The sequence below is a fragment of the Arthrobacter sp. Bi83 genome, from assembly GCF_918698095.1.
Taxonomy (GTDB): Bacteria; Actinomycetota; Actinomycetes; order Actinomycetales; family Micrococcaceae; genus Arthrobacter.
In genome coordinates this window covers 1-56272 of sequence record NZ_CAKKLY010000019.1, presented here as the reverse complement: position 1 = coordinate 56272, position 56272 = coordinate 1, and the positions used below count along the sequence as shown (strand labels likewise).

Here is a 56272-nt window from a genome sequence, read left to right as displayed (position 1 = left end):
CGTTCTTTCGCCGGCGTCCTTCGCCAAGCTCGCCGATCACGTCGGCGGCCTGAGTGACCTCCTGCAGGACATCCTGCGCAGCGGCATGGACCAGGGCTACCTGCCCGTGGCAGACGTCCGGCAGCAGGCCCAGCTGATCCACGGAACACTGTCCTCCAGCGCGGCCCGCGGAAGCGAGGAGCCGGACGACCTGGAGGAAAGAATTTCAAGGACAGTGCGCTTCATCCAGTTGGGTTCCGGTGCAAGGTTCGACGACGGCGGCCGCCCTGTCCCGCTCGGCGGGCGGCCCGCCGTGGCCGGCTAGGCTCCCGCCGTTCAGGGCTTGACGCTTGGCGTGGGTACGACCGGCAACGGGGCATCATCCGCGATGCGCCTGCTTTCCCGCGGGCAGCTCAGCTTGCCAGGGGTCTGGTCCACCAACTCGGGCTTGGCCAATCCCCGGTAGTCGCCGGCCAGGATCACGTCAACGCTGGCATCCGTGCGCCCGTCCTTGAAATAGTCGGACCCCGGGACGTTCCGCTGGACGGTGAAGGCCGCAGCCTGGCCGGCGGCACCGGACACCACGGCGGCCACGCCCCGGTAACCTGTTTCGGTGTTACCCACCTTGCCGACGCCGAACTTGCGGACCTTGAACTCGTTGGCGGCCGACTTGGCGAGGCCGGCCCGGCTCGTGGCGTTGAAGACGTTGACTTTGACCTTGGCGTTAGGGGTGTAGTCAAACGTTGCGGCGGGGCAGGCCGAAGCCTTCGCCCCGCTTTCCTCGGTTCCAGGAATTTTGATTTGGCCGTTCATGATGCCCAGGGCTGCCAGGATCGCCCCAACGATCAGCGCAAGAAGCAAGATAAGCACCACGCCGTGCAGGATCCGGCGCCGCAGCCTGCCGGGGTGGTCGAGGGTGTCGTCCTGCTCCACGAACGTGGCCCGCAGCTCCGGACCCGTGATGACGCGGTGTCCATGCAGGACCGTGACGTCCTTGCGTTTTCTAGCCATCGATCACCAGCACACGGGCGTGAATGGCGGTGCGCTGGTGCAGTGCCGTCCGGACAGCCCGGTGCAGGCCGTCCTCCAGGTAGAGCGTGCCCTGGTACTGCACAACGTGCGGAAAGAGGTCGCCAAAGAAGGTGGAGTCCTCGGCCAGCAGGGCCTCGAGATCCAGAGTCCGCTTGGTGGTTACAAGTTCATCCAGCCGCACGGGCCGCGGCGGGAGCAATGCCCAGTCCTTGGGCGTGCTGAAACCATGGTCGGGGTACGGGCGTCCCTCGCCCACAGCTTTGAATATCACCATGCAAGCCTAAGCACCTTGCCTGTCCAAGGGAATGTGGAACCGGCCCGCATCGGAGGTTGTAGCCAAACAGTAACCATGTGTCACATCCGGCCCGGATTTGCCTGCCTCGGCGCCCCGGGCAGGCGGTGGCTGTCAGAATGGAGCCATGACTGCACCTCCCGCGAATGCCGCCGCTGCCACCTTAGGCGCCCACACGCCGTCGACTCCTCCCCTTGCCCTCCTCCTGGACGTCGACGGCCCCGTGGCCAGCCCCGTGACCAGGAACGTCAAGCCGGAAATCATCGCGGACCTCGTGGCACTGGCCGCCGCCGGGATCCCCATCATCTTCAACACCGGGCGCTCGGACGCCTTCATCCGCGAGCAGGTCATGGAACCCATGATCGCGGCGGGGATGCCGGCAGGAACGCTGATCCATGCCATCTGTGAAAAGGGCGCCGTCTGGTTCAGTTACACGGCTGCCGGCCCCGGCCCTGTCCATGTGGACCACGAACTGGCTGTCCCCGCCGCCTACGGTGACGATATTCGCCGGATGGTGGCGGAGGACTATTCCTCGCACATGTTCTTTGATGAGACCAAGCGCGCCATGGTGTCCGTGGAACAGCACATCGAGGTGCCCAACAGCGAATACCTGGCCGAGCAGCACCTGTTCGACGAGGAAGCCATGGAACTGATGGCGCGCCACGGCCTCGGTGTCGTGCGGCTGGACCACCACGCACCGAACTCCGACGACGAAGTCGACTACCGGGTGGACCCCACCATCATTTCCACGGACATCGAGTCCGTCCGGCTCGGCAAGGACCTCGGCGCGAGCCGGGCCGTGGAGCTCCTCGCGGCGCAGGGCGTCACGCCCCAGGCCTGGCGGACCGTGGGTGATTCCCGGACGGACTACGCCATGGCAGACTGGCTGCACCACAACGACCACCCGGTCAAGCATGTGGACGTCCGGCCCGCGGACGGAGTGCCGGTCAAGCCCTACGACATCCTCACCGCCACCGACCTGGGCCTGGATGCGACGGTCATCCACGACGACGCCGGAGCGGCTTTCCTTCGCAGCTGGCGTGAGGCGCTGGCGGGCTGAGCCCGCTCCCGCCGCTCGGCCGCACGCGCCACTCTGGGCGGCGGCACTGTTCTCCTGCAGTTTTTTGGCAGGACTATCATGCAAGTAAGAGCCCATCCCCTAGCAGCACGGAGAATCCCCATTACAGACGTAACGGTTCAGGACGACATCTATTACGGCGGACAGACTTCCGAGGATGTCCCGGTGCTTGCGGAAGTAACGTCGCCGGCCGCTGTTGCGCGCCTCAAGCACCGCCCTGACGTGGTCCGTCGCTCTGGCCGGTATGCACTGATCAACCAGAACCGCACGCCCTACCAGGCCATGGTGGAGGACCTGCTCTTCCTGCGGACGGTGCTGGCAGGCGCCAGCCTGGATTACCTGCTGGTCCGGGGCAACAACGACCGCCCTGTGATCGCCCTGGACTGGAAGAACCGCAAGAAGCTGCGGGCCGCCCTGGTTGAGGCGTGCCGCAACGAGCCGTTCTACTCCATGACCGTGGACGCCAAGAAGAAGACCTCCGTGCTCGTGGCGGACGGTGAACTTTCCACCAACCGTCAGGCGAGGATCTTCCGCTTGTACAGGCCCCGGGTGGAGCCGAACGGCGGTTTCGAGTTCGGCGCCTCCGCAGGCGTGCAGGTGGAGCTCTGGAGCTTCGAGGGCGACCAGCTCATCCTGCCGATCGAGAACTCGCTGACGCGCCGCACCATGCTGACGCAGGACGCCGTGCGGGGAACCGTTGAACGCTATGGCCACACCTGGCCCACCATCGAGAACATGTTCGCTGATCACGCGAGCGACATCAGCTTCGACATCGACCTGGTTTTCTCGTGGGTAGACGGCAGTTCTCCGGAGTACATCGCAGCCCGCAGGGCGCGGCAGACCGGCGCTGTCCTCGGTGAGGGTGACGACCACGAAGCGCGGTACCGGCAGATCAACGAGCTGAAGTACGCACTCCGGTCCGTCTACATGTTCGCGCCGTGGATCCGCCGCATCTTCATAGCTACGGACTCCCCCGCGCCCGAATGGCTGGCGGACCACCCGTCCGTGACGATTGTCCGGAGCGAAGAGTTCTTCGCCGATCCGTCCGTGCTCCCTACTCACAATTCCCAGGCCGTGGAATGCCAGCTGCACCACATCGAGGGTCTTTCAGAGCATTTCCTGTACTCCAACGACGACATGTTCTTCGGGCGTCCTGTGGGGCCGGACATGTTCTTCACCCCGGGCGGGATCACCAAGTTCATCGAGGCCGAGACCCGGATCGGGCTCGGGGACAACGCAGCCGAGCGCAGCGGCTTCGAGAATGCCGCCAGGGTGAACCGGAAGCTGTTGTGGAACCGCTTTGGCCGGATCACCACGCGCCACCTGGAGCACTCCGCCGCGCCCCTCAGGCGCAGCGTGGTGGCCCAGATGGAGCAGGAGTTCCCTAATGAATTCGCCAAGACTGCGGCCAGCACCTTCCGCGCGGCGGACAACATCTCCGTGACCAATTCCTTCTACCACTACTACGCGCTGCTCACCGGCCGTGCTGTCACCCAGACAGCGGCCAAGGTCAGGTACGTGGACACGACCCTCCGGGCGGGGTTGAACTATCTGCCCAAGCTGCTGGCTAAGCGCAACATGGACTTCTTCTGCCTCAATGACGGCAGCTTCCCAGAGGTTCCGGCCGAGGAGCGGGCCGAGCTCGTCACCGACTTCCTGGAGAAGTTTTACCCCATCAAGGCACCCTGGGAGAAGTAAGGGCTGGGACAAGTAAGGGCCTGCCGCGGCGATTGCGTCGCCGCGGCAGACCTGCCGCCTCGATGTCAGGCCCCTGGGGCTAGGACTTTGCGGTCAGGACCGGGCGCTTGGCATGCTCGGGGATGCGGACTCCGGCGGCCACGAGGCGCCGCTCGGATTCTTCGGGGCTGACGTATTCCCCCACCGTGGGCGCCGCGCCCAGCGGCACCACCGAATGGACGATGGTGTGCTCGTACACGTGCACCAGGTTAAAGGCCTGCCCGCCGTCACGGCCGCGGGTGCCTCCCACAGGGACGTTCAAGTCCTGGGTGTAACACGTGGCCGAGGCCACCGACACCGGGATACCGGCGAAGGTTGCAGTGGTGGAATAGTGAAGGTGCCCTGCCAGAATGGTCCGCACGTCCGAGTTGCGGACCACGGCAGCCAGGGCGGCCTGGTCGCGAAGCTCCACGAGCACGGACAGGTCAAGCACCGAGGGCACCGGCGGATGATGCAGCGCCAGGATGGTGCCGTCCGGGGCCGGGGTTTCCAGCTGCGCGGCCAGCCAGTCCAGCTGGTCGCCGCTGAGCTCGCCGTGGTGGAATCCCGGCACGGAAGTGTCCATGGTGATGACTCGCAGGCCGTTGACGTAATAGCTGTGGTCCACGGGGTCATCATTCCCCGGCTGGTCCAGCAGACCGGCCCGGAAATTGGCGCGGTTGTCGTGGTTACCCATTGCCCAGATGACCTTGGCGCCCAGATCCCCGCACGCCGGTTCAACGATCGCGCGGAGTTTGGCGTAAGCCTCGGGGTCTCCCTTGTCCGCCAGGTCGCCGGTGAAAATGACGGCTTCCGGACGAGCGCCTGATGCCTGGACCTCGTCGAATAGCTGAATTAGGCGCGCTTCGCTGTCAACTGCGCCGTAAAGGGGGTCCGGACCTCCCAACAGGTGGGGGTCACTCAGGTGGAGTAGAAAATGACGTGGCCTGGGGTGCTCGGCCTCGATGAGCTCCATTGCTGCCTTCGCGGTAGTTAGGAAGCGGGCGCCTCCAGTGTTCCCTCTCAGTACGCTCCATCCAACCAGATAAAAAGCAAACTTTGGGGAAACTGAAGTTGGCATGTTGAAAAATTACGATGCCTGCCGCTTCTTGGCTAACGCTCCTCGCTTTCGTTTCATATTGGCGGTCATCATGCGATGGCCGCTTTCTTGGGTTTGCCGGAGGTCCGGTCACGCCGGATCAACGGCGGGGGCGAGCCGCCCCACATCTCCACCTTCACAGCTTGGTTCATGCGGAACTTCCAGGGGTTCCACCGCGCCGTGCAAGGCAGAATGCTCTTCTTGGATTTGGTCAACTCGCTGTTCGCGGGGTGCTGTTCCTGGCCATCGAGATCTGTCCAGGCGGTCAGCGGGACTGTGACACCGAAGCCAACAGGCACTGTGTTCCCTGTAAAGCGTCCAAAATCAATGACGGTTCCGTCATTGAGTGTCGGCGGAATCGTGGGGAGGGAAGTTACATGGTGCTCTCTGGCCGGTCGCATGGTTGATATTAATGACAACGGTAATTGCAGCCGCTGCATTCCTTCGACCTCCTTACCGGCTGGAGCCGGACGGCGAACCCTGCCGCGCGATTACGGCGCGGCGGTGGGATCCGCCGTCACGGCAGCTTCAGTTCCTGCGGGCGCATCCGCAGGGGCTTCTTTTGTGACAACACTTGGATCAGCCGCGGAATCGACTGCTGCTGACGGCGTCGGGGCCGGCGGCTCCGTCGGCGTCGGAGTTGGCGGCTCGGTCGGCGTTGGAGCCGGCGTAGGCGCTGGTTCCGTCAGGGGTGTGGGCACTGACTCTGCGGGAGGCAGCGGATCCGCGGGAGGCGCCGGATCAGCCGGAGGTGTTTCCGGGGCCGGGTCTACAGGCGGGACCGGAGTCGGTTGCGGTGCCGGTTCAGGCGTCGGTGGGAGCGCCGGTTCCGGCGTCGGGATTGGCACCGGGGTGGGGGTTGGAGTCGGGGTTGGCGGTGGCACAGGCGTTGGGGTTGGAGTCGGCGTTGGTTTTGGTGTCGGCTTGGGCGTCACCGCGGGGGCGGCCGGCCTGGTGACAACATCCGGTTTGGGCGTCACACGGGGGCTCGGCGTTGCGACAACTTCTTGCGATGACGAACTGGTGAGCAGGGAAGGCCGCGAAGACCTCGCGACGGCACTCGGCTTCGGGTCGCTGCCCACCGCCGAAACAGCCGGTGAGGTGCCGCCGTCGTCCGTGCTTCCGTCAAGGAAGGGAATCGTCCAGCCTGCCATGCTCGGCGCGTCGGGGTCGAAGCTGGCCATAACGCCAGGCTTCAGGGACGCGACCTGCCGGATGGGCAGGAAGGTCCACTTCATCGGATCCTCGTGCTGCCCGTCCTTGATGACTTCGAAGTGCAGGTGGCATCCGGTGGAGGATCCGGTGGTACCGACCTCGGCAATCACCTCACCGACGCGGACGTGATCGCCCTTCTCCACGGCGATGCCCCGCAGGTGGTTGTACGTTGTGATCAGGCCATTTCCATGGTCGATCTCAACCCTGTTGCCGCCGCCCCACGGGTGCCAACCGGCCGCCCGGACCACGCCGGAGTCGGCAGCATAGACCCGGGTTCCACAGGCGGCGGCGAAGTCCTGGCCCCAGTGGAATTCTCCGGCCTCCCCGGTCAGGGGATTGTGACGCAGCCCGAACGGTGAGCTCGGAACCAGGTCTTCGAGCGGAGCCATGAGGAAGCCCTTGCCGGGACGCTTCAGAACCGTCGACGCGACTCCGGGTGTCTGCGGTTTGGCGCCGGTTTTTGCCGACGCACCACGGGCAGAACTGCCCCCGGGTGTCCGGCCGGAAGGTATTTTTGCAGCGGAGTCGGCGGCTGCCCCGTCCACTTCATGCCCGTCGGGGACGCTGTCCGGGTCAAGCAGCGCCGGGCCTACTGTGCCCGAGGGAGGCGTCAGTGCGATGGTGGCCGCAGCAGGCTGCGGGACCGGACCGGACGGTCCCTGGAATCCGAAGGCGAAGACGGAGAACCCCACGACCACCGCAGCGGAAAGGCTCCGCAAGGCAATCCGGCCCGGGCCGTTTACCCTCGGTGCGTGTCGGTATCCCCCATGAGCTGCCACAGAATTCTCCTGAAATTGGACCCGTCAAACTCCTGTCTCGACGAGCGCGTCCTCCATTGTGGCCACAGGCACGAGCAGGGGGAAACCCCCTAAAACGGGGGGTAAGCACCGGCCCAATATAGGTTTAGGGGGCCCAGGCCGGGTGCGCGAGAATAGAACATGCGCAACTTCCCCAGGGAATGGCAGGCAGAAGTTAAGCGGACCCTCACGGGAAGCCCTGACGCGCCGCCGGAATGGATGCAGCTGTTCGCCGAGGGCGACGACGCCGGCTATTTCCTGCCGGGATCCGCCGTCTGGGCTGTCCACAGGGGCATGCCCACCCTGGTCGCAGGAATCCGGGCACTGCTCATGCAGTCGCTTCATCCTGGCGTCCTCGCCGGGGTCCACGACCACTCCAGATTCCGCGAGGACGCCCTGGGCCGCCTCGCCCGGACAACCCGCTGGATCCACGCCGTCGCTTACGGGTCCACGGCCGATGCACAGGCTGCGACCAGCTCCGTGCTCCGTATTCACGAGTCAGTTCGCGGAACGTACGTGGACGGGACGGGCGCCGCCCGGGACTATTCGGCCAACGATCCTGAGCTGCTCACCTGGGTGCACGTCACCTTCGTCGATTCGTTTCTGGAGGCACACAAGAGGTGGGGCGGCCCCATTCCGGGCGGACCCGATGCCTACGTCCGTGAGTGGGCGCAGGCAGGCCGGCTGATGGGCATCAATTCTCCACCCCTCAGCGAGACCGAGCTGAAACGGGAGCTGGACGCGTGGTTTGCAACGGGCGCTTTGCGCGCGGACCAGAGGGTTGCCGAGACCGTGGCCTTCATTCGGAATCCGCCGTTGCACCCCTCCCTGAAGCCCGGATACCGGGTGCTTTTCCAAGGAGCGGTGCTCAGCCTGGAACCCCAATACCGCGAGATGCTGGGACTGCGGCAGGCGCGTCTTGGCCCGCTGCCCCTCCCGGTGAAGCTGGCTACCAGCGCGACTCTCGCCGTCGTGCGCCTGGCGCTGGGCCGGATGAGTCCGAGCGAGCGCGCCGCCCGGCAGCGGATCCGAAAGCTGGGAGCTCCGTAATTTGGGAGGGAAGCCCGAATACACGAAACCCCGGTTCCGACAATGTCAGAACCGGGGTTTACGATGGCGGAGAATGGGGGATTTGAACCCCCGAGGGCGTTAACCCAACACGCGTTCCAGGCGTGCGCCATAGGCCGCTAGGCGAATTCTCCAGTTGCTTCTGAATCAAAAGCAGATACTAGAATACCCGAACTTTCCGGCATCGCCCAATTGAGTGGATTGGGCCCTATTTTTCGCCGTGGTTGTTCGGCCGTGACGGGCCGGTACGCGGCTGGCAGGATGGGTGTCATGTCGCAGCTCCACGCCCTTGTCGTGTATGTTCCCGAGTCACATGCCGAGGCCCTGATGGCCGCCGTCGGGGACGCGGGTGCCGGGCGGCTTGGCCACTATTCGCATTGCTCTTTCACGTCGCCGGGAACGGGGCGGTTCACGCCCCTGAGCGGCTCCCGGCCGTTTCTCGGCACGGAAGGTGTGCAGGAGATGGTGCCTGAACACCGGATCGAGTGCGTGGTGGATGATGCCGTGCTCGACGCCGTCGTACGTGCACTGCGGGCGGCCCACCCCTACGAGGAACCGGCGTTCATGACCTGGCCGGTGAACGGGCATCGGTAGCCGGCGTGGGGGCGCTCCCGGGCCGATTCGGGGCACGCCGAAACTTCGGGTAAACTGTCTGACGGCCCCTCATGTGGCGTCATCCTGTTGAACTCCCCCAGGACCGGAAGGTAGCAAGGGTAGACGGGCTCTGGCGGGTGCATGGGGGGTCTTTTATGTCAGTCCCGATTGGTAGGGTTTTCTCTGTGACTGTTACTACCGCCCTTTACCGTAGGTACCGCCCCGATTCGTTCGCGGACGTTATCGGGCAGGAACATGTCACGGAGCCGCTCATGACGGCCCTGCGCAAAAACCGCGTGAACCACGCCTACCTTTTCTCCGGACCGCGCGGCTGCGGCAAGACCACTTCGGCCCGCATCCTGGCCCGCTGCCTCAACTGCGCGGAAGGTCCCACAGACACCCCCTGCGGCGTGTGCCCCAGCTGCATTGAACTGGCCCGCGGCGGCTCAGGATCACTCGACGTGATCGAGATCGACGCCGCCAGCCACGGCGGTGTTGACGATGCCCGGGACCTCCGGGAGCGGGCTACCTACGCCCCCGTTCGGGATCGCTACAAGATCTTCATCATCGACGAAGCCCACATGGTCACCTCGGCAGGCTTCAACGCCCTGCTGAAAATCGTTGAAGAGCCGCCGGAACACATCAAATTCATCTTTGCCACCACCGAGCCGGACAAGGTCATCGGAACCATCCGGTCCCGCACGCACCACTATCCCTTCCGGCTGGTGCCGCCGGAACCGCTGATGGCGTACCTCGAGCTGCTCTGCAAGCAGGAAAACGTTCCCGTGGCGCCAGGCGTGCTGTCTCTGGTCATCCGCGCGGGCGCAGGCTCTGTCAGGGATTCGCTGTCGGTTCTTGACCAGCTCATGGCCGGAGCCGGACCCGACGGCCTGGACTACGAGCTCGCCGTCGCGCTCCTTGGCTACACCCACGCTTCGCTCTTGGACGATGTGGTTGAGGCCATTGCCGCCTCCGATTCCGCGACCGTTTTCCGGGCGGTGGACCGTGTCATTCAGACCGGGCATGATCCCCGCCGCTTCGTCGAAGACCTCCTGGAACGCTTCCGGGACCTCATCATCGTCCAGGCCATGCCGGAAAGCGCACAGTCCATCCTTCGGGGCACGCCGGCCGACCAGATCGCGCGGATGCAGAACCAGGCGCACAACTTGGGCGCCGCCGAACTGTCGCGGGCAGCCGACGTCACCAACACCGCCCTGACGGAGATGACCGGCGCCACCTCCCCGCGGCTGCACCTCGAGCTGCTTTGCGCCCGCATCCTGCTGCCCAGTTCGGAACAGACCGAACGCGGCATTGCGGCGCGGATCGACCGCGTGGAGCGCAGACTCAATTACGCAGGGAACGACGTCGGCGCTCCGGCGGCCACTGCTCCCCCGGCCACTGCTCCCGCGCCCGCTGCGACGCCGGCCACTGTTCCCGCGCCCGCTGCTCCCCTGGCACCGGCCGCTGCTCCCCGACCGGCCGCTGTTCCCGCGCCCGCTACGACGCCGGCCCCTTCGACCGCCGGGACTGCCACTCAAGCGCCAGGCAGCCACCCACCGGCTGTCCCGCAGGTCGGCACGCCTGCAGAGCGGGAGACCATCGCTGCACCCCGGATCAGCAGCAGCGACTGGCCGGTGGAAGAACCGCAGCCAGGCGTCCGCAGGCCGTCCTCCGATTCGGCTGCCGGCACCGGACGCGAGCCCGTTCCGCACGCCCAGCCAAAAGAACCCGCTCAACCCGCGCAGGCTGCCCCGCCCTCCTCCGGCGCCGCGCCTGCGCACGCCGCGGAGTCACGCCCGGAAGCGGCGCCCTCAGCACCTGCTGCAACTCCGGCCACTGCCCCTCGCGCAGCAGCTTCAGCGCCTGCGGGTGCAGCCGCCGACGTCGAAGTGCTGCGGCGTGCATGGCCGGAGATCCTGCAGACGCTCACGAAAATCAAGCGCAGCACCTGGGCGCTTGTGGAGCCCAACGCCCAGGTTGGCCAGTTCGACGGTCAGGTGCTGACGCTGGTCTTCACGACGCCCGGGCTGGCGGGAGCCTTCGGGCGCGCCGACCATTCCGAGAACCTGCGGCAGGCCATCCACAAGACCATCGGCATCGACTGCCAGATCACTGCGACGGCAGGCGGATCCAATAGCGCAGCGAGCTCTGACCCAAACCCAAAAGGGCCTACTAGCCGGGACATCCCGGCTACCACCGCGGATGCGGACTGGGGGCTGACCCCGGCCACGCCTCAATCCGCGCGGGAACCGGAGCGGCAGGTGCAAGCGCCGGCAGCGGCATCGGCCGTTTCGCCCGGTGCGGCTTCCGCGGTGGTTCCGTCGTCGGCTTCAACCCCACCAGCCTCGCCTGCTGGCGGGTCAGGCTGGACGCCGCCCCCTGGTCCGGCACCCGCTCCAACCGCCCCGGATCACGGCACCGGCAGTCAGCCTTCGCCCGCTCCTGCGGCCACCGCTTCGCTGCAGCCCGCCGACGCCGGCCAACCGGACGACGCCGTGTCATCAGACGCCGTGTCATCAGATGGCCTGCCATCAGGCGACGCTGGCCAGCAATCCGGTGCCGGACTGGGCGGCTCCTACTCCTACCCTGACGACGACTGGGGTCCGCCCCTCGACGAGGACGCCCCGCCCCTGGACGAAGAACCGCCCATGGACTGGGAGCCTTCGCCCCAACGTCAGCAGCACAATGCTCCGTCGTCGCAGGATCTGCCGCGCCAGGCTGCCGACGCGGTATCGGCACCGACTGGGCACCCGGCACCAGCTGAACGCGCCGAACAAAAGGACGGACCCGGCCAAACTGACCGCCAGTCAGTGCCCGATAACTCCGGCGACCCCTGGACGCGTGCCGTGGAACAGGCCCCCGGCGTGTGGCTCATTGGCTCCGAAAGCAATGTGGGCAAGTATTCGGGCGAAACCGCGGATGGAAGTGGGCAAACGCCGCCAGCAACAACTGCACCGCGCTATGAACCGGCAACGGCTCAGGTGCCCCCGGCGGAACCGGTCCAGGCGGAACCGGTCCTGGCAGGCGCTTCGGTGTCCACGCCGGCTGCGGTCGACGCCCACGTTCCGGCACAGGCTCAATCCACCGAGCCTGAAGCAGGCACGCCAGCGTTCGCTCCTGCCTATGCCATGGCGTCCGCTCCGGTTCCGGCAGCCCACGCCACTGCATTCGCGCCAAGCGCGGCGCCCGCTTCACGGCCCCGCCCTGAGGCAGTCCCGGCTACGTCGCCCGAGGCGGCACCTGTACTTCCCGCCAGCGGAAAGCTCAGCCTCTACCAGAGGCTGTCGAACAGCCCAGAAGCCGAAGCAGGGCGGGCGAAGGCACCGGCCCGCAAGGCCGACTCCGTGGCGTCCTACGTACAGGACATCCCCAGCGCGGACGACGAAACCATCGAGGAGTCCGGCGTGTTTGGCAGGGCCGCGGTTGAGCGTATTCTGGGCGGAAAGCTGATTGAGGAACGGTCACTGGACGGAAGTCCGCTGGTGCCCCGTTATTAGAACGGACTGCCCGCCCGCTCCGTCCGCTGTCCGTCGCCGGTCGCGCCGTGCCGGCGGCACGGGTTAGCGGCCATCTTCCAACCAAGTAATCGAGGACGTTGTGTACGAGGGTGCAGTTCAAGAGCTGATCGACGAGCTCGGACGCCTGCCCGGCGTCGGGCCAAAGTCGGCCCAGCGGCTGGCCTTCCACATTCTGGAGGCCGATCCCCAGGACATGAAGCGCCTCGCGGATGCCATCACCACGGTCAAGGAACGTGTTAAGTTCTGCACGGCCTGCGGCAACGTGACCGAGCAGGAGCTCTGTAACATCTGCCGGGACCCGCGCCGGGACCCCTCCGTCATCTGTGTAGTGGAAGAATCCAAGGATGTCCTGGCGGTGGAGCGTACCCGCTCTTTCCGGGGCAGATACCATGTGCTGGGCGGCGCGATAAACCCCATCGCCGGTATCGGTCCCGACCAGCTGCGGATCCGCGAACTCCTGACCCGCCTCAACGACGGCGCCATCCAGGAAATCATTATTGCCACCGACCCCAACCTCGAGGGGGAAGCAACGGCCACGTATCTTGCCCGGATGCTCAAGTCGATCGGCATCGCAGTGACACGGCTGGCTTCCGGCCTCCCGGTAGGCGGCGACCTCGAGTACGCCGACGAAGTGACACTCGGCCGGGCCTTCGAGGGCCGCCGCAACGCCCTCAGCTGACCGTCCGGGGTCACAATTCAACGCCCGCCGGGGGCGGCGATAAACTGGTCACATCAGTTACGCCGCCGCGCCGCATGGCCGCCTGGCCTCCAGAACTCCGATTGATCCAGTGAAGGTGCACGCATGAGTATGCCCAGTACCGATGTGAAGACCGAGCCGCAGCCGCAGGAGCTCGCCGTTAAGCCGGCCGCCACCGCCCAGCTCATCGTGCAGAAGTTCGGCGGCTCCTCGGTGGCCGACGCGGAGGGCGTCAAGCGGGTTGCCAAGCGCGTTGTCGACGCGCAGAAAGCCGGCAATGAGGTCGTTGTGGTGGTTTCTGCGATGGGCGACACCACGGACGAACTGCTGGATCTCGCTGCGCAGGTCACCGATTCCGCTCCGGCCCGGGAGATGGACATGCTGCTCTCCGCCGGCGAACGCATTTCCATGGCGCTGCTGGCAATGGCCATCAACAAGTTCGGCGCCTCCGCCCAGTCTTTCACCGGTTCCCAGGCCGGCATGATCACCGACGGCATCCACGGCAAGGCCCGGATCATCGATGTCGATCCGCACCGCATCCGGACGGCCCTCGACAAGGGCCATATTGCCATCGTTGCCGGCTTCCAGGGCATGAGCCGCACCACCAACGAGATCACTACCCTGGGCCGCGGCGGCTCGGACACCACCGCCGTTGCCCTTGCGGCCGCCCTCGACGCCGATGTCTGCGAGATCTACACGGACGTGGACGGAATCTACACCGCCGATCCGCGCGTGGTGCCATCCGCCCAGAAAATCGACCGGATCTCCAGCGAGGAAATGCTGGAACTGGCCGCGTCGGGAGCCAAGATCCTCCACCTGCGGTGCGTCGAGTACGCCCGCCGGTTCGGTGTGCCGCTGCACGTCCGTTCCTCATTCAGCCAGCACGAAGGCACCTGGGTCCTGCCGGGCGCCGACGACAAAATCAAGACTCAAGAGGGAGTTGCCTTGGAGCAGCCAATCATCTCCGGTGTTGCACACGACCGGTCCGAAGCCAAGGTCACCGTCGTGGGTGTTCCGGACATCCCCGGCAAGGCAGCCGCGATTTTCCAGGTGATCGCGGACGCGCACTCGAACATCGACATGATTGTCCAGAACGTCTCCACGCACGGGACCGGCCGCACGGACATTTCCTTTACGCTGCCCATCGTGGAAGGTGCAGACGCCCTCGCGGCCCTCCGGGCGGCCGAGCCGGAGATCGGCTTCGAAAGCATTGAGTACAACGAGCAGATCGGCAAGCTTTCGCTGATCGGCGCGGGCATGCGCTCCCACCCGGGCGTTTCGGCCGCGTTCTTCAAGGCCCTGTCCGACGCTGGCATCAACATCAACATGATCTCCACGTCGGAAATCCGCATCTCTGTGGTGACGCACGCCGATCTGCTGGACGACGCCGTCCGGGCCATCCACAAGGCGTTCGACCTGGACAGCGAAGACGAGGCAACGGTCTACGGCGGCACAGGCCGCTAACCAAAGGCTTCAGGCACAAGAAAACGACTGTCGGTCTGGCTCAGCCAGGCCGGCAGTCGCGTTGGTCATGCGCCGTGGAGCGCGCCATGTTCAATGCGTCGTGTTCACTGCGCAAGTTTCAGGATTTCCCCCTACTGGAGATCGCTCTTGCGCACTGCGTAGTGATGGCCTTCGGAATCGGTCTCGACCTCAAACTGCGCCAGATCGTCTTCCGAGGCGTGCTCGAAGTCGTCATGCATGTGAACCACCGGCGCTGAGGAATCGCCTTGGGTGGCAGGGCCGAATACGAACCGGAGCCTGTCGGTCAGGTCCATAAAGCCAGCGAGTACATGTGCCACAAGTCCCACCTCCTTCCCTGAACGAAGGTCGAGCATCTGCTCTTCGTAACTGCCAGTGCCCTCATTTTACGCCGGGACTGCCGAAAAGGCCCCGGCCTCTTCAGCGCCTAGCGGAGGGACTTATCGTCCGGATTGCGCGGCACGACGTAGGTGCTGCCGTCCGGGCGGTGGACCGTTTCCCACTGCTGGGTTTCGGCCTCGCGCTGGGCGAGCAGCCTGCGGTTCTCCTCGGTCATGTCGTGCACCAGGGAACTCCGGTTCGCGGGGCCGAATATCGCCTTCAGCTTGCCGGTTGCCCGCATGAACCGTTGTGAAGCATTCTCTTTTGCCACGGTATCCACTTCTCCATTTCGAAGGCTGCTGCCAGAATCAACGATACACTAATTATTAGTGCACTAACTATTGAAGGAACGCTCATGACAGGGAACCGGAATGCCCCGGCAACGTACCCGGCCGCCGACGAAGCGGTCCACGACGCCGCTGCCGAATCCGTGGAGGACGATCTTCTGCTGGAACGCCAGTTGTGCTTCGCGCTGACGGTCGCCTCACGCGGCGTCGTCGGCGCCTACAAGCCGGTCCTGGAGAGGCTGGGCCTAACCCACCCCCAGTACCTGGTCATGCTGTGCCTGTGGGAATCCAGCCCCCGCTCAGTCCGTGACATCAGCGAGGCACTTGCCCAGGAGCCCGCCACCATCTCCCCCCTCCTCCGTCGTCTGGAATCGGCCGGTTTCATCTCGAGGCGCCGCGTCGAGGGAAACGAACGGACCCTGGCCGTGGCGCTGACCCCCGCCGGAGCAGCACTGCGTCAACAGGCAACCTCGGTTCCCGGCACCATGATGGCCAAGCTGGGCCTCACGCGGGAACAGGTGGAGACGCTGCACCGCGCGATGATGGACCTCATCGCCGCAACCGGCGCCGCCCGGAGCTGAGCTCCGGATTAGGCCGGGCAACGGGATGACCCGCAAGAACGGGACAGCGCACGACGCCGGCACTCACCCCGTGAGGTGAGTGCCGGCGTCGTCCTTGTTAAGTGCCCGCCAGCCAAGTGTCCGGCAGCTGGACAGCGGCTACGGTGACAGCGGCTACGGGGCCACCGGCCGCACCGCCACCGGAGACCGCACGCTGTTATCGGACGATGTCCACGTCAGGGATCCGGTGGCATACGCATTCAGCGGGGCACCGGCGGTGGCGAAGGTGATGGTGAAGGTGGCGCTCTCCCCTTCTTTCAGGGTCACCTCTGCGGGGCTCACGGTTGCCTTGATGCCCGGAACGTCGACTGCGGCACTGTAGGTTCCCCCCTTCACCGCCGTGACCGTGCGCTTGACCGTCTGACTGCCGGCAAGGGCGCCGAGGGCAACCGACGGCACGTTGACGTCCTTTGCGGCCACGGGTGCTACGCCCAAGTCGATGCCCTGACCCTGGAGGAAGCCCATCCAGTCGGCGATCCCGGCGTCGTAAACCAGGCCCGGCGAGGCGAACTTTGACGGATCCACCTCGCCCGCGCCCTGGGCGAAGACGTCGTGAACCTCAGCACCGTCGGCGTTGACCAGGTCGTATGCGGTGGTCATGATGGCGGACTTCACGGCCGCCGGGGACCACTGCGGGTTTTTGCCGAGCAGAAGCGCACCGGATCCTGCGATGTGCGGCGCAGCCATGGAGGTGCCGGACAGGAACCCGAAGTTCTCGCCCTTGAAGCCGATCGGCGACACGGCGGCCAGGACGGCCACACCGGGCGCCGCGACATCCGGCTTCAGCAGGTCGCCGTCGGACGCCAGCGTTGGACCGCGGGAGGAGAACTCAGCGATCTGCGGTACCGGCGGAAGTGCAGCACCTGTCGTGTCGGTGGCCTTGAGGCTGGCGGTCATTCCCGGATTAGCCGCGACCACGTCCTTGATCTTGGGGTCAGCAACGTGCACGGTCGGAACGCTGTGCAGGTCCGTATCCAGCGAGCCCGGCGTCACGTTGACCAGCACCATGCCAACGCCGCCAGCGCGCTTGACCTCATCGCTCTTGGCGGTGCGCGGGAAAATGCCGCGGTCGCAGACCACGATCTTCCCTGCGGCCTTGGCCGGATCCAGTGCGTTCGGGGCACACAGGGCAGCGTCGGCATCAGTGGCGGCGGCCGCTTTTACGGCCAATGCCAGGGCAATCGGCTTCGCTGCCACTTCCTCGCTCATCACACTCGCTCCGGCGAACTTGGCACCGTTGGACAATTCGGCCGTTCCGCGGAGCGAGCTGTCGAACGTGGAGGCGGCGACGCTTGTCAGCCACGGGCCGGCATGGTTCACCGTGCTGGCGATCGGGCCGGAGTTGCCCGCCGAGGCCGCCACGAACACCCCTGCTGCGGCGGCATTGAGGAAGGCGAGTGAAACGGCGTCGACCGTTGAATTGTTGTTGCCGGAGATGGAGTAGTTCAGCACATCCACGCCGTCAAGGACGGCGTCCTGGATGGCATTGAGAATGTCAGATTCGAGGCATCCTGTGGTGTCCGGGGTCGAGCCTTCCCAGCACACCTTGTACACCGCGATCTTCGCCGCCGGCGCAACACCCGAGCTCGTCCCGAAGTCACGTCCACCGGCAGTCTGGGTGACATCGCTGTTTCCGGCGGCGGTGCTGCCTGTGTGCGAGCCGTGGCCGTTTACGTCAATCGGGGAGAACAGCTCAAGCGGAGACCGCAGTTCGGGCGGAACGGCCGCTTTGTAGGCCTTGTCGTAGAACCGGGCGCCGAGCACCTTGCTGTTGCACTCGGTTCCGTCGAATCCGTCACCGCTCACGCAGTCGCCCACGAACGTCCCGCCATTGGCCTTGCGCATGGCGATGACATTGCCCTGCAGATGGTACGGTTCGCCGACGTTGGGAGTTCCGGAGAGCGGCTCGACCGGATCGCCGGTGAAGAACGGGTTGTCCGGGGAGTATCCGGTGTCCAGCATGCCCACTACGACGCCCTTGCCCGCATCCGCCTCGCCACCGAACTGGTCCTGCCATACGCCGTCCCCGCCTGGAAGGCCGAGAAAATCGGTGCTGGAGTAATCCGGCTTGCGCAGGGCATCGGGGACGACGGCCAGCACGCTGGTGTCACCGGCGAGCCCTTTGGCCTGGTCAGCCGAAAGAACGGCGCTGAAGCCGTTGACAGCCAGGGTGAAGCTCTCATCAATCCTCACGCCCTTGGCTGCTGCCGCCTGCCGCTGCTTTGACCGGAGGTGCGCATCGTATTTGCGCGAGTTGGGCCCGGAGGGGTTCAGCTTCTTGCCCTTCGGAACGGCCGTGCCGGGTATCCCGGCCACACCGCCCGAATAGGTGGCCAAGGGCTTGTCCTTGAGCATCACGATGTAGCGGCCGTCGTCAAACGCCGATGTCCGGGAGCCGGCAATTGCCTGGCCCGAGGACGGTCCGGGTGCGGCGGACGTCGGCGCGGTGAGGCCCTGGCCAACAACCATGGCGAGGCCGACGGCAAGGACTGCCGGCAGCCGTTTGCTGAATCTGTGGCGGGAAATTCTTTGCGTGGTCATGGGGAGATGCCTTCCTTTGTTCAGGACCTGTAGACCTTCGGTCCCACGAACTGGACGCTCTGCCCCCCATGGGCGTCATCACTCTTTGGTTGTTGCCGCGCACCCGTCAATGTCAGAAAGATACCGCGGACGCCGCCAAGAATCGATACCCTTCCGTTAGCAATTGCCGGATACCGTTACCGGGCCGTTCCGGACCGCTGCAGACGCCGACGGTAGAATGGGAAAAACTTGAGGAGACCTGGCATGCGCAAGCAATTTATTTCTGTGCTGCTCGCCCTCGGAGCGATGGGCGGACTGGCTGCCTGCACCCCGGACACCGGAACCGGCCAGCCTTCGGCGACCACCGGAACCACCAGCGAATCCCCGGGCACTGGCACGCCTGGTTCGCAATCCCCGGGCGCGACGCCAGGCACCACCGCCCCCGGCACCACCACACCGGGCACGACCGCTCCCGGCACGGCCTCTCCGGGTACGACGGCTCCTGGCACCACGCCGCCCGACGCCGTGACCACAGTCCCCGCCCCGGCGCCGCCTGCCGCCGCTCCGCTGCCCTCCGGGCCAGGGACCGGCGACGCCGAACTCGCCATCACGGTAAGGCCCTCGAAAGAGGGAACTGCCGTCAACTACACGCTGGTGTGCAAGGACGGTGCTCCCATGTCCGAAAGCCAGCATCCCAAGGCGGCCGCCGCCTGCGCGGCGTTGAAGAAGAACGCGGCCATCCTAAACCAGCCTGCGCCCCGCAAAGACGTCTCCTGCACCCAGCAGTACGGTGGCCCTCAGGTAGCCACGGTCTCGGGTGTCGTCGGCGGCACTCCGGTGGAGGTCACCTTCACTTTGCGGAACGGCTGCGAAATCGGGGCCTGGAACGCCGCCCGGGACATCCTTGGTACTGCCAGTGGAGCAGTTTAGGTCCGTGCCCGGCGTGACGCTTCCGAGGCGGGATATTCAGCTTCAGGTGCTTCCCGCCGTTGACTGGCTGGAGATTGAGGCCGCGCATGCCAGGCGTGTGCGGCGCTACGCCGACCCCTACCTTGCCCGCCGTTCCGCCGGCCGCAAGCACCCGGTGGAAGACTTCCTGTTCACCTATTACACACAGAAGCCCGGCCAGCTGATGCGCTGGCATCCGGGAGCCGGCGTTGTCCTCTCCGGAGCGGAGGCGGCCCCGCGGAGGGACTGGAAGTATTACCGCGGGCTCGACGACGGCGAACTCTCCTTGTGCGGCCTGCCGCCCGGCAGCACCGCTGTCACGCTGGACCGCGACGCCTTTCTGGCCCGGCGCCGCGAAGCCCTGGTCTTTGCCCAGGTCATCCTGGCAGGCACGGCCGCCCGCCCGGCGCAGTTCGGCTGCTTCGGCCTGCACGAGTGGGCCATGGTCTACCGCCAGGACAAGTTTGAGCTCCGGCACGAGTACCTGAAGCTGCGGCTGGGCGAAGCCGGCACGGACAAGGTGGTAGAAGAAAACAGGATCCGCTGTTCACATTTTGATGCGTTCCGTTTCTACACCCCTGACGCCCTTCCGCTGAACGAACTGTCGCCGAGCAGGGAGAACCAGCTGTCCACGGAGCAGCCCGGCTGCCTCCACGCGAACATGGACCTGTACAAGTGGGCCTACAAGCTCTCACCCGCGTTGCCGGGCGAGCTGGTGATGGACTGCTTCGAACTGTCCTGGCGGGTACGGGCCATGGACATGCAGGCCTCCCCCTACGACCTCGCCGAGTGGGGATATCCCCCGATCAGGATTGAGACGGCGGAGGGTAAGGCCAGCTATGTGGAGCACCAGCGCGCGTTCTCTGCTGAGGCCCAGATCCTGCGCGGCAGGTTGCTGGAGGCACTCAAGCCCCTGTTTGACTCTCTGGGCCCGGAAAGTCTGTCGGAGAGATCCCCGCACGGCTCCCAGTTGAAGGAAGAAAAGTGAACAGCAGCGCTGAGCACCCGGACCTCGACCTCGACCTCACCGTCACCCTGAGCGAGGCGCCCGGCGGCCCGGACCACGTATTCACTCTTGTCCGCCGCGCCGGCGGCCGCCCCGAGACAACGCTGCCTGACCCCGCGGGGGCGATAGCCGCCGTCGAACGCTTCGGGGAGGGGATATTCTTCCCAGTGCCCGGTCCGCCCAAACTCTGTACGCAGCAGTACGGCGGTCCGCAGGTGGCTGTGGTCACCGGAACTTTCGGCGAACGCCAGGTGCATGCGCGCTTTTCCCTGACGGACGGCTGCGAAATCGCCCGCTGGCGCGCGCTTTCCCCGCTGCTGGGCGGTGTATCCGGGTCGACGGGCGCCATCTGAGGCCTAACTGGGCCGGCGGTGGGCACCGGCTTGGGCGGACGGTGCCGGTTAATCGGCAGTGGCCGGCGGTCTGCACCGCCGGCCACTGCTGTCAGGATTCCCCCAGACGGGGAACCAGGTTCCGGGACCTTCCTAGATGGAGTTATCCGGAGCCTTGGTCAGGTCCTCGTTGTGGACCTTCCCTCTTTCCTTCTTCTTCTTCGGATCCTCCGAAGCCGGCGGAACCGCGGTGGTCGCGCCGGGCGTCACCACTACGCTCACGAAGGTCGGTGCGCTGGCGCCGGCGAACGTGACCCGGCCAATGTACGAACCGGGAGCCAGGCTGTTCCAGGCCAGAGCGAGTTTGCCGGACGCGCCGTTGGCAAGGCGAACAGGGTCAGGAGTCACGGTCGCATTGCCCACGTTTGCGCCCAGTACCGCTGCGTCCACGGAAGCCTTGGTGGGCTGGCCCTTGGGGCTGTCGTAGAGATTCACGAACATTGTGTAGGTGCCCGCCGCTGGATTCGGAATGGACACCGATTCGCTGGACGAGGCCGTAGCAACAACGATCGCCTGGTTGTCGGGGGTGATGACAACCATGTCGAAGTCTGCGCTTTCATCCGCGGAGAACACGGACAGCTTGGCCAGCGGTGCACCGGCCGGAACGTCGACGGTCTTGACGAAGTTCGAGGCATCGGCCGCGTACTTGAACGGCCCGGGGACCAGCTCGATGGCGGAGGAATCCGCCTTGGACAGGCCGTCCAGCGTCACGTTGGTGGGCGAGCTTGAACCGGACACGATGCTGATGTTTCCGGAGCCGTTGCCTCCCTGCGACGTGAAGGCGACGTCCTTCGGGGCCACGACTGACTGGGGACGTACCGCAATCGGCGAGGCCACAGTCTTGTTCGACCCCTGCCAAGTGAGCGAGCCCGTGGCGAAGTACCCCAGTTTGGCGCTCTGGTTCTCGAAGGAAACCTTGAACGTGCGCTTTTCACCGGGTGCGTTGAACGACAGGATGGACGGGGTGACCGTCACCTTGACACCAGGCACGCTGGCCTTGGCGCGGTATACGCCCGGCGTCAGCGCCGTCACCGTGCGGGTGACCTCGATCCTGCCCGCCAGGTTTCCGAGCGAGAACGACGGGACGTTCATGTCGCGCGGCTTGGTGGCGCCGAGGCCCGGGATGCCCAGGTCAACACCGGTTCCCTGGATGAACCGCAGGTAATCGTCGCCGTCGGCGTCGTAGACCAGGCCCGGATCCAGCACGCGGGCCGGATCCACCTGCCCGGCGCCGGTGGCCAGGACATCGGTGTTCTTTTTGCCGTCCGCGAGCTTGACGTCACTGGCCGTTGTCATCATGGCCGATTTCACGGCCGCCGGTGACCAGTTCGGGTTCTTGCCCAGGATGAGGGCGCCGAAACTGGCAACGTGCGGGGAGGCCATGGAAGTTCCGGACATGAATCCGAACTTGTCCCCGCCGGCACCGATCGGCGATACACCGGCCAGGATGGCAACACCCGGGGCTGCGACGTCGGGCTTCAGGAGATCGGAGTCCGTGGCAAGCAGCGGACCGCGGGACGAAAAGCCGGCGATCTGCGGCTGCGCTTCAGCAGGCAGCCCGGTGGTGTCCTTGTTGACGAGGGAGACCGTGATGGCCGGGTTCGCCGCCACCTTGGCCTTGATCTCTTCCGTCGCGGGAGGGTTCACGTGGACCGTCGGGACAGAGTGCTTGTCCGCGTCGAGGGACGACGCGGAGACGTTGACCAGGATCATGCCCACGCCGCCGCCGCGCGCCACTTCGGCGCTCTTGGCAACGCGGTCGTAGGTGCCTCGGTCACAGACCACGACTTTGCCGGATATCTTTGCCGGATCCAGCGATCCGGGGCCGCACAGCCGTGGCGTGGCGTCGGTCCCCGAGGCGGCGTTTGCGGCGAGGACCACACCGGCACCGGCTACTTCGCGGTTCATGATGCTGGCGCCGCGGTACTTGCTGCCGTCGGAGAACTCAACGGTGCCCTGCAGTTCCTGGGAGAAGCTGCTGGCGGCAACCGTGGTGACCCACGGTTCGCCGTGGTTCACCGTGCTGGCATCGGGGCCCGAGTTGCCTGCCGACGCGGCCACGAAGATGCCGGCGGAGGCTGCAGACAGGAAGGCCATGGAGACCGGGTCGGTGGTGGTGGACGTGGTGCCCGAGATCGAGTAGTTCAGCACGTCAACGCCGTCCATCACGGCCTGGTTGATGGCATCGATGGAGGATGAGGTGTAGCAGCCACCGGTGGCGGGGTCGTTGTCCTCCCAGCAGATCTTATAGACCGAGAGCTTGGCCGCCGGCGCGATGCCGCTGGTCAGGCCAAAGCTGCGGCCATCCACAAACGACTCCACGTTGGCGTTTCCGGCAGCGGTGCTGGCCGTGTGGGTTCCGTGGCTGCCGACGTCGACCGGGGAAATCAGTTCTTCCGGTGCGCGGTCCGCCTTGTCCACGGTGTCCTCGAACGCTTCCGAGAAGTAGCGTGCGCTCAGGACCTTAGAGTTGCAGGCTTTGCCGTCGAACCCTTCGCCTTTCTGGCACTCACCCTCAAACGTGCTGCCGTCGGACTTCAGCATGGCGATCTTGCCGCCGGCGGTGCGGTAAGGAACGCCGACCTTCGCCTCGCCGGTGAGGGGCTTTACCTCTTCTCCGGCAAAGAAGGCGCTGGACGGTGTGTATCCGGAATCGATGACTCCGACCACAACGCCCTTGCCCGCTCCGGCCTGACCGCCAAACTGGGTGTTCCAAGTGCCTCGGGGTCCACTGAGCTTGAGGAAGTCGGTGGTGGAGTAGTCCGGCGCCCGCTGGGTGTCCGGGGCGACTGCGAGTACGTCCGCGCTCTTGGCGAGGTTCACGGCCTGGTCGGCAGTGAGTGTGGCACTGAACCCGTTCAGTGCGGCAGTGTACTTGTGCCGGATCTGCACATGTTCCTTAGTGGCGAGCGCTGTCTGCTTCGCCTCCAGGTGTGCCTGGTACTTCCGCACTTCGGCCCGGCTGGCGTCGAGTTTGCGGCCTGACTTCGGTTTAGTGGCCGGAAGTCCTGCCGTGCCGCCATCGTAGGTGGCTGCGGGCTTTTCGGCCAGGACCACGATGTAGCGCCCCGCCTGGTAATCGTTCGGATTAATGTTCTTTTGCTGCGCAGCCGCCGCCGGACCCTGTGGCGGGCCGGCGATGGCGGGCGAAGCGGCGACGGATGAAAGGAGCAAAGGCAAGCCGACACAAAGTGCCGCTGCTTTCCGGGCCCCCCGGCTTCGGAAGAAGCTTTTTCCTGCTGATTTCACGAGTGATTTGAACCTTTCATAAGGAACCGTCCCGGCTGCGTTGCCGGGCTCATGCGGCCAGGCCGCGTGGGGTTGACAGGTCTTGTCGATCCCAGCGATGGTCAGCCGAACCCCACAGTACCTACTGATAGGTAGTTATGACATAGAACACAAACCACAATTTAGTTTTGTCACTCCAAATTTCGTTGTACGAATCAGCGGCGGTTTAAACGCCGGTGGCGGGCACCCTAAAGGGCACCCGCCTGCGGAACGTCGGAAGCTCTGCTACTCCAACGGAACGCTACTGCCGAGGCGTGCGGACCACGTCGCTGATCCACTCGCGTGTTTTCTCATCCACCGGGCCCGCGACTCTATTCTGCTTGGCAGCCCGGTCTGCCCTGATCTTCTGGAGAACCATCCTCCCAAGCCCCGCGAAAACAGCGGCGGCAACCACGGGCAGCAGTACGGATTTCGGTTTCTCGGCCATGCCGCAATCCTACTGAGGGCAGGGACGGCGGGCCAGAGCCGCCGTCGTACTTCTCCGACTCCTGCGCCGCCGGCCCCGAATACGGCGTGCGGCGCTGCGGCCGGTAGAATGGGCAAGCAAGCTCGCGGAGCGCCCGTCCATGTCGTGCCATTTGTACCCGAAGCGGCCACAGACGAACGGCGTGAGACGGCACCACTCCGCTGCGCCCTTACCCAATGCTCACGCACAGGAGTTACCGGATGCCCCGGATCGTTGTCGACGTCATGCCCAAGCCCGAGATTCTGGACCCGCAGGGGAAGGCCATCGTGGGTGCACTCCCCCGTCTGGGCTTCACCAGCTTTAGCTCTGTCCGCCAGGGCAAGCGTTTCGAACTGACCGTCGACGGCGAGGTGACCGACGCAATCCTGGCCCAGGCCCGTGAGGCCGCCGAGACCTTGCTGTCCAACCCGGTGATCGAGGACGTCGTCAACGTCGAGGTCGTCGAGGCCTGAGATGACTGAACTTCCCCTGATTGGTGAGGCGGTCGCCGTGGCGGCCAACCCGAGCCTCGCCGGCGCCAAGATCGGCGTGGTCACCTTCCCCGGAACCCTTGACGACCGCGACGCCGCCCGTGCGGTCCGCCTGGCCGGCGCCACTCCCGTGGCGCTCTGGCACGCGGACACCACGCTGGGCGACGTTGACGCCGTCGTAATTCCCGGCGGATTCTCCTACGGCGATTACCTCCGTGCCGGCGCCATCGCGCGCTTCGCGCCGCTGATGTCCAAGATCATTGACGCCGCCACCTCGGACGCCAAGCTGCCGGTCCTTGGCATCTGCAACGGCTTCCAGATCCTCACCGAATCGCACCTGCTGCCCGGCTCGATGATCAAGAACGACCACCTGAAGTTCATGTGCCGCGACCAGGTCCTCCGTGTGGAGAACAACAGCACCGCGTGGACCGGCGACTACGCCGCCGGCCAGGAAATCACCGTGCCGCTGAAGAACCAGGACGGGCAGTACATCGCCGACGAAAAGACCCTGGACGCCCTCGAAGCTGAAGGCCGCGTGGTGTTCCGCTACGTCGGTTTCAACCCGAACGGATCCCGCCGCGACATCGCCGGCATCTCCAACGCCGCCGGCAACGTCGTAGGCCTCATGCCGCACCCCGAGCATGCAGTGGAGGTCGGCTACGGTCCCGAATCACTGGACGGCATCGGCGGCTCAGACACCGATGGCCTCGGTTTCTTCACCTCTGTACTGAACAAAATCGTGGGAGACAACAAATGACGGAGACCCACTCGGTCGCGCAGCCTGTCGAGACCGCCAGGAAGTTCAACATCGACACGGTCGAGAACGCAGGCAAAACGCCGGACACCGAACTCCCCTGGGCCGAACTGGGCCTGAAGCAGAACGAGTTCGATGAGGTTGTGAAGGTCCTGGGCCGCCGCCCGACCGGCGCAGAGCTCGCCATGTACTCCGTGATGTGGAGCGAGCACTGCTCGTACAAGTCCTCGAAGAACCACCTGCGCCAGTTCGGCGACAAGGTGACCGACGAGATGAAAAAGGACATGCTGGTGGGCATCGGCGAAAACGCCGGCGTCACCAACCTGGGCGACGGCTGGGCCGTGACGTTCAAGATCGAGTCGCACAACTCGCCGTCGTTCGTTGAGCCCTACCAGGGCGCCGCAACCGGCATCGGCGGCATTGTCCGCGACATCATCTCCATGGGCGCCCGCCCGGTGGCCGTGATGGATCCGCTGCGTTTCGGCGCCATCGACCACCCGGACACGGCCCGCGTCATGCACGGCGCGGTTGCCGGTATCGGCGGCTACGGCAATTCCCTGGGCCTGCCCAACATCGGCGGCGAAATGGTCTTCGATTCCGTGTACCAGGGCAACCCGCTGGTCAACGCGCTGGCTGTCGGCGTCATGCGCCACGAAGACATCCGCCTCGCCAACGCCTCCGGCAAGGGCAACAAGGTGGTCCTGTTCGGTGCCCGCACCGGCGGCGACGGCATCGGCGGCGCCTCCGTGCTGGCCTCGGAGTCCTTCGACGACACCAAGCCGTCCAAGCGCCCCGCGGTCCAGGTGGGCGACCCCTTCGCGGAGAAGGTCCTGATCGAGTGCTGCCTGGAGCTGTTCAAGGGTTCGCTGGTTGAGGGTATCCAGGACCTAGGCGCCGCCGGCATTTCCTGCGCCACATCCGAGCTCGCCTCCAACGGCGACGGCGGCATGGAGGTTGAGCTGACCTCCGTCCTGCTGCGCGACCCCACTCTGACCCCGGGCGAAATCCTGATGTCGGAGTCGCAGGAACGCATGATGGCCGTGGTTACGCCCGAGAACATCGCCGCCTTCGAAGCAGTCATGGACAAGTGGGCCGTGGAATACTCCTGGCTGGGCGAGGTGACCGACACCGGCCGCCTGATCATCACGTGGGAAGGCGAGATCATCGTCGACGTCGACCCGCGCACCGTGGCCCACGACGGTCCGGTCTACGACCGCCCGTACGCCCGCCCTGAATGGCAGGACGCCCTCCAGGCCGATGCCTTCACTGGATCAGTGCAGGACGCCGGCCGTCCCGCCGCCCCCGCGCAGCTGGCAGCAGCCGTCACCGAGCTCGTTGCCTCGCCGAATATGTGCGACAAGTCCTGGATCACCAACCAGTACGACCGCTACGTCGGCGGCAATACCGCCCTGGCGTTCCCGGATGACGCCGGCGTGGTCCGTGTGGACGAGGAAACCGGCCTGGGCGTGGCCCTGGCCACCGACGCCAACGGCCGCTACACCTACCTCGACCCGTACCACGGCGCACAACTGGCACTGGCAGAGGCGTACCGCAACGTGGCCACCTCCGGCGCCGTGCCGATGGCCGTCAGCGACTGCCTGAACTTCGGCTCCCCCGAGGACCCGGATGTCATGTGGCAGCTCGCCGAGGCCATCCGCGGCCTGTCGGATGCCTGCATGGAGCTGGGCATCCCGGTCACCGGCGGCAATGTCTCGCTGTACAACCAGACCGGCACCACGCCCATCCACCCCTCCCCCGTGGTGGCAGTGCTGGGCAAGCTGGACGACGTCGCCCGCCGCACGCCGTCGGGCTGGCGCGAGGACGGCCAGGCCATTTACCTGCTGGGCACCACGGCGGCAGAACTGGATGGTTCGGAGTGGTCCAACCTGCGCGGCCACCTTGGCGGACTTCCGCCCAAGGTTGACCTCGCCGCCGAACGCGCGCTGGGTGAAATCCTGATCAACGCGTCCCGCGACGGCATGGTGGATTCGGCTCACGACCTCTCCGAAGGCGGCCTCGCGGCAGCCCTCGTGGAGTCCTCGCTGCGCTACGGCGTGGGTGCCCGGATCGCTCTGCAGGACGTTCTGGACCGTGATGGCGTGGACCTGTTCACGGCGCTGTTCTCCGAGACCCAGGGCCGCGCCCTCGTGGGCGTCCCGCGCTCCGAGGAAGTCCGCTTCACGGACATGTGCACCGCCCGCGGCTTTGCCCACACCCGCATCGGCGTGGTGGACGCAGCGAGCGGCCAGCTGGAGATCAACGGCGTGGACGCCATGTCGCTCGATGCCCTCCGCGAAGCCCACGAGGCCACCCTGCCGAAATACTTCGGCTAAGGACTGACCCTCCATCGATTGCTCCGTAACTGCCCTTTTGTTCGCTCAGAACGGCAGTTACGGAGCAATCGTTCGTTAACGCCCAGGCCGCCAGCCGGCCCGGACCAAGGCCGTCCGCACTTTTGCCACCGCAGCCTTGGCGTCATTGACCATGTGACGCTTGGAGATCCGGACCTCCGTCCATCCCAAGGCTTCGTATCTCTCGGAGCGGGCGATATCCCGGACAATCTGCCCTTCCTCGCCATGGTGCTCACCCTCGTATTCGATGCCGATCCTGTATCTTCGATACGAGAGATCCGGCTGATGGTGCCTGGTTCCGTCGTCCTCGATGATGGGCACGTTCAGTTCCGGCTCGGGTAGCCCGGCCCTTTTCATGGCCAACCGCAGCAGGGACTCCTGCGGGGAGTCGCAGCCTACCCGGATGAGCTTGATGGCTTCCTTGGCTTTGCGAATGCCGCGCTTTCCCTTGTGGCGGTCGATCATCCGCTGGAGGTCTTCCAGGCTGCACAGCGGCATGTCCCTGCCCTCCAGCTCGGCACGCGGAACACGGACGCAGCTGTCACCGGCCACCACGAGTTCGTCAACGCTTAGCATTTCGGCCAGGTCAAGCCATGTTCGCTCCGGAGTGGTGATGGGGATCCCGTCCAGCACGGTGACCTCGTCCTCGTAGAGCTTCATGCGGTGGACGATCACATGGGGACGGTTGAGATGGGCGGCGCCCTCCGGTCGGATCACGTGGTACATCTGCGGTGCCTCCTTCTGCCGGCGACGCGGCAGCGACGAGAGCTCCGCGGCTGTGAGGTGGGATGCGGCGCATCTCTCGTTGACCTCGACGAATGGCCGCACCCTGACGCTTAAGGGGAGCTCCGCCGTCGGGCCCTTCGATCGAATGCCTCTTCCCAAAGCCGTCAGCGACCGGTGGCGCAACCGCTTAGGGGTGACGCCAGCGCGGCCGGCCTCGGCAACAGTGAAGGGGCGTCCTTCTAACTCCTTGGGGAGCCGGCGTGCGGTTTTCATGGATTCATCAGATCAGAACCCCTTGACCGCTGCAGAAGATATCCACACCACCCATCGAGTGCTCCGTAACGGCCCTTATGGACGCTCAAAAGGGCCGTTACGGAGCAATCGATGGAGGTTCAGTCTTCGCTGTGGAGTTCGCGCTGGCGGGCGCTGAGAAGTTCGAGTTCCGGGCGGGCCGCCACAAAGCGTTCGACGGCGGTGAGCACCTCGACGAGGTGAGCACGGTCAGCAGCCACGAGCCCCGCCCCGAGCCGCGCGCGCCGGTACTGGTCCTGGTTCCCCACCTCGGCCACGGACACGTCGTAGCGCCGTTTCAGTTCCGCGAGCAGGGGCCTGACCACGGAGCGTTTCTCCTTAAGGCTGTGAATGTCGCCCAGGAGGATGTCGAATTCAATCCATCCGATCCACATGCGGTTAATGCTATCGAGTGCTCCATAACTGCCGTTTTCAAGGCTCAAAAGGGCACCTATGGAGCACTCGACGGGTCAGATGGTGAGCTCGCCCATCCGGTCCCAGCCGTCGCCGTCGAGCTGCCGGCTGATGATGTGGGGCGTTTCCGCAAGGGCCTGCGGCATATCCGCCATGGCCTTCTTGAAGTGCTCGCTGTTCACGTGGTCCCCGGCGGCATCGTCCTTGAACGCTTCCACCAGTACGAACTCGTTGGGGTCATCCACGCTTCGGGACCAGTCAAACCAGAGGTTGCCCGTTTCCTGCCGCGTGGCCTCGGTGAAATCTGCCACGAGATCCAGCCACTTGTCGGACCAGTCGGGCTTGACCTTGAATTTGACGACGATGAAGATCACGGGCGCTTGCCTTTCGTTCCTGGGTGCAAAGACTTCATTCTCGCACTGCCTTAGTGTGCGGCCAGAGCCTGTTCGCACTCTTCGATTGCCTCACGCGCGTACTGCTGCTGCGCCGGGGTCCCTACGCGCTCCGCCCACTGCTCGGCCAGCTGGAACTCCACCAGGGCCTCGGTGAGCCGGCCCGCCCCGTGCAGCGTCCGGCCCAGGTTGTTGTGCAGCGCCACCATCCAGCGTTTCGTGCGGGGCTCGTGGGCGGTGGAGGCGTATTCCAGCGCACTCCGGGTCCAGGGTTCCGCATGGGCGGAGTCGGCGATGGCGAGCATGTGGAGGGCGTCCACGGCCAGGAACTCTTCGCCCAGATGATCGCCCAGCTCCGCGGCCTGCTCGAACAACGGCACCGCCATCGCGGCCTGGCCGCTTGAGTTCAGGATGCGCCCCCGCTCAATCAGGATTCGAATACCGACGGTGGGCTCCTCTTCACCGTCGATCGAGTCGAGCAGCCCGTCCGCCTCCTCGAAGCGGCCCTGCAGGCCGATGGCCCGGCCCAGCTGCGTGGCGAGCTCCGCCCTTTCGTAGACGTCATAGTCTTGATCGTCCATCGCGTCCCGGAAACGCCGTTCGGACAGTTCGGGATTCTCGAAATCCCACAGTCGGTCAAGGGTGGTTTGGTCCAGCATGTACCGTCTCCTGATCAGCTTTCACCTGCGGCAAGTTGGCGTGCAGCTTCAATGTATCGGGAAGTGACGTGCCGCTGCGCCGCCCGGGCCACGATGCCGCCCGCCGCGTAGAACCAGTTCGAATGCCTGCTGAAGGCCGTGATCTTGAAAAGCACCGTGCCCCGGTCATCAATGGACACCTCGAACGCCTCTTCGCCCCGCTCGGGGTGTCCCGGCAGGGTGCCGTAGGCGAAGCCGGCGGACTGCGGTCCCCCGCCGGGGACCGGCCGGTGGACCCACACCACCTCGCAGGGGGCGTTGATCCGGAAAGGTCCGACGCCGAATCCGCTCACCACGCGTGCGCCGGGAACCACGAGGTCGGACTCGGTGCGGACCCGAAGCCCCGACCGGCGCTGCAGCTCCCATGTGAGGATGCCCTGGGCAACCCGGCCGTAGGTTGCCAGGCCCTCGCCAAGGTACGTCTGCGTCACCAGGCACGGGAAACCCTCTGGCGGCGGGCCATCTTCCGTGGAGCCGATGCCCGGATAGTTGAGTTCACCCTGCGCCAACCGCTTTTCAGTCATATCCCTGCCGTTTCCTGTTCCGGTTGCCCCTCGTGTCCGGGCTGGGGCCCTCCCGCTGCTTCTCCGGCAGGACCTGGGGCACTGACCAGCCGGGCCCAGCCCAGCTGTTCCTGCTGTTTGCGGCTCAGCGAAGCCACCACGAGATCGTAGGAGTCCTCCACCATGTCGCGGACCATGGAGTCCGGCAGCGAGCCATCAAGCCGCACGCCGTTCCAGTGTCTCTTGTTCATGTGCCAGGCGCCGGTTATTTCTGAATGGGCGGCCCGCAGCTGCTCGGCCAGCGCGGGCTCGCATTTGAGGCTCACTGACCAGTCCTCAGGATCCATGGCGGAAGCCGCAAACATCTTGGCCTCGTGCCGGGCCCCGCCGGCTACGGCCGACCGGACTTTGAAGACCGACGTTTCAGGGCCGAACGGAAAGTCCTCGAAGGCCCCGGGAAACGACAGGCAGATTTTCCTCAGTTCGGCAGCATCCATGCTGCGAGCCTACAAAGGCTTCCCCGGCGGTGCTAGTCTGCGAGCATGTCACCTGATCGGGAGGCCATACCTGTTCTGGACTTGGGCGCCGCACGTCAGGCCGATGGGTCATTTAGTCCGGAATTCATTGAGCAGCTGCGCGATGCCACGCACCGGGTGGGCTTCTTCCAACTCACTGGTTACGGGGCCGCGCCGGGCCAGGCAGAGGAACTGCTGGCCGCCATCAAGCGCTTCTTTGATCTTCCCCTTGAGGAGCGGATGAAGCTGGACAACCGGCTCTCCCCGCATTTCCGGGGCTATACCCGTATGGGCACGGAGGTCACCCAGGGAAGGGCGGACGCACGGGAGCAGATCGATTACTCTCCGGACCGTGAACCGGTCCCCGATTATCCCGACGAGCAGCCGTACTGGCTCCTCCAGGGCCACAACATGTGGCCTGATGAATCGCTGCCCGAGCTGGCGCCCGTTGCAATGGCATGGGCAGGGCTCATGTCCAAGGTGGGAAACGAACTCCTGCGCGCCATCGCAGTCTCCCTTCAACTTCCTGAGGACCACTTTGACGAACCGTTCCGGGAGACCCCGGCCTGGATGGGCAAGCTGGTCCACTACGTCGGCGGAGTGGTGGAAGGGGCCGGCGATCAGGGAGTCGGCTCGCACGCGGACTACGGTTTTGTCACCCTCCTGCTTCAGGACGCGGTAGGCGGCCTGGAAGTGCTCCCGCCGGGGGCCAGCGAGTGGTCTTCCGTGGAACCCATTCCTGGAGCGCTCGTGGTGAACCTTGGCGAGATGCTGGAAGTGGCAACCGGGGGCTACCTCGCCGCCACCATCCACCGGGTTCAGGCGCCGCCGCCGGGTGTGGACCGTTACTCCGTGCCCTTCTTCTGGTCGCCTCGGCTCGATGCGGTGATCGAACCGGTCCCCCTCCCGGAGGAGCTGAAGGCGCAGGCCCGCGGCATCTCGGACGACCCGTCCAACCCGATGCTCGCCTCCTTTGGCATGAACATGCTCAAAGGCCGGATGCGCGCCCATCCGGACGTGACCGAGCGTCACTACCCGGACCTGATGAAGCGCTGAGGACAGCGCGAATGCCGGCTCAGAGCCCGAAGTGCCAGCCCTCGCGGGCGGGGCAGGAGTTGACCACGACGTCCAGTCCGGCGGCCTTGGCGCGCTCCACGGCGTCGTCGTCGAAAACACCCAACTGCAGCCAGACTGCCTTGGCGCCCACCGCGATCGCCTGATCAATCACCGGGCCCACCTTGTGTGAGTTCACAAAGCACTCCACGACGTCGATCGGGTGCTTCTCCGGCGGGATCTCAGTCAGGGAGCGGTAGCCCTTCTCCCCATGGACGTCGTCTCCGGGGAGATTAATGGGGATAATCTCCATTCCCATGCGGTCGCGGACATAAAGGGCAACGTCATAGGCCGACCGCCATTCGTTGGTGGTGAGGCCGACAATGGCCCATCTCCCTTTGGTTCGCATGAGGCGCTCGATGACTGCTCGATCGTTAACGTGGGCCATGCATCAAGCCTACGCCTGCGGCGTTCACGCACAATTTCCGAACAAATGAACGAAGGTGGCACCATCCAAAGCGCCGAGAAGAATATTACGTCGCAAAACGGGGCAAATTTTGTAGAATCCCGCGGCTCCGTTTTAGTGGATAGCGACCATCCCGAGCGGCCTAGAGACCTGGATCGATGAAGCCGCAGCAACCCGGTGACGTGGGACGACCATTCCCGCCGATCTGTTCCCCGGAACAACAGGGTGCTACTGCCAGGTCCGATGGAGTACCCAAATGACCCCCGAGATTTCTTCTGCTCTGCCTTCGTTTGCCCGGATTTCCCCTGCGGAGACCCGGGCGGCCGAAGATCCACAAACCACTTCGAACGCGACGGCGATCGAAGCAGGGCTGCGTGACGCGCCCGGCTCCCTTCGCGGCTCTTCGGGATGGTCCTCGACCGAGCCCACGGAAGGCGCAGTGCACGGCGTCCCCACTGGCGGGCCGGCGCGTCACAGCAGCACCACCCCGGGTTCTGTTCCGTACAGCGGCCTGGACACCGCTCTGGACACTGTTGCCTTCTGGGAGCAGCAGGCCCTCCGCCTCGACTGGACCACACCCGGTCAAGGCGGGCACGGCGGCAAGCCGTGGCACACCGCCCACCGGAGGGTTCCCGCCAGTCTTGAGGCCGGCACCGGCCCGGACATCACCTGGTTCGAGGGCGGCCGGCTCAATGTGGCCCACAACTGCGTGGACCGCCACGTCGCGGCGGGACGCGGCGACAGGGTTGCCCTCTACTTCGAGGGCGAGCCCGGTGACCGTCGCACCGTCACCTACGCCGACCTCCAGCGTGAGGTGTCCAAGGCCGCGAATGCCCTCCTGGACCTGGGCATCGCCAAGGGCGACCGCGTGGTCATCTACCTCCCTGTCATTCCGGAAACCGTCATCATCACGCTCGCTGTGGCCCGCATCGGCGCCATCCATTCCCTCGTTTTCGGCGGTTTCTCTGCTGAAGCCCTCAAGTTTCGGGTGGAGGACACCGGCGCCAAGCTCCTGGTCACCACGGACGGCCAGTTCCGCCGCGGCGTGGCAGTACCGGTCAAGGACAACGCGGATGTCGCCGTCTCCGGCGACAACGCCATCGAGCGCGTCCTGGTGGTCAACAGGACCACCCCCGCGGACCGCCTGGCAACCGTCCCTATGACTGAAGGCCGCGACGTGTGGTGGCATGACGCCGTAGGGACTGCCTCCGAGGTCCACGAGGCCGAAGCGTTCGACGCCGAGACCCCGCTCTTCATCATGTACACCTCCGGGACCACCGGAAAGCCCAAGGGACTGGTGCACACCTCGGGCGGCTACCTGACCCAGGCATCGTGGAGCTTCGAGCACCTCTTCAGCAACCCCGACCCCGCCCTCCGGGACCAGGACGTGCACTGGTGCACCGCCGACCTCGCCTGGGTCACCGCGCACACCTACGAGATCTATGGCCCGCTCTCAAACGGTGCCACGCAGGTGATTTTCGAGGGCACGCCCAACACGCCGCACCCCGGCCGGCACTTCGAGATCATCGAACGCTACGGCGTCACGCAGTACTACACCGCGCCCACCCTGGTCCGCTCGCTCATGGGCTGGTTCCCGGACGGCGTGCCGGACACCTACGATCTTTCCTCCATCCGGATGCTCGGCACCGTGGGCGAAGCGGTCAACCCGGAGGCCTGGCGCTGGCTGCGCCGGAATGTCGGTGCCGGCACAGCCCCCGTGGTGGACACCTGGTGGCAGTCCGAAACCGGTGCCGCCATCCTCTCCCCGGCGCCGACGGACACCGGGTTCAAGCCGGGCTGCGCGGCCCGCCCGCTGCCGGGCGTCAGCACGCGCATCGTGGACGACGCCGGCAATACCGTGCCGCCGGGCGTCCAGGGTTTCATTGTGGTTGACACCCCCGGACCCGCGATTGCGCGCACTGTGTGGGGCAATCCCCAGCGCTACTTCGATTCGTACTGGCGCAAGTACGCTGCCCAGGGCTGGTTCCTTGCCGGCGACGGCGCCAAATACGATGACGACGGCGACATCTGGATCCTCGGGCGCGTGGATGACACTCTCAACGTCTCCGGGCACCTGCTGTCCACCATCGAGATCGAGTCGGCCCTCGTGTCCCACCCGGACGTCGTGGAGGCGGGCGTGTGTCCGGTCGCGGATCCCAAGACCGGCCACGCCGTCGTCGCCTTTGTGGTGCTGAAGGGCGGGGTTTCCGCGGTTTCGACGAGCTCAATCAACGACGACCTCCGCAATCACGTCGCGAAGGAGATCGGGCCGATCGCCAAGCCACGCGACGTCGTCGTGGTTTCCGATGTCCCCAAAACGCGCAGCGGCAAGATCATGCGGCGCCTGCTCACGCAGCTTTTCGAGGGCACCGCCCTCGGCGACACCACCTCCCTCCAGAACGAGCCGGCCATCGCCGGCATCCAGGCCGTGCTGCGCCGCCGCACGGCCGTCCCCTCAGCACCCGTCACCGGCCAGAAGTAAAGGAATAACAATGAACGACATCAGCAACGTAGCCCGTCTTTCCGAGCCCCTGAAGTTCGCCTACTGGGTGCCCAACGTGTCCGGCGGCCTGGTCGTCTCCACGATCGAACAGCGCACCGGCTGGGACTTCGACTACAACAAGAAGCTGGCGCGGATCGCCGAGAACTCCGGCTTCGAATACGCGCTGACGCAGACCCGCTACGCCGCCTCATACGGCGCGGACAAGCAGCACGAGGCCACATCCTTCAGCCTGGCGCTGCTGGCGGCCACGGAGCGGCTCAAGGTCATTTCCGCCGTCCACCCCGGCATGTGGCACCCCGGCGTCCTTGCGAAGTACATCATCACTGCCGACCACATCTCCAACGGCCGCGCCGCCGTGAACATCGTCTCCGGCTGGCTCAAGAATGAGTTCACCAACTTCGGCCTCGAGTGGCTGGAACACGACGAGCGCTACGTCCGCACCGAGGAGTTCATCAAGGTTCTGCGCGGCCTGTGGACCGAGACGGAGTACAGCCAGTCCGGCAAGTACTACAACATCACCGACTTCACCCTGAACCCGGCACCGGTGGACGTTCCCGGCCGCGCGCACCCGGAGATCTTCTTCGGCGGCAACTCCACCGCGGCCCAGGCCACGGCCGGCCGCGTGGCCGACTGGTACTTCTCCAACGGCAAGGACCTGGAAGGCTTCAAGGAAAACATCGCAGGCGTGGTGGCCTCCGCAGGAGAAAGCGGGCGCGGCACCGAAGGCGCCATCGCAGCGCCGCGTTTCGGCCTCAACGGCTTCGTGATCGCCCGCGATTCGGAGCAGGAAGCCCGCGACACGCTCCGCGAGATCGTGGAGAAAGCACACAAACCTGCAGTCCAGGGTTTCCGCGACGCCGTTCAGGAGGCCGGAGCGTCCACCAAGGACGGCAAGGGCATGTGGGCCGATTCCACGTTCGAGGACCTGGTCCAGTACAACGACGGCTTCAAGACCCAGCTGATCGGCACCCCGGAGCAGATCGCCGAGCGGATCGTGGAGTACAAGAAAATCGGCGTGAACCTGTTCCTCACCGGCTACCTGCACTTCCAGGAAGAGATCGCTGCGTTTGGCCAGGATGTCCTGCCGATCGTCCGCGAACTCGAGGCGGACCTGGCCCGCAAGAACGGCACCGAACTGGACCTGTCCCAGACCCCGGTTGCCTCTGTGCCGGTGGCTGTCTGATGGCAGACCGCAAGTTCGGCTTCCGCACCCGCGCGCTGCACGCCGGCGGCACGCCCGACGCCGAGCACGGCGCCCGTGCCGTGCCCATCTACCAGACCACGTCTTTCGTGTTCAAGGACACCCAGGACGCGGCTAACCTGTTTGCCCTGCAGAAGTACGGCAACATCTACTCCCGCATCGGCAACCCCACCGTGGCCGCGTTCGAGGAGCGCATTGCGTCCCTTGAGGGCGGCATCGGTGCGGTGGCCACGGCTTCCGGGATGGCTGCAGAGTTCATCACCTTCGCCGCGCTCACCCAGGCCGGCGACCACATCGTGGCCGCCTCCCAGCTGTACGGCGGCACCGTCACGCAGCTGGACGTGACCCTTCGCCGCTTCGGCGTCGACACTACCTTCGTTCCCGGCACCGACGCCGCAGACTACGCCGCGGCTGTCCGGGAGAACACGAAGGCGATATTCGTCGAGGTGGTGGCCAACCCGTCGTCGGAGGTCCAGGACCTTGCGGCCCTGGCGAGGGTGGCGCACGGCGCCGGCATTCCCCTCGTCGTCGACGCCACCTTGAGCACGCCGTACCTCGTGCGGCCGATCGAACACGGAGCGGACATCGTGATCCATTCCGCCACCAAGTTCCTCGGCGGCCACGGCACCACGCTGGGCGGCGTGATCGTGGAGAGCGGCAGGTTCAACTGGGGCAACGGCAAGTTCCCCACCATGACCGAGCCGGTGGCCTCCTATGGCAACGTCTCCTGGTGGGGGAACTTCGGCGAGTACGGCTTCCTCACCAAGCTCCGTTGCGAACAGCTGCGGGACATCGGCCCCGCACTCTCACCGCAGTCCGCGTTCCAGCTGCTGCAGGGCGTCGAAACCCTTCCCCAGCGCCTGGACGAGCACCTGAAGAACGCCCAGGCCGTGGCGGAATGGCTCGAGGCCGACGAGCGCGTGGCCTACGTGAACTTCTCCGGGCTGCCGTCCCACCCACACTACGAGCGGGCGCGGAAGTACCTGCCCCTGGGTCCCGGATCGGTGTTCTCCTTCGGCGTCAAGGGCGGCCGCGCGGCCGGGCAGAAGTTCATCGAGTCCCTCCAGTTGGCGTCGCATCTGGCCAACGTTGGCGACTCCCGCACCCTGGTCATCCACCCCGGTTCAACCACCCACCAGCAGCTGAGCCCGGCCCAGCTCGAGTCTGCCGGAGTTCCGGAAGACCTGGTCCGCATCTCGGTCGGCCTCGAGGACATTGACGACATCCTGTGGGACCTGGACCAGGCCCTGACCGAAGCATCGGAGGTGGAAGCCTCGGATGCATCCGCCCGCGGCTTAGCGTCCCTGGCGGCGGCGGAAGCCTGCACGATCGGAGCGAACTGATGAGCACGGAAGCCCGCACATGGGAAGGCCCCTCAGCACCGGAACGCCTGAACCTGCTCCGGCAGGCAAAGAGCATTGCCATCGTGGGCGCGTCGGACAAGCCGTCGCGTGCGAGCTATTTCGTGGCCACGTACCTGCAGTCATCCACCCGGTACAAGGTATATTTCGTGAACCCGGTGGTAAAGGAGATCCTGGGGCAGCCCACGTATGCGTCGCTGGCCGACCTGCCGGAGAGCCCGGACATCGTTGATGTGTTCCGCAAGCACGATGACCTGCCGGGCGTCCTGGACGAGGCCATCGCGGCTGGAGCCAAAACCCTCTGGCTGCAACTGGGCTCGTGGCATGAAGACGTTGCCAAAGAAGCCGAGGCGGCCGGACTCGACGTCGTCATGGACCGCTGCGTCAAGATTGAGCACGCCCGATTCCATGGCGGACTTCACCTGGCCGGCTTCGACACCGGGGTCATCTCATCCAGGCGGCAAGTGCTGGCTTAGGCCTATACCGGCAGCAGGAAAAAGTGCCGGGCTGGAACCTGATGGGGGACAACTTCCAGCCCGGCGCTTTCATATGGGTAATCGCCGCGACGACTCGCGAGGTTACGCCGATTCGAAAAAAGTTCGAGAAAGTTTTTTTGGTGGCGGCCTCAGGCGCCCTGAAAACCTCAGGCGCCCTGAAAAGGACTCACAACTTCCAGGGGTTCACTGGTTTCCTGGGGAGGGAGCCGGAACGGCACCCGGCAGGGTCGGTACCGCCGGTTTCGGTTTGGACGGAAGCTGCGGCCGTATGCCGCCGCCCGGAACAACGGGGAGCTGCGTCGGCCGGGCGGGTACCGCAGCAGCTTTGTCGGGCTTCCCGCCAGGAGCCGCACCTGGCAGCACTGAGGGGGCCGGGGTCTCGGGGCTCCGAGGTGCGGCGGGCGCCCGCGACTGTGAGGCAACCGCCGGCGACGATGCTGCCGGCGAAGACGGAGCTGCGGTCGGTGAGGTTGGCGAAACAGCCGTAGGCGTCGGCAGGTCTGCGGGCGAAGGACCCCCAAGGTCGGTCCCTGGAGCGGTGGCCTCGTCAGCCGGCTGGAGGAACTGCACCACGGTGTGGCCAACGCTTCGGCGGAAGTCCTCGCCGGAGGCAGCCACGGCGCCGGCGCCAAGGCCCATCGCGCCGACCACCGCGGCGCTGACCACTACTCCCATCCTGCGCTTCCTGCCCTGGCGGCGGAGTTCCAGACTGGACACGCCCGGCGTGAGCAGGGCGGCGAGATCCGCGCGCGGTGCCGGAGCGACGTCTTGGGCGAGCCCGCGCAGTTCGTCAAGCGTCCTGCAAAGGTCTTCGTCCTCTTCGAGCCCGGAATCACGGAGAATCGCCTGGATCTCCCCGTCCCTGCCTGTCGGCGTGACACTCATGATGGCGCGTGGTCCTTTTCCTTGACGAGTTCGCGCAAGGCAAGGAGCCCGCGCCGCTGAAGCTGTTTGATGGCGCCCGGAGTTTTGTTCATGATGCCGGCCACCTGTTCGATGGAGAGGTCCGCAACGATCCGCAGGATCAGGACTTCCCGGTGCTCGTCATTGAGCATGGAGAGGGTGGAGGTGATGCCACCCAGCCTGCCCAGCACGTCGTCCTCGGCAGAGTTCGAATACCGTTCGTCCTGCAGCGGGTCATATTCGGTCAAGTGGGGTGCCCTGGCGGACCGGCGGTGGTAATCCACGAGCCGGGCGTGGGCAACTGAGAAGATGAAGGTCCGCAGCCCCGTGCGTCCGCCCTTGACGCCTGTCAGCTTTGGCAGGATATCCACGAAGACGTCCTGCGTGAGCGCTTCGGCGTCATCCACGCCACGTGCCCGGAAATATCCGAGCACAGCGGGCGAAATAGTAGTGTAGACGGCGCTGAAGCCGGAAGGGTCGCCAGTAAGGGCGGCTGACAATTCGTCATCGGTCAGCTGAGCTGCCAAGGAGCTGTCCTTCCCTTACTGCTGGTGTGCGGCGGTAGTAAGCCTAGCCGCCGCACACCGTGAGCCCCTAGTCGGGGAAGTCGCTGTTTACTTGCCGGCCTTGGGCACGTCAGCGGATGCATCTGCGTCGGCGCGGACATCGGCGCCGCCGGAAACGGACGGCGTGGCCGGCTTGGCCACGTGGTCTGCAACGTCCGGAACAGCCGGGGTGGCGGGAACAGCCGGGGTGGCGGGAACACCGGCGCCGCCAGGAACAGCTGGCGTGGCGGGGATTGCGGTGACCGCGTCAGCACCGGCAGTGTTGCCGGCGCGTGAGGCGTGTGCCTTGGCCGCCGCGGAGTCCTTGTCCGCTTCCACGCTGGCATCAGCGGCGTCCGAAGCCTCGCCAGCAGCCTTGGCCTTGGCGTCCGGAGCGGCCGGGACGGCGGGCACGGCCGGCGCCTCGGGCGTGGCCGGAACGGCGGGCGTAGCGGGAACGGCAGGCGTGGCCGGAACGGCGGGCGTAGCGGGGGTCACCTCTGCATGCTGTGAGCCCGATACCTGGGCCGCGTTGGCCAGTCCGATGCTGGAGAAGCCTCCGACAACGATGATGGCGGCGCCGACAGCAATCTTGGTGGTCTTGCTAACACTCTTCATAAGAAAAAAAGTCCTTTGGTTGGTTGAAGGCCGGGCCGGGGGCCGATGGGGGGAAGGCCACCGGCCCGGCGCTTACACATACGTAATCGCAGCAAGGGGGGTCGCAGGTTACGCGCAACCGGAAATTCCTTAGATATCCGGGAGGGTACGACGGCGGCGGGCCACCTGACAAAGGTGACCCGCCGCCGTCGAACGTCCCTGGAGTGGAGTCGTCAGTCGTTGATGAGGTCGTTGACCACGATGGTCTGGTCGCGGTCCGGGCCCACGCCGATCGCGGAGAATCGGGTGCCGGACAGCTTCTCCAGCGCCAGCACGTAGTTCCGGGCGTTCTCCGGCAGGTCCGCGAGGGTACGGGCGCCGGTGATGTCCTCGGTCCAGCCTTCGAAGTACTCGAAGATGGGCTTGGCGTGGTGGAACTCGGTCTGGGTCATGGGCATTTCGTCATGCCGGACACCATCGACGTCGTATGCGACGCAGACCGGGATCTGCTCGATGCCCGTGAGCACGTCCAGCTTGGTGACGAAGTAGTCCGTGAACCCGTTGACGCGGGAGGCGTGCCGTGCCAGGACGGCGTCGTACCAGCCGCAGCGGCGCGGACGGCCGGTGTTCACGCCGAACTCGCCGCCGGTTTTCTGCAGGTACATGCCCATCTCGTCGAACAGTTCCGTGGGGAACGGACCCGCTCCAACGCGCGTGGTGTACGCCTTGATGATTCCGATGGACCGGGAGATGCGCGTGGGCCCGATGCCGGAGCCCACCGAGGCGCCGCCGGCGGTCGGGTTGGAGGAGGTGACGAACGGGTAGGTGCCGTGGTCCACATCGAGGAACGTGGCCTGGCCGCCCTCCATAAGCACCACCTTGCCCTCGTCCAAGGCGGTGTTCAGCACCAGCGTGCTGTCGATGACCAGCGGGCGCAGCCGTTCCGCGAAGGAGAGGAAGTAGTTGACGATCTCGTCCACGAGGATGCCGCGGCGGTTGTAGACCTTGACCAGCAGTTCGTTCTTCTGGCGCAGCGAGCCTTCTACCTTCTGGCGAAGGATGGACTCGTCGAAGACATCCTGGACGCGGATGCCGAGGCGGGCCACCTTGTCCATGTAGGCCGGGCCGATGCCGCGGCCGGTGGTGCCGATGGCGCGGCTGCCCAGGAAACGCTCGGTGACTTTGTCCAGCACCTGGTGGTACGGCGCTACGAGGTGGGCGTTGGCCGAGACGCGCAGCTTGGAGGTGTCCGCGCCGCGGGCCTCGAGGCCGTCGATCTCCTGGAACAGGGCTTCAAGATTCACCACGCAGCCGTTGCCAATAATCGGAACCGCGTTCGGGCTCAGGATGCCGGCAGGAAGGAGCTTGAGCTCATACTTCTCACCGCCCACGACGACGGTGTGCCCGGCGTTGTTGCCGCCGTTCGGCTTGACGACGTAGTCGACGCGGCCGCCGAGCAGGTCGGTGGCCTTACCTTTGCCTTCGTCGCCCCATTGGGCTCCGACGATCACGATTGCTGGCATGGGATCCTCCCCCATTCGTTCGGGCCACCCGCAGTTGGCCCACCAGGTGGGCCCGCCACAACGCAGCGCCGTTCATGAGAATGCCCCGAATTCATCGCCCGCACGCACGGCGTTGGCCAATGAGCGAAGACGCAAGAGTTCCGGGGCTCTTACCACCCAAGTTTAGCCGATGGGCCGCTGAAGTCTCGCTTTGGCCGATGAGCCGCGGCGGCGCTGTCTCGTCTATTTTCCTGTGAACTCCACGGCCGTCTCAGCCAGCATCATGAGCCGCCGCTGCCTGCCTGCCTTACCGCGACATATATGGCCAACGATTTGCCAGCGCTCGCCCCGTGGAATTAAGCGAGAGTGACCATCCCGAGCGGCCGAGAGACCTGGATCACTGACGCCGCAGCAACCTCGCCCGAAGGCAGGTCCCCTACGACAGGGCCGGCCCTCAGTAAAGGTGCTACCGCCAGGACCGATGGAAAGGAATTCCGCGATGTCCCTTAATGCCGACCACATCCGCGTCACCCGCGCCGGCTCGCTGCCCCGGACGCCTGAGCTCATTGCCGCCAACGAGGCCAAGGAAGCAGACGGAATCACGCCGGAATTCCTGGACCTGCTGGAAACATCGGTGGTGGAGGTGGTCCAGCGCCAACAACGATCCGTCCTCGGGAATCCTTGCGCACCGCAAGAGCGTTTCCCAGCCCAAGATCGCCGGCCCCCTGAGCTACACGGGGCAGGCGCTGGTGGCCTCGGACATCGCCAACCTCAAGACGGGCCTCGCCGCTGCCGGCCTCACGGACGGTTTCGTTGCCTCGCTGTCCCCGGGCTCCTGCGCCCGGGTGGCCAACGAGTACTACAAAACTGATGAGGAGCTCCTCTACGCGTGCGCTGACGCCATGCGGGAGGAATACAAGGCCATCATTGATGCCGGCCTGACGGTGCAGCTGGATGACCCGTCGCTGGCCGAAAGCTGGGACCAAATCAACCCCGAGCCCAGCCTTGAGGACTACCTCAAGTTCATCCAGCTCCGCGTCGAGGCCACCAACTGGGCCCTCCGCGACCTGCCCGAGGAACAGATCCAGCTGCACGTCTGCTGGGGCTCATGGCACGGACCGCACACCACCGACATTCCATTCGCCGACATCATCAACTCCGTTCTGCAGATTAACGCCGGCGGATACTCCTTCGAGGCGGCCAACGTCCGGCATGAGCACGAATGGCGCGTCTGGGAAGACACCAAGCTCCCCGAGGGCAAAGTGATCATCCCCGGCGTCGTCTCGCATGCCACCAACGTGGTGGAGCACCCGGACCTGGTGGCCGACCGGATCGAGCGATTTGCCCGTCTGGTGGGACGCGAAAACGTCATCGCCTCCACCGGCTGCGGGCTGGGCGGCCGCGTCCATCCCCAGATCGCCGTTGCAAAGCTGGAGGCTCTCGGGGAGGGCGCACGCCGCCCCACGAAGCGTCTCTGGCAGTGATTTAGCCCTCTTTAAACATCCCGCGGGCCCTGCCCTGCGGGCCTTTCGGTCACCGGGACGCCAGAAGGCGGGGTCCGCATTTCGTGCGGCTTGCTAAACTGATAAGGATCGACCAGGAATCGATCCACACCACATTTCAAACCACCCCGGACTTGACGCGCCCGCTTCCGGGGAGGCAGCGTGACCGATCCCCGCAGGAGACACAGCAATACATGACAGCCATGGCTACTGAATCTTTCCGTGAACAACTTCTGAGCCGCCGTTACGAACCCAACGTCGCAGCCGTAAATGAGCTGTGCGACTCCCTGCAGAACACCAAGCCAGGCACCCAGGTGCCCTACGTCGACCCCATGCACGACGTCGACGAATGCCGCATCATCAGCCTCTACTCCAACATCGGCACCTCCTCGCCCTCGGGCTTCATCACGCCCGGCGACGACGACGCCGCCGCCCGCATGCTCGGCGTGCAGTGGAAGCTCGGGCTCCGGCCCGAGTACGTCATGCCGTGGAATGTGCACCCGTGGCATGTCCCTGGCGAGCCGAACGGCAAGTTCACCCCGGACCAGATTTCGGCCGGACTCAAGCCGCTGTTGAAGTTCCTGGCGTTCGTGCCCCGGGCGTCCGTGATCGTGGCTCACGGCACGGAGGCCAACCGGCTGGCCGGCCTGCTGCTCAAGACCGAGGTGCCCCTGCTCTGGCGCCGCGGCCTGAAGACCTACAAGGTCCGTTCGCTCAGCGGCCGTGCCTTCGCCGGCACGCCTGCCCGCCAGCAGCAGTATCTCGACGAGATGCACGTTGTCTACGCGGACGCGATGGCCCGCACCGGCCTGGCGAAGGCCGCCAGCTAGCGCCTTACGCTTCAAAGTACGACGGCGGGCGGTCACCTTTCAGGGGAAAGGCGACCGCCCGCCGTCGTGCTTAAAAGGGGCCCGTCACAGATGAGGGTGTGGCGTTCGAATGCCAAACGACAACCGGCATAATGCCGGTTGCCCACCGCGTCGCCGCCGTGATAGCTTTCCGGTAATCGTGATCAATCGGCAGGAGGTGAGACCCATGTACGCAGTATCGCAATGGGCACTCCCATGCAGTCCGCGATCGCGCGACTGAAGTAGTCGCAGCTGGGAGCGCCCGCCAGGCAATTTCGCGAAAGACGACTCCCATGAACACAACACCTTCTTCAAGACTGCACTTCACCTCGACGACGGCCTCCGACCGGCCGAGGTCCGACCAGGATCAGCCGCAGGACGACGCCACAAAGCAGGTGCGCGCCGCGGGCGAGCGGGCATTGGTCCTCGGTGGCGGCGGATCGACAGGCAACGCGTGGCTGATCGGCGCCATCGCCGGCTTGTTCGATGCCGGGCTGGATGTGACCGAGGCCGACCTGGTCATCGGGACGTCGGCCGGATCGACGGCCGCGGCACAGATAGCTGGCGCGACCCCGGCCGAACTGTTTGCCGCCATCCTTGCCGCGGCGCCCCAGCAACGAACCGGTCCGGTCGGATCCGACCGAGGACGCGTTCCGGTCAGGCCGGCGGCGGACCACATGGAGCGAACGGGGAAGATCATCGCCGCCGCTGAGGATGCGGCTGACATGCGCCGCAGAATGGGCGCGGCGGCACTCGACATGGATGCGGCGTCGGACGGTTCCGGGCAAACGCGGTGGCGCGCTACCGTCGCCGCTCGGCTTCCCAGTCAGCTCTGGCCGCAGCGGAGAATGTTCATCACGGCGGTCGATGCCCATTCCGGTGACCCGGTCGTGTTCGACGGCAACAGCGGGGTCGACCTGGTGGACGCCGTGGCCGCCAGCTGTGCCAGTGGTTTCGCCTACAGCATCGGCGGCAGCCGATACATCGACGGCGGCTACCGATCCAACGCCGACAATGCCGATCTGGCAGCCGGATACGCACGGGTGCTGGTGCTGTCACCATTCGGCGGCAGATCACGGACTCCGGCGGACTGGGGCCTGCATCTCGCAACACAGGTCGACGAACTACGCGCACGCGGCAGCAGAGTCGAAACGATCTTCCCGGATAGTAACTCCGAGCACATGTTCGGCGCCAGTGCGATGGATCTGTCGCTGCGTCCGCCCGCTGCGCGGGCTGGTTACAACCAAGGCAGAGCCCTTGCCGGGCAGCTCACTGAGTTCTGGCGCTGACGCCCTCGAAATCAGTCGACTCGGTAGGCGTGATGAGAACTGCTAACGCCTCGGATGCCGACAACGCGGGGTCACCAGGCCCCAATCCATCAAAGTGGATTGGGGCGTAAGTGACCCCGCGTTGCTTTGGCTACCTGGCTTCGATCGCTGCCTTGGCTGCCGGGTCCGAGTCGTTGAGGAACTTCTCGATCCGCTCCGGCTCCTCGGCCTCGTTGATGGCGGCAGAAGCCCGCCCCAGCGAGTACAGTGCGCGCAGGAAGCCGCGGTTCGGCTCGTGTTCCCACGGGATGGGCCCGACGCCGCGCCAGCCGTTGCGGCGGAGCGAGTCCAGGCCGCGGTGGTAACCCACGCGGGCGTAAGCGTAGGAGTCGATGGTGCGGCCGTCGGCCCAGGCTTCCTCGGCCAGCACGGCCCAGAGCAGCGACGACGTCGGGTGCTTTTCCACCAGATCCAGTGCTTCCTGGCCCGCGTCCAGCTGTGCGTTGACCTCGGTCTCGGCAGGCAGGAGCGTGGGCTCAGGACCCATCAGGTTCTTGCGGAATTCGTCGGACATAGTTAGAAGGTCTTGCCGGTGGAGCCGAGCTGCTGGGCAGCTTCCACAACGCGGGCAGCCAGTCCAGCTTCGGCGGAGGCGCCCCAGACGCGGGGGTCGTACAGCTTCTTGTTGCCGACCTCGCCATCGACCTTCAGCACGCCGTCGTAGTTGCGGAGCATGTGGTCCACTACGGGGCGGGTGTAGGCGTACTGGGTATCGGTGTCGATGTTCATCTTGATCACACCGTAGGAAACGGCGTCGGCGATTTCCTGGTCGGAGGAGCCAGAGCCGCCGTGGAACACGAGGTCGAACGGGTTGTCCTTGCCGATTTTGGCGCCGACCTGGGCTTGGATGTCCTTGAGGATCTCCGGGCGCAGCTTCACGCCGCCGGGCTTGTACACGCCGTGCACGTTGCCGAAGGTCAGGGCGGTGATGTAGCGGCCGTTTTCGCCGGAGCCGAGGGCCTCGATGGTGGCCAGGGCGTCCTCAACGGTGGTGTACAGCTTCTCATTGATCTCGTGCTCGACGCCGTCTTCCTCGCCGCCCACGGTGCCGATTTCAACTTCGAGGATGATCTTGGCGGCGGAAGCCCGCGCCAGCAGATCGCGGCCGATGCGCAGGTTCTCGTCGAGGGTTTCGGCGGAGCCGTCCCACATGTGCGAGTTGAAGATGGGGTCCTTGCCGGCCTTGACGGCTTCCTCGGACGCTGCCAGCAGCGGCAGGACAAAGCCGTCCAGCTTGTCCTTGGGGCAGTGGTCGGTGTGGAGGGCGATGTTGACGTTGTAGTTCTTGGCAACCTCGCGGGCGAACGCGGCGAAGCCCAGCGAACCGGCCACCATGTCCTTGGTGGAGGCGCCGGACCAGTACGCGGCACCGCCGGTGGAAACCTGGACGATGCCGTCGGACTCAGCCTCGGCGAAACCGCGGAGGGCAGCGTTCAGGGTCTGGGAGGAGGTGACGTTGACCGCCGGGAATGCGAAGCCGCCCTTTTTTGCGCGGTCGATCATGTCGGCGTAGATCTCTGGGGTTGCAATGGGCATGCTGACTCCTAAAGTGAATTTCGTCTGCGGGTTGTGTTGACCCTGGAGTGAACCTCGTCGGCTAGGAACCATCCTAGCCATTTCTGCGCACCGGCCGTGTTTCGGGTCACGCGGCCGGGTAACACTTGGCTCGATTCGCACGCCAGATGGCGCTTGCCGGCAGTCCGCCGGACACTCATGCGAACCGCCATCTCAGCGCAACTGGAAGCCCTGGCCGAACACGTGCCGGCGCACCCACGCGTGCATGGCAATCGCCGCCGCGGACCCGGCGTTGATGGAGCGGGTGGAGCCGAACTGCTCGATGGACAGTGTGGCCTCCGCGGCCTCGTGCACTTCAGGGGTCAGGCCGGGGCCCTCCTGGCCAAAGACGAGCACGCATTTGCGGGGCAGTTCGTAGGTTTCCAGCGGCACCGAATCCGGGAAGATGTCGATCCCGATGATCGCCAGCCCCTCCCCCCGGGCCCACGCCACGAAATCCTCCACGGTGGGGTGGTGGCGGACGTGCTGGTAGCGGTCGGTGACCATGGCCCCGCGGCGGTTCCACCGGCGTCGTCCGATGATGTGGACCTCTTTGGCGAGGAAGGCGTTGGCGGTGCGCACCACAGTGCCGATGTTGAAGTCGTGCTGCCAGTTTTCGATGGCGATGTGGAACTCGTGCCGCTTGGAATCCAGATCCGCCACGATGGCCTCGTGCTTCCAGTAACGGTACTTGTCCACGACGTTGCGGCGGTCGCCGTCCGCCAACAGGTCAGGGTCCCAGTGGTCACCTTCGGGCCACACGCCTTCCCAGGGCCCGACGCCGACCTCCGCCTTTGGTTCCGGCGTTTCCTCTGAAGCTGGTTGCGGTTCTGGCGGGGTTCCGGGCGTTAGAGTCACTCCTCAACACTAGACTGGGCTCCGGAAGCAATCATCACCGGCGGAGGTAGTCATGGCAGAATCGGACCAGGTCAAGGAATCGGCCGCGGTGTATCGCAGCGGGCAGGAAATCGAGTGTTGGCTCACCGACATGGACGGGGTCCTCGTCCACGAAAACCAGCCAGTTCCCGGGGCCGCCGAACTCATCCAGCGCTGGGTGGACACCTCCAAGCGCTTCCTGGTGCTGACCAACAACTCCATCTTCACGCCCCGTGACCTGGCGGCGAGGCTGCGGGCCTCGGGCCTGGAAATCCCGGAAGAGAACATCTGGACCTCGGCCCTGGCCACCGCCCAGTTCCTGAAGGACCAGGTGCAGGGCTCCGATTCCGGCAATCGCGCCTACACGATTGGCGAAGCAGGACTCACGACGGCGCTGCACGAGGCAGGCTTCATCCTCACCGACCAGAACCCGGACTTCGTGGTGCTCGGCGAAACCCGGACGTATTCCTTCGAGGCCATCACCATGGCGATCCGCCTGATCCTGGCCGGGGCCCGCTTTATCGCCACGAACCCGGATGCCACGGGTCCGTCCAAGGACGGCCCCATGCCGGCCACCGGAGCCATCGCGGCCCTGATCACCAAGGCCACCGGCCGCGAACCGTACATTGTGGGCAAGCCGAATCCCATGATGTTCCGTTCGGCCATGAACCAGATCGATGCCCACTCGGAAACCACCGCCATGATCGGTGACCGGATGGACACGGACATCATCGCCGGGATGGAAGCGGGGCTGCACACCGTGCTGGTGCTCAGCGGAATCACGCACAAGGACGACATCGCAGCCTACCCGTTCCGGCCCAACCAGATCCTGAACTCGGTGGCTGACCTCAAGAGCCAGATCTGACGTCTGGCTAAAACGGCGTCATCTTCCCGCCGCCTCCGGGCAGCGGGAAGATGCTGTCCTGCAGCTCCGCCAGGATGGGCCGGTAGACGAACGGGTTCCAGCCAGGGCTGGCGTGTGCGGGAAGCGCCCCTGCAGTCTGCAGATCGGACGACACCATGTTGGCTGCGAACGTCCGCGCCCAGGACTGACGTGCGGTCTGATAGTTGACGGTCTGGTCCTGGGGATTCCCGATGTAGGCCATGCGGGCACCTCCGATCCTGTCGGCAAACCGGGTGGCGTCGAAGTGGTAGATATAGGCGGATTCGGTCTGGATCAGCACGCTCGACGGGGCGATCGGGGACAGCTGCTCCAGGGTCTGGTCCAGGATCTGCCGCCAGGTACGCTCGTTCTTGTGCACCACGCGCTCGCCCAGTTCGTAGCCGCCACGCAGCACCGACGGCACCCGGAATCCGCTCTCGTAAAGGAACACGACGCCGTCGAACCAACTTTGGTCCAGAACGTCGAATTTGCTGTACGGGCTGGAGTCCAGCAGGATGAAGGCCACCTCCACGCCGTGGAGCTCAAGGAGCCGGGCCGCCACGTGCGTGGCCACCATGCCGCCGAAGCTGTGGCCGTAGAAGTAGAGCTTGGTCAGGTTCCGGGCGCGGACATGCTCGATCACGGCGATGACCAGTTGATCGATGTCCAGCCCGAGGTTCGAGTAGCCAACCGCTGCCAGCTGGCCGCGTTGCCGTAGGGTTCCGCGCAGCGAGTTCAGGATCCACTGCGCCTCTTCCCAGCTGGTCTTGTAGCCCGGGAACAGGATCCAGCTGGAGTTCGGGAAATAGCTTTGGGCGAAATCGTCCTCGACCACCAGGATCTTGTGGACCTGGCGTTCCGCCTGGATCCGCTGCGTCAGCAGCATGTCCGCGGCCAAGACCGAAGCCGCCGCCGCCCCGGAGAAGAAGCTACGCCGGGAGAACTGTTTCAGGTCGGAGGCATGCCGGAGCAGCCGGGTAGCCTCTCCACCCGGCCGCGGCTCCGGACCTGCGGATACTTCATACGGCACTCATCTACCCTAGGCACAGTTCCACTGGCTAGGGCAACGTTGTGGCGCCGCGGTCCGGTCAGCTGCCTGCGGCCTGCTTCGCCGTTGCCTTGCAGAGCTCGCGCCGGTTGAGTTCCTCAACAATGGCGTCGTATTGCGCGAGGAGTTCGTTCCCGGCATGACCGGAGGGATCGTCCAGCAGTTCGAAGACGGAGTCGCTGGCGGCGAGCAGCTCCTCGGAAGAATAGCTGGACAGCGGGCGGACGGCTGCGGCCTCCAGCGTTTCAGCCAGCTCTTCCGGATACATAAGGGCGGTGAAGTCCGGACGGGACTCGGCCACCGACTGCGAGGTCACACCCATCCGGCGAACGCGCCGGATTTCGTGGAGGAGATCAGGACGGGAATCCTGCGTGAGGCTCCCCCGGACGTCGATCCGGACAGTGTCCGAGGAATCGTCGATCTTAGCGAGGGAATTAGGCTGGTTGTCCATAGGTACTCCAAAAAAGGGTGTCTATGGCCGACGGCTCAACCTCGGCCAGACTATCCCTCCGCGGGACCGCAGCACAAGCGCCGGGGCGGATCAGCCGGCCTGGCTTTGGCCCGGTCCGCGCGTATTCCCCTGGCCCGGCTCTTCGAAGTGCGTGCGGGCGCCCGCCCCGCCCACGGAATCCACCAGGGACTTGGCGATGTCCCGCAGCTTGACGTTGCTATTGCTCGACGCGTCCCTGAGGATGCGGACGGCGGCCTCCTGGCTGCATCGGTTCTGCGCCATGACGATACCCACGGCGATATCGATGATAGTCCGCGATTCCAGCGTGGCACGGAGGTTGGTGGCGCTGTCCGTATGCAGCGAAAACCTGACGGCGAGGCGCAGTGCCTGTGAAATCTCGCGCGTGTATCCCCTGGCCCGGGCTGCCGCTTTTTCGTCGAACTTGCGCGGGACGTCCGAGTAGAGGTTCAGCGCGGCCTTGGCGTCACCTTGCAGGTTGAACGGCAGCGACAGGACGGAACGCAGCCCGTGTGAGGCGACGGCATTAGCGTAGTCCGGGCCCCAGCGGTCCTCGTCGAAGAGGTCAGGGACGTGCACCTCCCGCTCTTCCTCAGCGGCCGTCAGGCACGGTCCCTGGGACAGCGAGTACTGGATCTCGTCCACTTCACGGGCTGAATCGCTGCTCCAGCCGATGGTGGCCGCCTTGCGGTCGCGCAGGAGCGTTATCCCGCACAGGGCATCGTCACCGTCTCCTGCCACCTGGTGCGCGGAGTACCGGGCAAGCTCGTTAAGGAAGGCCTCAAAGTCGGCACTCTCCAGAATAAGATTCTGGATCTGCTCAACACTGCTCAGGGCTTGATCGGTCGTGCGCATGGCGGGGTACTCCAGATGGGGAAACTGATGCGGGGTACGCAAATACTAAGTTACCCGGCAACTGCCGTCCACTAGCAGCACCCGTTCAGCTGAGCCCGAGCTCGTCCTTGCCGAACGCGAACAGGTAAGGAACGCCCGTCTCGGCTTCGATCTTTTCCTTGGCTCCCGTGTCACGGTCCACGATCACGGCAACGGCCACCACATTGCCGCCGGCCTTCCGGACACCTTCGACCGCGGTCAGCGCGGAGCCGCCGGTGGTGGATGTGTCCTCCAGTACCAGGACCTTGCGGCCCTCAACGGACGGTCCCTCTACCTGACGGCCCATGCCGTAGGACTTCTGTGCCTTGCGGACCACGAACGCGTCGACCGTGCGGCCGGCGTCGCTGGCGGCGTGCATGAGCGCGGTACCCACGGGGTCAGCGCCCATCGTCAGTCCACCCGCGCACTCAAAGTCGATGCCGGCGTCGTCGACCAGGGACAGCATGACCTGCCCCACGAGCTTTGAGGCCTCATGGTGGAGCGTGATGCGGCGCAGGTCGATGTAATAGTCGGCCTCGGCGCCGCTGGACAGGATGACCTTGCCGCGGACCACGGCGAGTTCCTTGATGAGTTCAAGCAGGCGGGCGCGGGCAGCAGGGGCGGAGAGAGAGTCCGTCGTGGCAGTCATGGGTTCCAGTTTAGTGGCTCGCCAGTTTGTGACGGTGCCCCTCCGGCGCACCCTGAACCCGCAGCTGCCCGCGCCGCGCTACGCCATTGCCCGGGGCTCCTGCCGCCGGGCAAACCCGGGCGCGTGCTCTGGCCTGGGCCCGAACGCGATGAGGCGCGGCATGACCCTCCGGGCAGCCGGAACGTGCCGGGCGATAAACAGCACGAACGCCGGGGCACCGGACCTCCTGCCGGTGAACAACGGAACAAACACGGCACGGTGCATCATCCGCTGGACCGTCTGGACCACCACAGTAGGCATCTGCCGGCGCCGCTGCACCGCGTGGAGCTCTTTGAGGCTCACCTGACCGCGCACGAGGGCAGGCGCAAGGTGGGCCGCCGCGGCCACGGCATCCTGGATGGCCAAATTGATGCCCACCCCGCCGGCCGGAGACATCGCGTGCGCGGCGTCTCCGATGCAGAGCATGCCGTCCACGTACCAGCGCCGGAGCCTGTTGAGCCGCACGTCGAGCCAGTGGAGGTCATCGAGCGAGCCGATGGCGTCCAGCCGGTCCGCCAAGTCGGGCCTGAGGGCGCCGACGCGTTCCCTGAACCGGTCCACGCCCTCGCTGCGGATGCGGGCGTCCGCGCCTTTAGGGCCGAGATAGCCCATCTGGTAGTAATCGTCGCGGAACAGCGCAATCATGGCCTCCCTGCCCTTGAATGCGGGAACGATCCCGGCCACTTCCCCCTGTTCCGACGGGTAGCGCGGAAGCTTGAACCACCAGGTGTCGAACGGCACCGGAAATTCCCGTGGTTTCAGGCCCGCGGCCTGGCGCAACACGGAATGGCGGCCGTCCGTCGCGACCACGAGGTCCGCCCGGATGGCACCCTCGACGCCGGCGCTGGTGCGGTAGCGGACGCCGGTGACGCGGCCGCCGTCGAACATCAGCGATGTAGCGGTGTGCTCCATACGGAGCGTGAAGGTGGGCTCCTCCGCCGCGGCACGGGCCAGGAAATTCAGGAAGTCCCACTGCGGCATCATGGCGATGTAGTTGTACGGCGGCCGCAGCGACGAGAAATCACCCAGCGTCACCAGGCCGACGCCCGGAACGGGGAAGGCGACGTTGCGAAGGCGGCTCTGCGGAAGCTCGCGGAATTCGCTGCCCAGGCCCAGTTCGTCAATGAGGCGAATGGTGGATGCGTGCACGGTGTCGCCGCGGAAATCGCGCAGGAAGTCGCCGTGTTTTTCCAGGACCGTGACCTGCACACCGGCCCTCGCAAGCAGGAGCCCCAGCATCATGCCCGCCGGCCCTCCGCCGACCACGACGCATCCCGTTGTCTCCATGAGCCAACGCTACGCCGCAACGGGTAGCTGCCGCACGGGTATTCACTACGCGATTTTGGCCCGCCCGGCCGGCCCGCTGCGCACGTGGTTCCCGCAGCGCACGTGGTTCCCGCTGCGCACGTGTTTTTCGCTGCGAAATGAGTCCCGGGACGCAAAAACGGACCGGCGCTGCTGGGATCCCCTCAGCGCCGGTCCGTTTCCGCATCACCAGGCCGGAAACCTAGCGAAAATCCGGCCCTAAAGCCTCGTGTCGAATGAATCGCAGAAGACGTTGTCGTTAAACGTCCCCTGGAATGCGGACTTTCCCTGGATCTTTTCGATGGTCGCCCGAATGGCCTCGGGCGTTCCGGCGTGGGCGTGGATGGCGGTCTTGACCATGGGCACGTCAATCAGGTGGTTGGGCTGGTTGAGCGAGACGAACACGGTGGGGACCTCGGTGACGTACCACGGGATTTCCGCGGCCATCGGGGTGGACCATTTGATCCGGATGGCTGCCTCCTGCGCGAACCCCTTCACATTGGCGAACACAAAGGCGGCGTCGTACTTGTCCGCGTAGTCGCCGGTGGCCTCCTCGGAGATAACCGACATGAAGTTCACGCCGGTCTCTCCCGCCGTCTCGCGCTGGGCCGCCGTCTTGAACAGATGCACCTCGAAGCCGGCGCTTTCCAGCTCGGCCTTGACGGTGTCCAGGTAAGCCAGCGGGTCAGCGCGGGTGAAATCCGCGCCACCGGAGATGCCGTACAGCCGGATCCGTTTGTGCGTTTCCGGGGTGATGGGCAGGCTGTTGGCGGTGTCCTTGACCAAGGTGACCGTCTTGTCCGCGATCTCGGCCGCGATGGCCCGGTGGGCGTCGCTGCCGATCACAGCCAGTGCTTCCGCCGGCGGGACAAGCCCGGCGGAGGCCTTCAGGTGCAGCCCCAGGCTGGCTTTGAGGGCCAGGATCCGGCGCAGCGCGTCATGCAGGCGCTGCTCGGTGATGACGCCGGACTTGTAGCCGTCCAGCATGTATTGGAAGTCCTCCGCGGGGTTGCGGAAGAAGAGGAACATGTCGCAGCCGGCCGCGATGGTGGCGGGGACAAGGTCCCTGCGCTTCATCGCCTGGGTGAGGCCAACCATCTGTGAGGCGTCAGTGAGGATTAGCCCGTTGAATCCCAGCTCGCCGCGCAGCAGGTCCTGGAGAAGCTCCGGAGCCAGCGTGGCGGGCAGAATGTCCTTGTCTGCCGTGCCCGGTCGGAAACGCCGCGTGAGTTCCGGCGCGCCGATGTGTCCCACCATGATGGACTGCACGCCGTGCCCGATCATTTCGCGGTACACGTGCCCGTAGCTCCGGTTCCACTCCTCGTAGCCGAGGGTGTTGTAGGACGTGACGACGTGCTGGTCGCGTTCGTCCATGCCGTCGCCGGGGAAGTGCTTCATGGCGCAGACAGTGGGTGACTCGCTGATGCCGTCGAAGTACTCCTTGGCGCGCTCCACCACGATGTCCGGGGTGTTGCCGAAGGCCCGGGTGGAGATGACCGTGTTCCGCCAGTTGTAGTGGATGTCCACGATCGGCGCGAACGCCCAGTTGCAGCCCAGCGCCGCGGTTTCGACGCCGGCCACCTGACCCATTTGCCGCGCGATGGACTTGTCCGGATGCGAGCCGGCCTGCAGGTGCGTGGACACGAAGGTGCCGTCGTCGCAGCTGCCGGCACCGCCCATTTCCGGGTTGGACGCCACCAGCAGGGGCACCTTGGTCTTGGACTGGGCGTAGCGGATGTGTTCCTGCACGGCCGCCGAGGGGCCGGGCCGGTAGCGCATGCCGCCCACATGGTAGTTGTCCAGGACCCCGTCAAGGTACTCCGGGGAGTAGTCGTTGTTGTGGTTGATGAACAGCTGGCCGATTTTTTCCTCGAGGCTCATCCCGGCGATCGTGGAATCCACCCACGCCACGGCGTCGTCGTCGAGGTTGAACGGCGCCGCCTGAAGGTCGACGTCGAACTGCCGGGGCGCGGTGCCGGCGGCACCGGCGGCGTTGGGCGCCGGAGTCCCGGAACCGGCGACGGCGGCAATACCGGCCAGCGCCTCGGCCACCACCTGGTCCACCGGGGCGGCGATGTCGACGACGGTTCCGGCTTCGTCCGTTTCGAGCGGTTCCAGGGTTGCGAGCTGGGATTCCAGCAGCGCGGGCGGCATGAAGTGCCCGGACCGCCCTTCAGTCCGTTCCCTAAGAACCTCTTTGGTGCCGTGCAGGTGCAGGAACACCGTATCCGGCGCCTGTTCCCGGATGGCGTCCCGGTAGCTGCGCCGCAACGCGGAGCAGGCAAGCACGAGTCCGCCCGGGCCGGCGTCGGCGAGTTCCCTGCCCACCGTGGCGAGCCAGGGCCAGCGGTCCTCGTCCGTCAGTGGAGTTCCGGCTGCCATTTTGGCGACGTTCTCCACGGGATGGAGGGAATCGCCGTCGAGGAAGGGCACGCCCAGTTCGCGGGCCACGAGGTCACCGATGGTGGTCTTGCCGCAGCCGGAGACCCCCATGACGATGACCTGGGGACGGGCGGGAGCCTCGGCGGGGGCGGCTGACTGAGACTGTGTCACGAGTGGTGCCTCACCAGTCATGGACGGTGCCGTCGACCAGGCGGTTGTAGGGCAGGTAGGCCTGCTGGTACGGGTAGGTGGCCGCGGCTTCCTCGTTGAATTCGACGCCGATGCCGGGCTTGTCGCCC

General features: G+C 65.6%; 52 protein-coding genes, 1 tRNA gene, 1 other RNA gene and 2 pseudogenes (1 of these 56 cut by a window edge). 25 read left to right on the top strand and 31 right to left on the bottom strand.

The features are described from left to right. Positions 1 to 304 carry the final stretch of a TetR/AcrR family transcriptional regulator gene (locus LQ144_RS10980; protein ID WP_230118735.1) on the top strand. Its footprint begins 347 nt before the window's first position, so only the last 304 of its 651 coding nucleotides appear in the window; its start codon lies off the left edge, out of view; it ends in the stop codon at positions 302 to 304. An 11-nt stretch (positions 305 to 315) separates the two neighbouring features. On the opposite strand, the gene LQ144_RS10975 is transcribed toward LQ144_RS10980, so the two are convergent. Both LQ144_RS10975 and LQ144_RS10970 read right to left on the bottom strand, forming a co-directional pair. After that, on the bottom strand, positions 316 to 990 hold the full coding sequence (locus tag LQ144_RS10975; RefSeq protein WP_230118734.1) for a LytR C-terminal domain-containing protein: 675 nt from the start codon (positions 988 to 990) through the stop codon (positions 316 to 318). After that, on the bottom strand, positions 983 to 1282 hold the full coding sequence (locus LQ144_RS10970) for a type II toxin-antitoxin system VapB family antitoxin (protein ID WP_230118758.1): 300 nt from the start codon (positions 1280 to 1282) through the stop codon (positions 983 to 985). Before LQ144_RS10970 ends, LQ144_RS10975 begins: the two co-directional genes overlap by 8 nt. A 148-nt stretch (positions 1283 to 1430) precedes the next feature. Here LQ144_RS10970 and LQ144_RS10965 point away from each other — a divergent pair, with 148 nt between their 5' ends. Continuing rightward, positions 1431 to 2363: a hypothetical protein gene (locus LQ144_RS10965; protein WP_230118733.1), complete on the top strand. Its 933-nt coding sequence runs from the start codon at positions 1431 to 1433 to the stop codon at positions 2361 to 2363. A gap of 78 nt (positions 2364 to 2441) precedes the next feature. After that, positions 2442 to 4079 (top strand): stealth family protein, encoded by a 1638-nt coding sequence (locus LQ144_RS10960; protein ID WP_230118732.1) that lies wholly within the window; start codon positions 2442 to 2444, stop codon positions 4077 to 4079. Positions 4080 to 4158: 79 nt separating this feature from the next. On the opposite strand, the gene LQ144_RS10955 is transcribed toward LQ144_RS10960, so the two are convergent. The 3 genes from LQ144_RS10955 to LQ144_RS10945 all read right to left on the bottom strand — a co-directional run bounded on the left by LQ144_RS10955 (position 4159) and on the right by LQ144_RS10945 (position 7130). After that, positions 4159 to 5073 carry a phosphodiesterase gene (locus LQ144_RS10955; RefSeq protein ID WP_230118731.1) on the bottom strand — a complete coding sequence of 305 codons (915 nt, stop codon included), beginning with the start codon at positions 5071 to 5073 and terminating at the stop codon, positions 4159 to 4161. Positions 5074 to 5246: 173 nt separating this feature from the next. Beyond that, positions 5247 to 5636 (bottom strand): hypothetical protein, encoded by a 390-nt coding sequence (locus tag LQ144_RS10950; protein WP_230118730.1) that lies wholly within the window; start codon positions 5634 to 5636, stop codon positions 5247 to 5249. A 51-nt stretch (positions 5637 to 5687) separates the two neighbouring features. Next, on the bottom strand, positions 5688 to 7130 hold the full coding sequence (locus LQ144_RS10945) for a M23 family metallopeptidase (RefSeq protein WP_230118729.1): 1443 nt from the start codon (positions 7128 to 7130) through the stop codon (positions 5688 to 5690). 219 nt (positions 7131 to 7349) lie between these two features. On the opposite strand from LQ144_RS10945, the gene LQ144_RS10940 reads away from it, so the two are divergent. Continuing rightward, on the top strand, positions 7350 to 8258 hold the full coding sequence (locus LQ144_RS10940; RefSeq protein ID WP_230118728.1) for an oxygenase MpaB family protein: 909 nt from the start codon (positions 7350 to 7352) through the stop codon (positions 8256 to 8258). A 64-nt stretch (positions 8259 to 8322) separates the two neighbouring features. Here the strand turns inward: LQ144_RS10940 and LQ144_RS10935 are convergent. After that, a tRNA-Ser gene (locus LQ144_RS10935) sits at positions 8323 to 8410 on the bottom strand. A 136-nt stretch (positions 8411 to 8546) separates the two neighbouring features. Here LQ144_RS10935 and LQ144_RS10930 point away from each other — a divergent pair. The 5 genes from LQ144_RS10930 to LQ144_RS10910 all read left to right on the top strand — a co-directional run bounded on the left by LQ144_RS10930 (position 8547) and on the right by LQ144_RS10910 (position 14549). Further along, positions 8547 to 8870 carry a hypothetical protein gene (locus LQ144_RS10930; protein ID WP_230118727.1) on the top strand — a complete coding sequence of 108 codons (324 nt, stop codon included), beginning with the start codon at positions 8547 to 8549 and terminating at the stop codon, positions 8868 to 8870. A gap of 60 nt (positions 8871 to 8930) precedes the next feature. Beyond that, positions 8931 to 9027, top strand: an RNA gene (gene ffs, locus LQ144_RS10925) — signal recognition particle sRNA small type. Then, a complete protein-coding gene (locus LQ144_RS10920) occupies positions 9026 to 12367 on the top strand; it encodes a DNA polymerase III subunit gamma and tau (protein ID WP_230118726.1) in 3342 nt (1113 codons plus the stop codon). The genes ffs and LQ144_RS10920 overlap by 2 nt, the downstream gene beginning before the upstream one ends. Before the next feature lie 100 nt (positions 12368 to 12467). Then, positions 12468 to 13067, top strand: coding sequence for a recombination mediator RecR (gene recR / locus LQ144_RS10915; protein WP_230118725.1), 600 nt, complete (start codon positions 12468 to 12470; stop codon positions 13065 to 13067). Positions 13068 to 13190: 123 nt separating this feature from the next. Continuing rightward, the gene (locus LQ144_RS10910) at positions 13191 to 14549 is read left to right on the top strand and encodes an aspartate kinase (protein WP_230118724.1); all 1359 of its coding nucleotides are present in this window, start codon (positions 13191 to 13193) and stop codon (positions 14547 to 14549) included. A 131-nt stretch (positions 14550 to 14680) separates the two neighbouring features. Here the strand turns inward: LQ144_RS10910 and LQ144_RS10905 are convergent, their stop codons facing one another. Both LQ144_RS10905 and LQ144_RS10900 read right to left on the bottom strand, forming a co-directional pair. Beyond that, the gene (locus LQ144_RS10905) at positions 14681 to 14887 is read right to left on the bottom strand and encodes a hypothetical protein (protein WP_230118723.1); all 207 of its coding nucleotides are present in this window, start codon (positions 14885 to 14887) and stop codon (positions 14681 to 14683) included. A 107-nt stretch (positions 14888 to 14994) separates the two neighbouring features. Then, a complete protein-coding gene (locus LQ144_RS10900) occupies positions 14995 to 15219 on the bottom strand; it encodes a hypothetical protein (protein WP_230118722.1) in 225 nt (74 codons plus the stop codon). 84 nt (positions 15220 to 15303) lie between these two features. Between LQ144_RS10900 and LQ144_RS10895 the strand changes: the two genes are divergently transcribed. Beyond that, positions 15304 to 15816, top strand: a complete 513-nt coding sequence (locus LQ144_RS10895; RefSeq protein ID WP_230118721.1) for a MarR family transcriptional regulator — start codon at positions 15304 to 15306, stop codon at positions 15814 to 15816. A gap of 153 nt (positions 15817 to 15969) precedes the next feature. Here the strand turns inward: LQ144_RS10895 and LQ144_RS10890 are convergent, their stop codons facing one another. Next, the gene (locus tag LQ144_RS10890; RefSeq protein WP_230118720.1) at positions 15970 to 18396 is read right to left on the bottom strand and encodes a S8 family serine peptidase; all 2427 of its coding nucleotides are present in this window, start codon (positions 18394 to 18396) and stop codon (positions 15970 to 15972) included. 243 nt (positions 18397 to 18639) lie between these two features. Between LQ144_RS10890 and LQ144_RS10885 the strand changes: the two genes are divergently transcribed. Genes LQ144_RS10885 through LQ144_RS10875 form a run of 3 tightly spaced genes read left to right on the top strand, consistent with a single transcriptional unit; the run spans position 18640 to position 20682 of the window. Continuing rightward, positions 18640 to 19305, top strand: a complete 666-nt coding sequence (locus tag LQ144_RS10885; protein ID WP_230118719.1) for an SSI family serine proteinase inhibitor — start codon at positions 18640 to 18642, stop codon at positions 19303 to 19305. 34 nt (positions 19306 to 19339) lie between these two features. Continuing rightward, on the top strand, positions 19340 to 20311 hold the full coding sequence (locus tag LQ144_RS10880; protein WP_230118757.1) for a 3-methyladenine DNA glycosylase: 972 nt from the start codon (positions 19340 to 19342) through the stop codon (positions 20309 to 20311). Beyond that, positions 20308 to 20682, top strand: a complete 375-nt coding sequence (locus LQ144_RS10875) for a serine protease inhibitor (protein WP_230118718.1) — start codon at positions 20308 to 20310, stop codon at positions 20680 to 20682. The genes LQ144_RS10880 and LQ144_RS10875 overlap by 4 nt, the downstream gene beginning before the upstream one ends. 132 nt (positions 20683 to 20814) lie before the next feature. Here LQ144_RS10875 and LQ144_RS10870 read toward each other — a convergent pair whose 3' ends face one another. Both LQ144_RS10870 and LQ144_RS10865 read right to left on the bottom strand, forming a co-directional pair. Beyond that, positions 20815 to 23895: a S8 family serine peptidase gene (locus LQ144_RS10870; RefSeq protein WP_230118717.1), complete on the bottom strand. Its 3081-nt coding sequence runs from the start codon at positions 23893 to 23895 to the stop codon at positions 20815 to 20817. 355 nt (positions 23896 to 24250) lie between these two features. Next, the gene (locus tag LQ144_RS10865) at positions 24251 to 24436 is read right to left on the bottom strand and encodes a hypothetical protein (protein WP_230118716.1); all 186 of its coding nucleotides are present in this window, start codon (positions 24434 to 24436) and stop codon (positions 24251 to 24253) included. A 239-nt stretch (positions 24437 to 24675) separates the two neighbouring features. On the opposite strand from LQ144_RS10865, the gene purS reads away from it, so the two are divergent. Genes purS through purL form a run of 3 tightly spaced genes read left to right on the top strand, consistent with a single transcriptional unit; the run spans position 24676 to position 28032 of the window. Further along, complete coding sequence (gene purS, locus LQ144_RS10860) at positions 24676 to 24927, top strand: phosphoribosylformylglycinamidine synthase subunit PurS (RefSeq protein ID WP_056631212.1); 252 nt, start codon at positions 24676 to 24678, stop codon at positions 24925 to 24927. Between the two features lies 1 nt (position 24928). Further along, positions 24929 to 25702: a phosphoribosylformylglycinamidine synthase subunit PurQ gene (gene purQ / locus LQ144_RS10855; RefSeq protein ID WP_230118715.1), complete on the top strand. Its 774-nt coding sequence runs from the start codon at positions 24929 to 24931 to the stop codon at positions 25700 to 25702. Beyond that, on the top strand, positions 25699 to 28032 hold the full coding sequence (gene purL, locus LQ144_RS10850) for a phosphoribosylformylglycinamidine synthase subunit PurL (RefSeq protein ID WP_230118714.1): 2334 nt from the start codon (positions 25699 to 25701) through the stop codon (positions 28030 to 28032). The genes purQ and purL overlap by 4 nt, the downstream gene beginning before the upstream one ends. Before the next feature lie 75 nt (positions 28033 to 28107). Here the strand turns inward: purL and LQ144_RS10845 are convergent, their stop codons facing one another. From LQ144_RS10845 to LQ144_RS10820, 6 genes and pseudogenes are all read right to left on the bottom strand, one after another. Then, positions 28108 to 29049, bottom strand: a complete 942-nt coding sequence (locus tag LQ144_RS10845) for a hypothetical protein (protein ID WP_230118713.1) — start codon at positions 29047 to 29049, stop codon at positions 28108 to 28110. A 119-nt stretch (positions 29050 to 29168) separates the two neighbouring features. After that, positions 29169 to 29462, bottom strand: coding sequence for a DUF503 domain-containing protein (locus LQ144_RS10840; RefSeq protein ID WP_230118712.1), 294 nt, complete (start codon positions 29460 to 29462; stop codon positions 29169 to 29171). Between the two features lie 75 nt (positions 29463 to 29537). Further along, positions 29538 to 29855 (bottom strand): putative quinol monooxygenase, encoded by a 318-nt coding sequence (locus LQ144_RS10835; protein WP_230118711.1) that lies wholly within the window; start codon positions 29853 to 29855, stop codon positions 29538 to 29540. Between the two features lie 50 nt (positions 29856 to 29905). Next, positions 29906 to 30532, bottom strand: a complete 627-nt coding sequence (locus LQ144_RS10830) for a hypothetical protein (RefSeq protein WP_230118710.1) — start codon at positions 30530 to 30532, stop codon at positions 29906 to 29908. A 14-nt stretch (positions 30533 to 30546) separates the two neighbouring features. Continuing rightward, a complete protein-coding gene (locus LQ144_RS10825) occupies positions 30547 to 31095 on the bottom strand; it encodes a DUF1990 domain-containing protein (protein ID WP_230118709.1) in 549 nt (182 codons plus the stop codon). Between the two features lie 86 nt (positions 31096 to 31181). Next, a pseudogene (locus tag LQ144_RS10820) lies at positions 31182 to 31571 on the bottom strand (MmcQ/YjbR family DNA-binding protein); the annotation flags it as partial. Between the two features lie 45 nt (positions 31572 to 31616). Between LQ144_RS10820 and LQ144_RS10815 the strand changes: the two are divergent. Then, entirely contained in the window at positions 31617 to 32645 is a 1029-nt protein-coding gene (locus tag LQ144_RS10815; RefSeq protein ID WP_230118708.1) for a 2-oxoglutarate and iron-dependent oxygenase domain-containing protein, read from the top strand. Between the two features lie 19 nt (positions 32646 to 32664). Here the strand turns inward: LQ144_RS10815 and LQ144_RS10810 are convergent, their stop codons facing one another. Next, complete coding sequence (locus tag LQ144_RS10810) at positions 32665 to 33090, bottom strand: CoA-binding protein (RefSeq protein ID WP_230118707.1); 426 nt, start codon at positions 33088 to 33090, stop codon at positions 32665 to 32667. A gap of 274 nt (positions 33091 to 33364) precedes the next feature. Between LQ144_RS10810 and acs the strand changes: the two genes are divergently transcribed. Genes acs through LQ144_RS10790 form a run of 4 tightly spaced genes read left to right on the top strand, consistent with a single transcriptional unit; the run spans position 33365 to position 38649 of the window. After that, on the top strand, positions 33365 to 35590 hold the full coding sequence (acs, locus tag LQ144_RS10805; RefSeq protein WP_230118706.1) for an acetate--CoA ligase: 2226 nt from the start codon (positions 33365 to 33367) through the stop codon (positions 35588 to 35590). A 10-nt stretch (positions 35591 to 35600) separates the two neighbouring features. Next, on the top strand, positions 35601 to 36794 hold the full coding sequence (gene sfnG / locus LQ144_RS10800) for a dimethylsulfone monooxygenase SfnG (protein ID WP_230118705.1): 1194 nt from the start codon (positions 35601 to 35603) through the stop codon (positions 36792 to 36794). Further along, a complete protein-coding gene (locus tag LQ144_RS10795) occupies positions 36794 to 38155 on the top strand; it encodes an O-acetylhomoserine aminocarboxypropyltransferase/cysteine synthase family protein (protein ID WP_230118704.1) in 1362 nt (453 codons plus the stop codon). The genes sfnG and LQ144_RS10795 overlap by 1 nt, the downstream gene beginning before the upstream one ends. Continuing rightward, positions 38155 to 38649: a CoA-binding protein gene (locus LQ144_RS10790; RefSeq protein ID WP_230118703.1), complete on the top strand. Its 495-nt coding sequence runs from the start codon at positions 38155 to 38157 to the stop codon at positions 38647 to 38649. The genes LQ144_RS10795 and LQ144_RS10790 overlap by 1 nt, the downstream gene beginning before the upstream one ends. Before the next feature lie 204 nt (positions 38650 to 38853). Here the strand turns inward: LQ144_RS10790 and LQ144_RS10785 are convergent, their stop codons facing one another. The 4 genes from LQ144_RS10785 to LQ144_RS10770 all read right to left on the bottom strand — a co-directional run bounded on the left by LQ144_RS10785 (position 38854) and on the right by LQ144_RS10770 (position 42238). Then, complete coding sequence (locus tag LQ144_RS10785) at positions 38854 to 39555, bottom strand: hypothetical protein (RefSeq protein WP_230118702.1); 702 nt, start codon at positions 39553 to 39555, stop codon at positions 38854 to 38856. Further along, positions 39552 to 40100, bottom strand: coding sequence for an RNA polymerase sigma factor (locus tag LQ144_RS10780; RefSeq protein WP_230118701.1), 549 nt, complete (start codon positions 40098 to 40100; stop codon positions 39552 to 39554). The genes LQ144_RS10785 and LQ144_RS10780 overlap by 4 nt, the downstream gene beginning before the upstream one ends. A gap of 87 nt (positions 40101 to 40187) precedes the next feature. Next, the gene (locus LQ144_RS10775) at positions 40188 to 40736 is read right to left on the bottom strand and encodes a hypothetical protein (RefSeq protein WP_230118700.1); all 549 of its coding nucleotides are present in this window, start codon (positions 40734 to 40736) and stop codon (positions 40188 to 40190) included. Between the two features lie 212 nt (positions 40737 to 40948). Then, positions 40949 to 42238: an adenylosuccinate synthase gene (locus LQ144_RS10770; RefSeq protein WP_230118699.1), complete on the bottom strand. Its 1290-nt coding sequence runs from the start codon at positions 42236 to 42238 to the stop codon at positions 40949 to 40951. A gap of 478 nt (positions 42239 to 42716) precedes the next feature. Here LQ144_RS10770 and LQ144_RS10765 point away from each other — a divergent pair. The 3 genes and pseudogenes from LQ144_RS10765 (at position 42717) to LQ144_RS10755 (ending at position 45856) form a co-directional block, all read left to right on the top strand. Beyond that, positions 42717 to 43701: pseudogene (locus LQ144_RS10765) on the top strand (cobalamin-independent methionine synthase II family protein). 212 nt (positions 43702 to 43913) lie between these two features. Next, a complete protein-coding gene (locus tag LQ144_RS10760) occupies positions 43914 to 44549 on the top strand; it encodes a uracil-DNA glycosylase (protein ID WP_230118698.1) in 636 nt (211 codons plus the stop codon). A gap of 311 nt (positions 44550 to 44860) precedes the next feature. Then, positions 44861 to 45856, top strand: a complete 996-nt coding sequence (locus LQ144_RS10755; RefSeq protein ID WP_230118697.1) for a patatin-like phospholipase family protein — start codon at positions 44861 to 44863, stop codon at positions 45854 to 45856. Between the two features lie 130 nt (positions 45857 to 45986). On the opposite strand, the gene LQ144_RS10750 is transcribed toward LQ144_RS10755, so the two are convergent. The 3 genes from LQ144_RS10750 to LQ144_RS10740 all read right to left on the bottom strand — a co-directional run bounded on the left by LQ144_RS10750 (position 45987) and on the right by LQ144_RS10740 (position 48211). Further along, complete coding sequence (locus tag LQ144_RS10750; RefSeq protein ID WP_230118696.1) at positions 45987 to 46409, bottom strand: DUF3151 domain-containing protein; 423 nt, start codon at positions 46407 to 46409, stop codon at positions 45987 to 45989. A 2-nt stretch (positions 46410 to 46411) separates the two neighbouring features. Further along, positions 46412 to 47431 carry a class II fructose-bisphosphate aldolase gene (gene fbaA, locus LQ144_RS10745; protein WP_230118695.1) on the bottom strand — a complete coding sequence of 340 codons (1020 nt, stop codon included), beginning with the start codon at positions 47429 to 47431 and terminating at the stop codon, positions 46412 to 46414. 192 nt (positions 47432 to 47623) lie between these two features. Continuing rightward, positions 47624 to 48211, bottom strand: a complete 588-nt coding sequence (locus tag LQ144_RS10740) for an RNA methyltransferase (RefSeq protein ID WP_230118756.1) — start codon at positions 48209 to 48211, stop codon at positions 47624 to 47626. Positions 48212 to 48359: 148 nt separating this feature from the next. Here LQ144_RS10740 and LQ144_RS10735 point away from each other — a divergent pair, with 148 nt between their 5' ends. Continuing rightward, entirely contained in the window at positions 48360 to 49190 is an 831-nt protein-coding gene (locus tag LQ144_RS10735) for an HAD-IIA family hydrolase (RefSeq protein WP_230118694.1), read from the top strand. A gap of 7 nt (positions 49191 to 49197) precedes the next feature. Here the strand turns inward: LQ144_RS10735 and LQ144_RS10730 are convergent, their stop codons facing one another. From LQ144_RS10730 to LQ144_RS10705, 6 genes are all read right to left on the bottom strand, one after another. Further along, positions 49198 to 50238 carry an alpha/beta fold hydrolase gene (locus tag LQ144_RS10730; protein WP_230118693.1) on the bottom strand — a complete coding sequence of 347 codons (1041 nt, stop codon included), beginning with the start codon at positions 50236 to 50238 and terminating at the stop codon, positions 49198 to 49200. A gap of 58 nt (positions 50239 to 50296) precedes the next feature. Beyond that, positions 50297 to 50707 carry a hypothetical protein gene (locus LQ144_RS10725; RefSeq protein WP_230118692.1) on the bottom strand — a complete coding sequence of 137 codons (411 nt, stop codon included), beginning with the start codon at positions 50705 to 50707 and terminating at the stop codon, positions 50297 to 50299. 90 nt (positions 50708 to 50797) lie between these two features. Then, the gene (locus tag LQ144_RS10720) at positions 50798 to 51580 is read right to left on the bottom strand and encodes a GAF and ANTAR domain-containing protein (protein WP_230118691.1); all 783 of its coding nucleotides are present in this window, start codon (positions 51578 to 51580) and stop codon (positions 50798 to 50800) included. 85 nt (positions 51581 to 51665) lie between these two features. After that, complete coding sequence (gene pyrE / locus LQ144_RS10715) at positions 51666 to 52247, bottom strand: orotate phosphoribosyltransferase (RefSeq protein ID WP_230118690.1); 582 nt, start codon at positions 52245 to 52247, stop codon at positions 51666 to 51668. A gap of 78 nt (positions 52248 to 52325) precedes the next feature. After that, entirely contained in the window at positions 52326 to 53573 is a 1248-nt protein-coding gene (locus tag LQ144_RS10710; protein ID WP_230118689.1) for an FAD-dependent oxidoreductase, read from the bottom strand. A 237-nt stretch (positions 53574 to 53810) separates the two neighbouring features. Next, positions 53811 to 56084: a gluconokinase, GntK/IdnK-type gene (locus LQ144_RS10705; protein WP_230118755.1), complete on the bottom strand. Its 2274-nt coding sequence runs from the start codon at positions 56082 to 56084 to the stop codon at positions 53811 to 53813. Between the last annotated feature and the right edge of the window lie 188 nt (positions 56085 to 56272).

Coding starts and splice junctions, on each gene's coding strand:
- LQ144_RS10755 (WP_230118697.1), top strand. CDS start 44,861: ATGAACACAACACCTTCTTCAAGACTGCACTTCACCTCGACGACGGCC.
- pyrE (WP_230118690.1), bottom strand. CDS start 52,247: ATGACTGCCACGACGGACTCTCTCTCCGCCCCTGCTGCCCGCGCCCGC.
- LQ144_RS10725 (WP_230118692.1), bottom strand. CDS start 50,707: ATGGACAACCAGCCTAATTCCCTCGCTAAGATCGACGATTCCTCGGAC.
- LQ144_RS10795 (WP_230118704.1), top strand. CDS start 36,794: ATGGCAGACCGCAAGTTCGGCTTCCGCACCCGCGCGCTGCACGCCGGC.
- LQ144_RS10895 (WP_230118721.1), top strand. CDS start 15,304: ATGACAGGGAACCGGAATGCCCCGGCAACGTACCCGGCCGCCGACGAA.
- LQ144_RS10760 (WP_230118698.1), top strand. CDS start 43,914: ATGACAGCCATGGCTACTGAATCTTTCCGTGAACAACTTCTGAGCCGC.
- LQ144_RS10810 (WP_230118707.1), bottom strand. CDS start 33,090: ATGGCCCACGTTAACGATCGAGCAGTCATCGAGCGCCTCATGCGAACC.
- LQ144_RS10950 (WP_230118730.1), bottom strand. CDS start 5,636: ATGCAGCGGCTGCAATTACCGTTGTCATTAATATCAACCATGCGACCG.
- LQ144_RS10825 (WP_230118709.1), bottom strand. CDS start 31,095: ATGACTGAAAAGCGGTTGGCGCAGGGTGAACTCAACTATCCGGGCATC.
- LQ144_RS10965 (WP_230118733.1), top strand. CDS start 1,431: ATGACTGCACCTCCCGCGAATGCCGCCGCTGCCACCTTAGGCGCCCAC.
- LQ144_RS10940 (WP_230118728.1), top strand. CDS start 7,350: ATGCGCAACTTCCCCAGGGAATGGCAGGCAGAAGTTAAGCGGACCCTC.
- fbaA (WP_230118695.1), bottom strand. CDS start 47,431: ATGCCCATTGCAACCCCAGAGATCTACGCCGACATGATCGACCGCGCA.
- LQ144_RS10960 (WP_230118732.1), top strand. CDS start 2,442: ATGCAAGTAAGAGCCCATCCCCTAGCAGCACGGAGAATCCCCATTACA.
- LQ144_RS10865 (WP_230118716.1), bottom strand. CDS start 24,436: ATGGCCGAGAAACCGAAATCCGTACTGCTGCCCGTGGTTGCCGCCGCT.
- sfnG (WP_230118705.1), top strand. CDS start 35,601: ATGAACGACATCAGCAACGTAGCCCGTCTTTCCGAGCCCCTGAAGTTC.
- LQ144_RS10830 (WP_230118710.1), bottom strand. CDS start 30,532: ATGCTGGACCAAACCACCCTTGACCGACTGTGGGATTTCGAGAATCCC.
- LQ144_RS10910 (WP_230118724.1), top strand. CDS start 13,191: ATGAGTATGCCCAGTACCGATGTGAAGACCGAGCCGCAGCCGCAGGAG.
- LQ144_RS10735 (WP_230118694.1), top strand. CDS start 48,360: ATGGCAGAATCGGACCAGGTCAAGGAATCGGCCGCGGTGTATCGCAGC.
- LQ144_RS10840 (WP_230118712.1), bottom strand. CDS start 29,462: ATGTGGATCGGATGGATTGAATTCGACATCCTCCTGGGCGACATTCAC.
- purS (WP_056631212.1), top strand. CDS start 24,676: ATGCCCCGGATCGTTGTCGACGTCATGCCCAAGCCCGAGATTCTGGAC.
- LQ144_RS10775 (WP_230118700.1), bottom strand. CDS start 40,736: ATGAAGAGTGTTAGCAAGACCACCAAGATTGCTGTCGGCGCCGCCATC.
- LQ144_RS10885 (WP_230118719.1), top strand. CDS start 18,640: ATGCGCAAGCAATTTATTTCTGTGCTGCTCGCCCTCGGAGCGATGGGC.
- LQ144_RS10920 (WP_230118726.1), top strand. CDS start 9,026: ATGTCAGTCCCGATTGGTAGGGTTTTCTCTGTGACTGTTACTACCGCC.
- LQ144_RS10845 (WP_230118713.1), bottom strand. CDS start 29,049: ATGAAAACCGCACGCCGGCTCCCCAAGGAGTTAGAAGGACGCCCCTTC.
- purQ (WP_230118715.1), top strand. CDS start 24,929: ATGACTGAACTTCCCCTGATTGGTGAGGCGGTCGCCGTGGCGGCCAAC.
- LQ144_RS10955 (WP_230118731.1), bottom strand. CDS start 5,073: ATGGAGCTCATCGAGGCCGAGCACCCCAGGCCACGTCATTTTCTACTC.
- LQ144_RS10720 (WP_230118691.1), bottom strand. CDS start 51,580: ATGCGCACGACCGATCAAGCCCTGAGCAGTGTTGAGCAGATCCAGAAT.
- LQ144_RS10785 (WP_230118702.1), bottom strand. CDS start 39,555: ATGAGTGTCACGCCGACAGGCAGGGACGGGGAGATCCAGGCGATTCTC.
- LQ144_RS10710 (WP_230118689.1), bottom strand. CDS start 53,573: ATGGAGACAACGGGATGCGTCGTGGTCGGCGGAGGGCCGGCGGGCATG.
- purL (WP_230118714.1), top strand. CDS start 25,699: ATGACGGAGACCCACTCGGTCGCGCAGCCTGTCGAGACCGCCAGGAAG.
- LQ144_RS10705 (WP_230118755.1), bottom strand. CDS start 56,084: ATGGGGGTCTCCGGCTGCGGCAAGACCACCATCGGTGACCTCGTGGCC.
- LQ144_RS10930 (WP_230118727.1), top strand. CDS start 8,547: ATGTCGCAGCTCCACGCCCTTGTCGTGTATGTTCCCGAGTCACATGCC.
- LQ144_RS10975 (WP_230118734.1), bottom strand. CDS start 990: ATGGCTAGAAAACGCAAGGACGTCACGGTCCTGCATGGACACCGCGTC.
- acs (WP_230118706.1), top strand. CDS start 33,365: ATGACCCCCGAGATTTCTTCTGCTCTGCCTTCGTTTGCCCGGATTTCC.
- LQ144_RS10815 (WP_230118708.1), top strand. CDS start 31,617: ATGTCACCTGATCGGGAGGCCATACCTGTTCTGGACTTGGGCGCCGCA.
- LQ144_RS10790 (WP_230118703.1), top strand. CDS start 38,155: ATGAGCACGGAAGCCCGCACATGGGAAGGCCCCTCAGCACCGGAACGC.
- LQ144_RS10890 (WP_230118720.1), bottom strand. CDS start 18,396: ATGACCACGCAAAGAATTTCCCGCCACAGATTCAGCAAACGGCTGCCG.
- LQ144_RS10770 (WP_230118699.1), bottom strand. CDS start 42,238: ATGCCAGCAATCGTGATCGTCGGAGCCCAATGGGGCGACGAAGGCAAA.
- LQ144_RS10750 (WP_230118696.1), bottom strand. CDS start 46,409: ATGTCCGACGAATTCCGCAAGAACCTGATGGGTCCTGAGCCCACGCTC.